Below are 56,622 nucleotides of genomic sequence, written 5' to 3'. Positions count from 1 at the left end.
AGCGCCTGGCGCAGCGGATGGTGCGGCAGCAGCCGCGCAAACTGGAACGGATCGCGCCGCACGGCCGGGTCGACGAACAAGCGCCCGCCGAGCGGTCGCTCGCCGAGCCCGCGCAAAAAGGGCCAGTCGCGTCGCGCATGGCGTTCGCGCACGACAGTGTGGGCGTAGATGGCGGGCTGTTCGTCGCAGATCAGCAGCACTTCGCGCGTGAGCGCCGGTTCCCGGCCGCATTGCCCGAGCACCTGCCATTCATCGAGGAATGGTCGCGCCGAGGCCTGGAACAGGCGGCGCACGCGAAAGCGTTCGGAAGCGGCGACCAATCGCGCGGTCAGCGAGCCTTCGCCCGTGACCCAATGCCGCAGGTTCGGCGGAATCGCCGGATCAAAGGGCAGGTGGCAGGTCCAGCCGCAGCGGCGCGCGTACTGCGCGCTCATGCCGCGCGGCCCGGCACCACGCCGCCAGGCCCGTAGCCGCAGAAAGCCAGTACGTCGTCGACGTAGTCCGCGAACTCGCTGATGCCGTGGTCGCTGCCAGAAATCACGCGGATGTGCGCACCCGTGCAGGCGGCCACCATCTCGCGGTAATCGAGCACTTCATCGCCGGTCGCGGCGAGCAGGTAATAGCGTTCGGGATGCGTGAGCGTATCGACGCGCAGGTCGAGCAGTTCCTGCATATGGCGCGGCTCGACGGTGACCGTGCCGCCGCCGTGCCACAGCGGCTGCTCGCCGATGTATTGCATCAAATCGGTCCACGGCTGGATGGCGGGGTTCAGCAGCACCGTGCGGCAGCCGTGACGCTCGCCAAGCCAGCGCGCGTAGAACCCGCCCAGCGAGGAACCGACGATCGCGATTTCCTGGTCGCCGCCCGCGCGCGCCGCGTGGATGGTGGCTTCGGCCTGTGCGATGGCCTGGGCCGGCGACACATTGAGCAAGGGGCAGGCGTAGTAGCGGCCTACGCCCCACTCGCGCATGCGCTCCTGCACCAGCCGCGCCTTGAACGACTGCGGCGAGGAGCGGAATCCGTGCAGGTACAGCAGCATGTCGGTGTCCTCAGCCTGCCGTACCCAACGCATCCAGCAGCTTCTGGTGCACGCCGCCGAAGCCGCCGTTGCTCATGACCAGCACCTGGTCGCCCGGCTGCGCGGCAGCGCGCACGGCCTCGACCAGTGCGCCGAGATCGTGGAACGCCGCCGCCTTCTTGCCCAGCGGCGCGAGCGCGCCGGCAAGGTCCCAGCCGAGTGCGTCCTTGCCGCTCGGCGCGCCATAGCCGAACACCAGGTCGGCCTGCTCGAGGCTGGCCGGCAACTGCGCCTTCATCACGCCAAGCTTCATGGTGTTCGAGCGCGGCTCCAGCACGGCCAGGATGCGCGCACCGCCGACACGGCGGCGCAGGCCGTCCAGTGTGGTCTGGATCGCGGTCGGATGGTGGGCGAAGTCGTCATAGACCGTCACACCTGCCGCCACGCCGCGCACTTCCATGCGGCGCTTCACATTGGCGAAGCGGCCCAGCGATTCGATCGCCTGCGCAACCGGCACGCCGACGTGGCGCGCGGCGGCAATCGCGGCCAACGCATTCATGCGGTTATGGGTGCCCTGCAGGTCCCAGCTCACGCGGCCCTGCACGGCGTCGCCGAACCACACGTCGAACGCATCCTTGCCATCGTCGGTGCCCGCGTCGCTTTCGCGCCAGTCACCGACGCCGAACTGCTCGACTTCGCTCCAGCAGCCGCGCTCGATCACGCGCGCCAGGCTCGCTTCGAGGCCATTGACGACAAGACGCCCCTGCCCTGGCACCGTGCGCACGAGATGGTGGAACTGCGTTTCGATCGCGTCGAGATCAGGGAAGATGTCGGCGTGATCGTATTCGAGGTTGTTCAGGATGGCCGTGCGCGGGCGGTAGTGAACGAACTTGCTGCGCTTGTCGAAGAAGGCGGTGTCGTATTCATCGGCCTCGATCACGAAGAAATCCGACTCCGTCACGCGCGCCGAGATGCCGAAGTTCTGCGGCACGCCGCCCACGAGAAAGCCGGGGTTGTAGCCGGCGTCTTCAAGGATCCACGCGAGCATCGACGTGGTGGTGGTCTTGCCGTGCGTGCCGGCCACGGCCAGCACCCACTTGCCGGCCAGCACATGTTCGCCAAGCCATTGCGGGCCCGACACATAGGGCAGGTTGCGGTTGAGGATGGCTTCCATCAGCGGATTGCCGCGCGACACCACGTTGCCGATCACGAACAGGTCCGGCTCGAGCGAGAGCTGGGCCGGATCGAAGCCTTCGATCAGCTCGATGCCCTGGGCTTCGAGCTGGGTGCTCATCGGCGGATAGACATTGGCATCACAGCCCGTGACACGGTGACCCGCCTGCTTGGCGAGCACCGCCAGGCCGCCCATGAAAGTGCCGCAGATGCCAAGGATATGTATATGCATGGGGTTCCCGGAAAGACTTGAGACCGGCCGGGCCGGTCGGCATGCCAGCGATGATCCGTCGGACCATGCCGCGCAGGAAGGCCCTGATTGTACCCGAGCACTTCCGCGCTTCGCTGCACTGCGGCAGCGCTTGCGACGACGCTTGCCACCCCAGTTGCCCCCTGCGGTCCCCGCCCCTGCTCCGGTATCATCGGGACATGTCCCGACGCATCCTTTCCGACCCCGTCCGCCTGCGCGAAGAGATTGCGCAGGCCGCGGCACGCATGATCGCCGAAGACGGCGCCGACTACGCCACCGCCAAGCGCAAGGCCGCGCGCCAGTTGCTCGGCGAACAGCGCGTGGCCGGCGAATGGCTGCCTGATAACGAGATGATCGAAGCCGAAGTGCGCGCTTATCAGGCACTTTTCCACGCCGATACGCAGCCGCGCATTCTGGCGCTGATGCGGCGCCTCGCCGTCCTGGCCATGGAAGATCTCGCGCCTTTCCGGCCTTACCTGGTGGGCGCCGTACTGAACGGCACCGCGACCGAGCACTCAGATATCTATCTGCAGTGCTTCTGCGACAGCCCCAAGGACGCCACGCTGCATCTGCTCAATGCCGGCGTCGACTTCGAGACCAGCGAGACCCGCCACTTCAACGGCCGCGGCGAAGTCGAGACGCTGAGCTTCCTCTGGAAGGGCCAGTGGCCCGATCGCCGCGAAGCGCGCCTGCTCGCCGGCGAAGTGCGCGCGGAGCTCGGCGCTCCGGTCGGTATTCATATTGCTCTGTATGATGCCGACGATGAACGCGGCGCGGTGCGCACGGACGCGAGCGGCCGCGTGAACCGCGCCGACCTGCAAGCCGTGCAGGCCTTGCTGGCGGCCAGCGACGCCGGCGATTCGAACTGAGTCAGCGCGGCCCTGTCACAAGATCACATCTGCCGGCATCTGCGCTGAACGCGGCGCCCGCACAGCTCGCTCTTCTTACGAGGCTCCATGAACGCTCCCACCCAGAACCCCGTCCGCCGGTCCCGCCTTTGGCTGTGGGTCGCCGTAGCCGTGGTGGCCTGCGCCGCCGGCGCGCTGGCCGGCCAATTCGTGTTCGCGCCGAAAGCCGCGTCAGACCACGCCGTGGAAACCTTCTTCCAGACCCGGCTCCCGGACCCCAGCGGCACCGATATCGATCTGGGCAAGCTGCGCGGCAAGACCGTGGTGGTCAACTTCTGGGCGCCTTGGTGCGGGCCGTGCGTGGAAGAAATGCCCGAGCTCACCGCGCTGCATGCCGAGTACGCGCCCCGTAAGGTCGAGTTCGTCGGGATCGGCATCGATTCGGCGGCCAACATCCAGCAGTTCGTCAAGAAGGTGCCCGTCGCCTATCCGCTCGCGGTAGCTGGCTTCGCGGGAACGGAACTGTCGCGTAATTTCGGCAACGCTGCGGGTGGCCTGCCCTACACGGTGGTGATCAACCCCGACGGATCCGTCAAGTACCGCAAGATGGGGCGCGTGACTTCCGACGAATTGCGCGCCGTTCTGCCACGTTCGTAGTGGAGCAAGGGGCATAACACGCTTCTTCAGTCAAGTTCGCCGAAACCGTGGTGAACTTGCACTGAAACAGAGCGCATATTGCCCGGGAGTCGCCAATGTGGCCTAATCACCCCGCCAGCGCCGGCGAAGTACGTGAAGGCTTGTATCGCGTGCTAGACAAATCCCTCTAAGCTACGGTAATCTCCGCGCAATTTCGTTGAACTGGTCGAGCCGCCGTGACTGCAACCCGCTCCATCCGTCGCTCTGCCCGCTACCGCAAGGTGCTGGTCCTGCATGGGCCGAACCTCAACCTGCTGGGCACGCGCGAGCCGGAGACGTACGGGCACACCACGCTGGCCGATATCGACGCCGCACTGGCGCAGCACGCCGCCGACGCCGGTATCGCGTTGTCGTCGTTCCAGTCCAACCATGAAGGGGCACTGGTCGACCGCGTGCATGCCGCACGCACGGAAGGGGTGGACTTCATCATCATCAACCCGGCCGCCTATACGCATACCAGCGTAGCGCTGCGCGATGCACTGGCCGGCGTGGCCATTCCGTTTGTCGAAGTGCACCTGTCGAACGTGCATCGCCGCGAAAGCTTCCGCCACCATTCCTATTTCTCCGATCTCGCGGTCGGCGTGATCTGCGGACTGGGCTGGCAGGGCTATCTGCTGGCGCTGGACTATGCTCTCGGGTTGGAGCAGCCGCCGCCGAAGGGCTGAGACGCGGCTGAGACGCCCAAGCAGAACGACGTACAAAGACAAAGCAAAGGCTTTACCCGAAAACATGATGCGCGCCGCCTCGCGGCCGCGCCTGCAGCGTGCGCAGCAAGCACGGCGGGCGCGGAGAGCTGGTGGCCGTACCGACGATTTCTTCCGCCGCTGCCCGCGAGGGCATGCCCGGACAACCTGATTCAGGAGGATAGAAGATGGACCTGCGCAAGCTGAAGACGCTGATCGACCTGGTGGCCGAATCCGGCATCTCGGAGCTGGAAGTCACTGAAGGCGACGGCAAGGTTCGCATCGTCAAGCAACCGCCGCAAGTCATCGCCGCGCCGATGGCCATGCCGCAAATGCAGGCGCTGCCGGTCATGCCCGCCGCTGCTCCGGCAGCCAGCGCCCCGGCAGCCGCTGAAGCGGCCGCCCCGCAGCTTCCCGCCGGTCACATCGTGACCTCGCCGATGGTCGGCACGTTCTACCGCGCACCGTCGCCGGGCGCCGCGCCGTTCGTCAACGTCGGCGATGCGGTCAAGGAAGGCCAGACCGTCTGCATCATCGAAGCCATGAAGCTGCTCAACGAGATCGAGTGCGACAAGGCCGGCGTCATCAAGGAAATCCTGGTCGAAAACGGCCAGGCGGTGGAATACGGCCAGCCGCTGTTCGTCATCGGCTAATGCTGCCCGGCATGCCGCGCCGCCCTGCCCCCGGGCGACAGCGGCCTGCCGGATCTCGTGGATGTTCGCACGTTGCGAACTGCATCCCTTGCCATGAAGCGGCCCCTGGCCCCGCCAGTTTCCCGGCCGCGCACCCCGCGTGCCGCGGCGGCACCTGGCGGGACCGCTCCCGTTCTCGCAGAGAGAGACCATGTTTGAAAAAATTCTGATCGCGAACCGCGGTGAAATTGCCCTTCGCATCCAGCGCGCCTGCCGCGAGCTGGGCATCAAGACCGTGGTGGTGTACTCGGAAGCCGACAAGGAAGCCAAGTACGTGAAGCTGGCCGACGAAGCCGTGTGTATCGGCCCGGCCCCGTCGCCGCTGTCCTACCTGAACATGCCTGCCATCATCTCGGCCGCCGAGGTGACCGACGCGCAGGCGATCCACCCGGGCTACGGCTTCCTGTCGGAGAACGCCGACTTTGCCGAGCGCGTGGAGAAGTCCGGTTTCGTCTTTATCGGCCCGACCGCCGATAGCATCCGCCTGATGGGCGACAAGGTCTCGGCCAAGCAGGCCATGATCAAGGCCGGCGTGCCGTGCGTGCCGGGCTCGGAAGGCGCACTGCCTGACGATCCCGCCGAAATCGTCGCGACGGCGCGCCGCGTGGGTTACCCGGTCATCATCAAGGCTGCCGGCGGTGGTGGTGGCCGCGGCATGCGCGTGGTGCACACCGAGGCCGCGCTGGTCAACGCCGTCAACATGACGCGCGAAGAAGCCGGCCGTGCTTTCGGCAACCCCGAGGTCTACATGGAGAAGTTCCTGGAGAATCCGCGCCACGTGGAGATCCAGATCCTTGCCGACCAGCACAAGCAGGCCATCTGGCTGGGCGAGCGCGACTGCTCCATGCAGCGCCGCCACCAGAAGGTGATCGAGGAAGCGCCCGCACCGCACATTCCGCGCCGCCTGATCGAGCGCATCGGCGACCGCTGCGCCGAGGCCTGCCGCAAGATGGGCTACCGTGGCGCCGGCACGTTCGAATTCCTGTACGAGAACAACGAGTTCTACTTCATCGAAATGAACACGCGCGTGCAGGTCGAGCACCCGGTCACCGAGATGATCACGGGCATCGACATCGTGCAGGAACAGATCCGCATCGCGTTCGGCGAGAAGCTGCGCTACCGCCAGAAGGATGTGCAGTTCCGTGGCCATGCGATCGAATGCCGCGTGAATGCCGAAGACCCGTTCAAGTTCATCCCGTCGCCGGGCCGCATCACCGCCTGGCACATGCCCGGCGGCCCCGGCGTACGCGTCGACTCGCACGCGTATGATGGTTACTTCGTCCCGCCGAATTATGATTCGATGATCGGCAAGATCATCACCTACGGCGCTACCCGCGAGCAGGCGATTGCCCGCATGCGGATCGCGCTGTCGGAGATGGTGGTGGACGGTATCCAGACCAACGTGCCGCTGCACCGCGAGCTGATGATGGACGCCAACTTCGTCGAAGGCGGCACCAGCATCCACTATCTCGAGCATCGCCTGGCGCAGCGCGAGAAAGCCTGACGCGGCAACTGCCGCACCTGCTGTACAAAAGGAAGCCCGTGGCCTTTCAGGAATGTGTGATCGAAGTGGCGCAGGACCAGGCCGAAGCCTGGTCCTGCGCCCTGTTCGACCTTGGCGCGCTGTCGGTGTCGGTGGAAGATGCCGATGCCGACACGCCGGACGAGCAGCCGCTGTTCGGCGAGCCCGGGCTCGAGCCGACCAAGCTCGCGTGGAACCGCTCGCGCGTGGTGGCGCTGTTCGGCGACGATACCGACCCGGTACTCGTCGTCGCGGCCGCGTCGAATGCGCTCGGCATCGATCCGGTGCCGGCATACGCACTGCGCGACGTCGAGGACCAGGACTGGGTGCGTCTCACGCAGTCCCAGTTCGAGCCGATCCGTATCGGCGAGCGCATCTGGGTCGTGCCGTCGTGGCATGACGCGCCGGAGCCCGATGCCGTGGTGCTGGAACTCGATCCGGGCCTGGCCTTCGGCACCGGCAGCCATCCGACCACGCGCCTGTGCATGCAGTGGCTCGAGCAGAACCTGAAGGCCGGCGAAACCGTGCTCGACTACGGCTGCGGTTCCGGCATTCTCGCCATCGTCGCGAAGAAGCTCGGTGCGGGCGATACGCTCGGCATCGACATTGATCCGAATGCCGTGGAAGCGTCGCGCTACAACGCCGAGCGCAACCAGGTCCAGGCCGACTTTGCCTTGCCGGAGTCGGTGTCGGAAGCGACGTATGATCTCGTCGTCGCCAATATCCTCTCCAACCCGCTCAAGCTGATGGCTGCCATGCTCAGCGCACGCGTGCGCTCCGGCGGACGCCTGATCCTGTCGGGCGTGCTCGAGCGGCAGGCAGAGGAAGTGGCCGCGGCCTACGCCCCCTGGCTGCCGCTGAGTGTGTGGCGCAGCGAGGAAGGCTGGGTCTGCCTGCACGGCACGCGTCCCTGAGGTGCGCCGATGGCCGCCGCCAAGCTTGTCACGCGCTGCCCGGCCTGCCGCACGGCCTTTCGGCTCGTGGCCGACCAGTTGCGGCTGCGCCAGGGGCTCGTGCGTTGCGGACACTGCGAAACTGTCTTCGATGCGCGCGAGCACCTGATCGAAGTGCCGGCGCCGGCGGCCTCCCCCGCCGCGCCGTCGCTGCACGGGCAGCCTGAACCTGCGGCACCCGCGGGCGCGACCGAAGTCGACAAGGAAGTCGACACCGAGTCCGAAGCCACGCCGGCGTCATCCGCCGCCGTGTTCGATCCCGGCTACGACCCCGGGTACGACGTGCCCGCGCTCGATTCGCCGACCATGATGATGGCTCCCGCCGAGGACGAAGAAGAAGCGCCCTTCGACGTGGAAGACGATGCCGTGCAAGAGCCGGCGTCATCGTGGGCAGCACCCGAACCCTCCCCCCACGGCATTGCACAGCCTGCGCTGCAGGAAGCGCTACCTGAAGCCCCGGCCGAGATCCATGGCGGGCATGCGGAAGAGACTGCGGGCGAAGACACCGAATTGCAGCCCACGCAAGCCGAAGCGACGGAAGCAACGGAAGCGACGGAAGCTGCCGAAGCGGAGCCTGAGGCCGAACCTCACACCGAACCTCACAACGAACCTGAACCTGAACGCGAGTCCGTTGAAGCGGAACAGCCGGAAGTCGGACCCGTCGCGGCCGCCAACGGCGTGCATCATGCCGAGCAGGATGAACCGCACGAAGCGCCGGAATCCGCCGCCATCGTGACCGCTCACGCCCCCTGGCCAACGCTCGATCACTCCGCGTTTGAAGATGAGGAGCCTGCTCCGGTTGCGCAGGGCGCGATGCAAGCTGCAGCACAGGAAGACGCGGCCGATGAACCGGCCAGCGGGCTGCTTGCGGAGTCGCCCGCCGAACCCGTGCTGCGCAGTGCCAGCGAGTTCTTGCGCGCGCAGTCCAGCGACAGCACCGAAGTGCCTGCCCTGGCGGACGCCGCGCCAACAACTTACGAAGCTGTCCCCGAGACGCACCGTGAATACGGACACGAAGGCCACGACGCTGACCACGAATCCGCGCACGCGTCCGGACACGAATCCGGACCGGATTACGGCCGCAATCTCGGCCCCACGTATGGGCCGAGCACCGGCGATGCCTTCAGTGCCACCGCCGGCGCCATCGCGCGCGAGAATGCCACGCGGCGCTGGGCCCGCGAGGAGCCGCAAATGGGCCCGGCGTTTGCGCCCGACTTCCTGCGCCAGGCCCGCGAGCGCGAACGCGAACGCGCGCGCGAGGCCGCGGCGACCCCGGCGCCGCCGCGCTTTCGCTACGGCTGGCATATCGCGGCGGGCGTGCTGGCCCTGGGCGTGGTCATGCAGGGGTTGTACCTGATGCGCGGGCAGCTTGCGGGCCACTTCCCGGCGCTGCGTCCTGTGCTCGAAGCCGCATGCGCGCCGCTCGGCTGCGTCGTGCCGCCCTGGCGCGACATCGACGCGCTGCGCATCGATACCTCGCAGTTGCAGAAGCAGGAAGAAGGCAGCGACGCCTATCTGCTTGCCGTCACGCTGCGCAACCAGGGCCGTGCCACGACGGCCTTGCCCGCGATCGAGCTGGTCATGACCGACTTGCAGGACCAGCTGCTGCTGCGCCGTGTGCTGGAACCCTCGGAATACCTGGAGCCCGCGCAAAAGACCTTTGCCACGCATGGCCTTCGTGCGGGCATGGAACTGCCGGTTCGGGTACGATTCCGGACTCAGCAGGCGGCGGCCAACTACCGCGTGCTGATTTTCTATCCATAAGGTCTGTTCACGCACACGACGCACACGCGTTTCACAGGTGAACGGCCCCCTGGATTCCGCAGGCTTGCCGCCGAAGGCCGAATCGAGTCCGGCAGCAAGCTGCGCCCCCCGAAGACCCTGAACAGGAAGGAGCAGAGATGAGCAACGTGACCCTCGGCGGCAACGCTATCGAAGTGGCTGGCAAGTTCCCGCAACCTGGCGAGAAGGCCGCCGATTTCAAGCTGGTCGGCAAGGACCTGAAGGACGTGACGCTGGCCGACTTCGCCGGCAAGCGCAAAGTGCTGAATATCGTACCGAGCCTGGACACCCCGGTGTGCCAGGCATCGGCCCGCAAGTTCAACGAGGCCGCCAGCGGCCTGGCCAACACCGTCGTTCTGACCGTCTCGGCCGACCTGCCGTTCGCCATGGGCCGCTTCTGCAGCGCTGAAGGCCTGGACAACGTGGTGCCGCTGTCGACCATGCGTGGCGCTGAGTTCAAGGGCAACTACGGCGTGGACATCAAGTCCGGCCCGCTGGCTGGCGTGACCGCGCGTGCCGTGGTGGTGCTCGACGAAAACAACGTCGTCAAGTACAGCCAGCTGGTGCCCGAGATCAAGACCGAGCCGGATTACGACGCCGCGCTGGCCGCACTGAAGTAAGCTGCCCCGGCAATCCGCACCGGCCGCCTGCATTCCCGGGGCGGCCGCTTCTGTTTTCTGAAACCCCCGGGCTGTACGCGTGCAAGCAGCCCGACCATCCCAAGTACCTGGAGAGAGCATGGCCAGCCTGATCTGCGGCTCCGTCGCCTACGACACCATCATGACGTTCGACGGACGCTTCCGCGAACACATCCTGCCGGACCAGATCCACATGCTGAACGTCTCGTTCCTGGTGCCCGGCATGCGGCGCGAGTACGGCGGCTGCGCCGGCAACATCGCGTTCACGCTCAAGATGCTCGGCGGCGAGCCCGTGGTCATGGCCACGGTGGGCGCCGACGCCGAACCGTACCTGCAATACCTGCGCGGGCAGAACATCGACACCACGCATATCCGCGTGCTGCCCGACACGTTCACGGCGCAGGCGATGATCACCACCGACCTGGACAACAACCAGATCACCGCGTTCCACCCGGGCGCGATGAGCCAGTCGCAGCTCTCCAACGTGAAGGACGCGCTCGGCGGCAGCCAGCCGCCGACGCTTGGCATCGTCGCGCCGGACAGCCGCGAGGGCATGCTGCACCACGCACGCCAGTTCGCCGAGACCGGTATTCCGTTCATCTTTGACCTCGGTCAGGCCATGCCGCTGTTCAACGGCGAAGACCTGCGGGAGTTCGTTGAACTCGCCAGCTACGTGACAGTCAATGACTACGAAGCGCAGGTCCTGCTGTCTCGCACGGCCTGGACCAGCGCCGAGGTTGCCGCGAAGGTTCGTGCCTTCATCGTCACGCACGGCGAACGCGGCGCCAGCATCTTTGCCGATGGTCAGCAGTACGCGATCCCGGCCGTTCCGGCCGAGCGCATCGTGGACCCGACCGGCTGTGGCGACGCCTTCCGCGGTGGCCTGCTGTTCGGCATCGAAAACGGGTTAGACTGGGAAACCACTGGCCGCCTGGCATCGCTGATGGGATCGATCAAGATCGCACAGCAGGGTCCGCAGAACCACTGGCTGCCCCTCGACGAGATCGGCAACCGTTTCCAGTCTGCATTCGGTTACCGCTACGCCTGACCTGCGGCCGGGGCGTGGCACATTGACGGGAATTCACATGAACAACAAGCTCCGAACCGGTGTCGTCACCATGCTTGCCGTGACTGCACTGGTCAGCGGCTGCGCCACGGAATCCAACTCCAACAGCGTCTACTCGACCGGGCAGGCGCAGCGCGAGCAGACGGTGCGCTACGGCGTCGTCGAAGGCGTGCGTGACGTGATGATCCAGGGCAGCCAGACCGGTGCCGGCACGCTCGCCGGCGGCGCGATCGGCGGCGTGGCCGCAGGCAGCCTGATCGGCAGCGGCAACGGCTCGGTGGCCGCCGGCATCCTCGGCGCGGTGCTCGGCGGCATTGCCGGCAGCGCGACCGAAAACAAGGTCAACCAGCGGCGCGGACTCGAGATCACCGTGCGGCTCGAAAATGGCGAGATGCGCGCGATCACGCAGGAAGCCGACGAGCTGTTCCGGCCCGGCGACCGCGTCCGGCTGCTGTCCTCGGGTGGCGTCACGCGGGTCACGCACTGATCCGTCCACGTTCCGGGCTTTGCTGAAGGCGCCGTATCCGCGAGGATGCGGCGTTTTTCTTTTGTGGTCGCCGCCAGCGCAAGCTCAGGCGGTGAATTCGCAAGGCGACTCTGCGGCAGGGAACCCCAAAAGAAAAAACCCGCCGGGCATCAGCCATCGGCGGGTGGTGCAAGACTGGTGTCTTGCAGACCGGATACGGCGTATCCGGCCACTATGGCACGCTATACGTGCCCGGGTGACCCCTTGCGGAAGTCGTAGTCCCCACTCTGTCGAGCGAAAACTTACGGACGGTTGCCCGTCGGGAACGGCCATGCGGCGGCCGGGTTCAGCGCGGTCTTGGCAGCGGAAGCAGGAGCAACGGCGGGCGCAGCGGCAGGGGCAGCCGCAGGGGCAGCCTTGGCCTTCTTCGCAGCCGGCTTCTTGGCGGCAGCCTTCTTCGCAGCAGGCTTGGCAGCGGACTTCTTCGCAGCAGCCTTCTTGGCCGGTGCAGCCTTCTTGGCAGCGGCCTTCTTGGCCGGTGCTGCCTTCTTGGCGGCGACCTTCTTGACTGCAGCCTTCTTGGCCGGTGCTGCCTTCTTGGCTGCAACCTTCTTCACTGCGGCCTTCTTGGCCGGTGCTGCCTTCTTGGCTGCAACCTTCTTCACTGCGGCCTTCTTGGCCGGCGCTGCCTTCTTGGCGGCGACCTTCTTCACAGCAGCCTTTTTGGCCGGTGCTGCCTTCTTGGCTGCAACCTTCTTCACAGCGGCCTTCTTGGCGGCCGGTGCTGCCTTCTTGGCGGCTACCTTCTTCACAGCGGCTTTCTTGGCCGGTGCAGCCTTCTTGGCTGCCGGCTTGGCGGCCTTCTTAGCCGCCGGCTTCTTCTTTGCAGTCGTTGCCATGGATAACTCCTTCACTAGAGAGTGAATATCGAATGACCTAAGTTGGCGACCCGACCGACCCGAGGCGCAGCGTACTGCCGTTACCCCAGTCGAGCGAGCGATTCATCGGCGCACGGCTTTACCTCCGCCGCACGCTAATGAATTCGGTAGCAGGGCCGTCGCCGATGGCGACGCACTGGCGGCAAGGCGGGCCCGCAAGCGGGCTCCGGGCACTTGCCGCGCCCCGGAATATTCGATCGGCCCACGCCGCCCGTCGAGTCGGCGTGCAGCCAGCAATGAGGAGATATCGGACGGCTTGCCTGCGGTGCGGGCATGGCCTCGCGCACGGCAGACGGCATTCATCTTGAGGTAGCTGGCCCATCCCGTCTCTGGGCCAAAGGAGACTGCACGCGTTTTAAGAAGCCGGTTCGGCTTGGTCTGCGTCAAAGTTCTCGTGCTCCTCAGCTACCTGCATCACGTGTCACTGTGTCACTGTGTCACTGCATCGAAGCGCGCATCGCGCTCATCGTTCGATCTTGCTTCCTGCTTCGATGCAATGAAGTGGGACTCTTGTCAAGGCGAATCATAATTCGTTTGCACGATGATGTTAAGAAAAAAGTGCAAAAAAACTTGCGTGCGTGCGCATGTCGATCTAGTTCATGTGCGCCGCCTCGCGAAGACATCGCCGACACCCTCGCGCGACGACGTCCGCATGCATCCACACACGACCTGTTCGACGATGCGAACACGCGCCGCGACACACGCGAATGCAAGCTCTCCAACACCGCCGGACAGTCGCCTCGCATCACGCGCGACGGCATCGCGAATACGGCGCGGCACGGCGCGCAATCACGCGCGACGAACCTCGCTCCGACTGGAAACCCGCATGAATAAAGGCTTTCCGGCAGATGAAGCAACACCGCGCCGAGCACGTTCCGTTGCTGGCTGCTCAGACATGCCACCACGCACGCGGCCATCGCGACAGTCGCACCACTATCCGTTCCGACACACAACGCACGCGATGATTCACTCGCCGCGATGACGTGCGCGATGGACTCGCGCATCGATGTCCGCGATGACGAGAGACAGTGATGCGCCAGCGCAACGATTTGCATCGACGCAACAACTTCGCAGCGTTCGAAGCGTTGCGATCCGGCAAAGCTTTTGCAATGAACGCAGGTTGCGATGCCCGAAGGCAACGATCGGCATGCATGTCCGCACGCGTCGACCGATGCCGATGTCCCCGCATTCGTCCGACAGCGGGACGCCGACAAGGCGCGCGATGCAGCGGCTTAGAGGAATGCTTCGGCACCTCGCACGACGCGCTTTGCTGCGATACAGAATTCCCGCAAACGGCGCGCGCATGCGGCTTTCGGACAAGTGCACGGCGGCATGCCCGCCGTTCGGCCGCCAGCGTGCCGATTGCCGAGCGTCAACCGTGCCAGTAGATTGGCGTGCACGCCTGACACCACCAGACTGTGCGACAGGCCACGCTGCATGGCTGCCGGCATCGCGCGCGCGACAGCCACAACTACCCGAGAGGAGACTTCATGCGCATTCATCCCCACGCCACCACCGCGCGCACGCTGCTGCGCGCCGGCATGTTCGCCGCCGCCATGCTCGCAAGCGCAGCAGCGCTTGCGCAGGCGACACCCAGCGGCAGCTGGAAGACCATTGACGACTCCACCGGCAAGCCGCGCGGGCTGGTCGAGATCACCGAGAAGAACGGCGTCTACAGCGGCCGCCTGGTGAAGACATTTGTCGAGGGCGACGGCAAGCCCAAGGTATGCGAGAAGTGTACGGACGCGCGCAAGGACCAGCCCATCATCGGCATGACCATCCTGTCCGGCCTGCGCAAGACCGGCGACAACGAATGGAGCGGCGGCGAGATCCTCGACCCCGAGAACGGCAAGGTCTACAAGAGCAAGATGTCGCTGTCCGATGACGGCAGCAAGCTCAACGTGCGCGGCTTCATCGGCATCAGCCTGCTGGGCCGCACGCAGACCTGGGAGCGCGAGCGCTGATCGTGCGTGAGGGTTACCACGCATCATCGGTGCAACAAGCGGCCACCGGCTGCGTCATGACGCCACCATGGCGCACCGCATGACGCACCGCATGACGCACCTTAAGCGCACTGACAGCGACTCCCGGTAACATCGTCCGGCATCCGCAGCGCAGGCGATCGCCGATCAGCGTCGCGCAGCGGATCGATCCAACAGGTCAAGTCGGAGACAACCATGCGACAGTTCCCCGCCAGCCGCGCGCTGGTCCTTGCCTTGCCATCCGTTGCCGCGGCCGCCGCGGTGACCGCGATGACTTTTGCAGCCCTGCCCTCGCAAGTCCACGCCGCCGACGCGTGGCCCAACCATGTCATCAAGTTCGTCGTGCCGTTCACGGCGGGCGGCGCCAATGACCTGGTGGCACGTGCCGCGGCCGATGCCGTCAGCAAGCGCCTGGGCCAGGCTGTCGTGATCGAGAACCGTCCCGGCGCGGGCGGTGTGGTCGGTGCCGACTATGTGGCCAAGAGCAAACCCGATGGCTACACGTTCCTCGTCGGTGCGGTCGGCACCGTGACCAACAGTTTGATCCGCACGAAGATGCCGTACGCGCCGGACGACCTCGTGCCGGTGTCGCTGATCGCGGTGAGCCCGTCGGTGATCGTGGCATCGCCGTCGCTGCCCGTGAACAACCTCAAGGAGCTGATCGACTACTCGAAGAAGCAAGGTGGCGGCGTGAACTTCGCCACGGCCGGCAGCGGCAGCACGCCACACTTCGTCGAAGAGATGCTCAAGGAGAAAGGCGCCGCGCTGACGCCGGTGCCGTACAAGAGCGGATCGGAAAGCATCACCGCGGTGATGGGCGGCCAGGTTGCCGCGACATCCGAAGCGAGTGTGGTGGTGCTGCCGCATATCAAGGCGGGCAAGCTCAAGGCGCTCGGCGCAACGTGGGACAAACGCATGAGCGCCGCGCCGAACATCCCCACCACGGCCGAGCAAGGGATGCCTGAAGTCCGCATCGGACACTGGGCCGGCATCTTCGCGCCCAAGGGAACCGATCCCGCCATCCTGAAGAAGCTGAACGCAGAAATGACCGCGGCCATGCAGACGCAGGAAACGCGCGAACGCCTGCTGCCCAATGGCATCGAACCGGCCGGCGGGTCGCAGGAGAGCTTTGTCGCGTTCATCAAATCCGAGCGGGAACGCCTGGGCCGGATCGCAAAGAACGCCAATATGAGCGCCGACTGAGAAATATTTTCAAACTGACTTGTCGGTCATTTTCTGAATGTATTGAAGCGGCCCTTCTTACGAAGGGCCGTTTTCTTTTGCAGCGCCGACCCGGCAAGTCCTTGCAGCGTTTTCGCCCCTCCGATTATGGCGCTTTGTGCACTATCGCGCATTTTTTTGTATTGGATTAAAGACATCATGAAGGCGGGAATCTTGTCTGTGTCACTTCAACAACGCGAATTGCAACGCAAATCATTCGCATTTATATTCGGCTCGCTAAAATCATCGCTCCCTTGACGGTTTCGCCGATTCCCGTGCCTTCGCGCGGGCGGCGGTGCCGGACGAGCCAGCAACGGGGGGCGACCAAGAGACATACGCCATGAATCGCCGCTCCCAACGCACCCCCATTGCAACCGCGCTGATCGCGCTGTTTGCCGCCCCCGTTGCCACCTTTGCCCAGCAGGCACCCGCGCCGGCCACCGCGCCTACGACGACCCTGAAGGAGGTGGTGGTCCAGGGTGCCGCCTCGCGCGAGGATTTCAACGCCGGCAAGAGCTCCCTCAGCAAGCTGCCGGAAGACCTGCGCGACGTACCGCAATCGGTCACGGTGGTGAACAAGGCCTTGATGGAGTCGCAGGGTGTCAGCTCGCTCGCCGACGCGCTGCGCAATGTGCCGGGCATCACCATCGGCGGCGCCGAAGGCGGCCAGATCGGCAACAACATCAACCTGAACGGCTTCTCTGCACGCACGGACATCTATCTGGACGGCTTCCGCGATCGCGGCCAGTACTACCGCGACACGTTTGCGCTGGACCAGGTGGAAGTGCTGATGGGTCCGTCGTCGATGCTGTTCGGCCGCGGCTCCACGGGCGGCGTGATCAACCAGGTCACCAAGAAGCCGCAGCTGAAGGCCGCCACCGAAGTGACGGGCTCGGTGACCACGAACGGGCTGGTGCGCGCGACGGCGGACTACAACACGCCGACTGGCGAAACCTCGGCGTTCCGCATCTCGGCCATGGGCCAGAACGGCCGTCCGACCACGCGCGACGAGATGACGGTGCAGGACTTCGGCATTGCGCCGTCGTGGCGCCTGGGTATCGGCACCCCTACCGAGATCACCCTGTCGGCGCTGCTGCAGCACAACCACGACATGCCGGACTATGGCTTCTCGAACATCAACGGCCACCCGACCAGCGTCGACCGCAATACGTTCTACGGCTTCACCGACGATCGCACCAACCAGGACATCGCCGCGCTGAACGCCAGCATCTCGCACAAGTTCTCGCCGAACCTGCGCCTGCGCAATCAGACGCAGTTCAACTACGTGGAAACCGACGCGCGCGAAACCGCGCCGAACTCCGTCGGCTCGGTCAGTGCGCGCGGCTTCACGCCATTGACCACCACCACGCTGCCGCTCGACCAGCTGTTTGTGCGCCTGCAGAGCCACGACCGCAAGATCCGCGACTATTCGATCTTCAACCAGACCGAACTGACCGCCAACTTCGATACCGGCCCGGTGAAGCACACCATGCTGTTCGGTGCCGAAATCGGCCACGACGGCTACAACAACCAGAACTACTACCGCAACGGCAGTTGCAACGGCGTCGCGCTGAACCCCGCGGCCACGTCGACCGCGGCGGCCGGCACCTCTGGCTTCGTCGCCTGCGAGCCGCTGGTCAACCCGACCTACACGGCATCTCCGGGCAACGTGCCGACCAGCACCGGCAACCTGCAAGGCGGCTCGGCCAACACCATCGCGGCCTACCTGAACGACTCGATCGAATTCAGCAAGCAGTGGAAGGCCGTGGCAGGGCTGCGCTACGACCGCTATATCGCCAGCATCAGCAATTCGATCAACTCGACCAATACGCTGGGCAACACCGCGCTGGCCAACGCCGACCAGACCGTCAACTTCACCAGCGTGCGGCTCGGTGGCATCTGGCAGCCGACCGAGGCCCAGTCCTACTATGTGTCGTATGGGACGTCGTTCAACCCGTCGCTGGAGCAACTGGTCGGCACCGTCGGCCAGCAAAACCTGGAGCCGGAGAAGAACAAGTCGTATGAAGTGGGCGGCAAATGGGACCTGATGGGCGGCGACCTGTCGCTGACCTCGGCACTGTTCCAGATCACCAAGGACAATGCCCGCAGCCAGATCGACGCCACGACCTACGCGCTGTCCGGCAAGATCCGCGTGAAGGGCTTCCGCGCCGGCGCCACCGGCCATATCACCAGCAAGTGGCAGGTGTTTGCCGGCTACACGTACCTGGACGGCGAGATCATCAACGGCATCGCCGCGAACACGACCGGCAAGGTACCGACCAATACGCCCAAGCACACCGCCACGGCCTGGACCAGCTACCGCTTCCTGCCCAACTGGGAAGTCGGCGGCGGCGCCTTCTATATGTCGGAGCGCTTTGCCAACAACACCAACACGGTCCAGGTGGGCAGCTTCGTGCGCTGGGACGGCATGATCGCCTACCACCAGCCTAAATATGATGTGCGCCTGAACCTGTTCAACATCTTCGACAAGATGTATTACGATGCGCTGATCCAGTCCGATGGCGGACGCTCGGTGCCCGGCACGGGCCGCACCGCCATGCTGTCGTTCACGTATCGCATGTAAGCAGGGAAGGAAAGCCTGATGCTGGTCGTCATCCCCCAGGTCCTCAACGCCGAACAGGTCGGCGCCGTACGCGAACGGCTCGAGCATGCGTGCGAGGCCTGGGTCGACGGCCGCGTCACGGCCGGCTACTCGGGTGCGCCGGTCAAGTTCAACCAGCAGATCGACGAACGCTCAGACGTGGCGCTCGAGTGCCAGCGGCTGATCCTTGGCATGCTCGAGCGCAACCCGCGCTTCATCAGCGCCGCGCTGCCGAATATCGTCTACCCGCCGATGTTCAATCGCTACAGCGAGGGCATGACGTTCGGCGCCCATGTGGACGGCAGCGTACGCATTCATCCGCATGACGGGCGCAAGCTGCGCACCGACATCTCGGCCACGCTGTTCCTGTCGCCGCGCGACAGCTACGACGGCGGCGAGCTGCAGGTGCAGGACACCTACGGCACGCACTCGGTCAAGCTCGACGCCGGCGACATGGTGGTCTACCCAGCGACCAGCCTGCACCAGGTCACGCCGATTACGCGCGGCACGCGCGTGGCCAGCTTCTTCTGGATCCAGAGCCTGATTCGCGATGACACGCAGCGCTCGCTGCTGTTCGACATGGACAACGCCATCCAGCGGCTGAACCAGACCGGCGCCGACGAAGAAGCGCGCCGCACGCTGGTGGGCTGCTACCACAACCTGCTGCGGCAGTGGAGCGAGACGTAAGCCGAAAGTCTTGTCACAGACACGAAAAAAGGGCCGGGCGGTAAATCACCGCCCGGCCCTTTTTTCTGACCGCCGACTCGCTTACATCCGATAGCGAATCGTCGCCATGACGCTGCGCGGCGCGCCCGGCATGTTCAGGTTCGGGCTGCTGCCATGCGCCGAGACGATGTAGCTCTTGTCGAACAGGTTGTACAGGTTCAGCTGGGCTTCAAACGCGCCATGGCGGTACCAGGCCATCATGTCGGCCGTCACGTAGCCGGGCAACGTGACCGTGTTGAGCGGATCGGCATAGCGCGCGCCCACCAGGTTCAGGCCTGCGCCGACGCCAAAGCCATACCCGAGGCTCTTGGTCAGCCAGACATTGCCCGAATGCTTCGGCGTGATCGTTGCGCGCTTGCCCTGCAAGGCCGCGGTCGACTTGGTCACTTCGGCGTCCAGGTAGGCGTAGCCCGCCAGGAAGCGCCAGCCGCTGCCCAGTTCGGCCGCACCCGAGATTTCCACGCCGTCGGTGCGCTGCTCGCCAATCGGGATCAGCGCCGTATTGGTGGCATTGGCCACCTTGATATTGGTGCGCTCCAGCCGGAAGACCGAGACCGTGGCGCTGGCCTTGCCGTCCAGGAAGTCATACTTGGCACCCACCTCGGTGTTGTTGGTGGTTTCCGGGGCGAGCTGCGTGTTGTTGGCCGCCAGCGCAAAGGCCTCGCCGGAGGGCTGGAACGACTTGCTCCACGATACGTAGTACGACTGCGCCTTCGACGGCTGCCACACCAGGCCCGCGCGCGGGCTCCAGGCATTGTCCGTGCGCGACAGGTTCTGCAGGCCAGCGATGTTCTGCAGCGTTTGCTGTTCGAAGTGGTCGTAGCGCAGGCCCACCAGCGCCTTCCACTGTTCGCTGAACGTGACCATGTCCTGCGTATAGAACGCCAGGGTATTGAACACGCCCAGGTTGTCGGTGCCCGGCGTGCCCGGGGCCAGGCGCGCCAGCGTCGGCAGCACCGGGTTGAAGAGATTGAAGGTGCCCGGCACAGGCTTGGTGTTGTTGACCTGGTTCTTGTTCTGCTGGCCGATCTCCATGCCATACAGCAGCTCGTGCTGCATGCCGAAGACGCTGGCCTTCTGCGTCAGGTCGGTCTGGTTGAACCAGCCATGCTCTTCGCGGCCGACGTTGCCGTGGTTCATCGTGAAGGTCTGTGCCGCCTCGTTGACGGTATTGGTCAGCGTGTTGTTGCGGTCCAGCGAATAGTGGTAGTAGCGCGTGGCATTGCGGATCGACCAGCTGTCGTTGAAGCGGTGGTTGATCGTGGCCGTGCCGGAGTACACCCGCGACTGCGAGTAATCCGCGTCGCGCGCATTGGCCGCGCCGTAGTAGCGAGATGCCGGCACGTCGACCGGGCGGCCCTTGTAAGCCGGGATACCGAAGTCGGTCACGCGACGATCCTCGAGATAGTCGGCCTGCAACAGCACCGTGGTCTCGGGCGCGATGCGAAGTTCGAGCGACGGCGCAATCGCCTTGCGATCTAGGAACTGCTGCGAGCGATAGCTGTTGGCCTTTTCCACGGCGCCCGTCACACGGAACGCGGCAGCGCCGTCGGCGAACACGCGGCCGACGTCGGCCTCGGCGCGGCGGTCGGCCCACATGCCGTAGCTCAGCGCGAAGTCGGTCACGTCGATGCCCGGCTTCTTGGTCACGCGATTGATCAGGCCGCCCGACGAGCCGCGGCCATAGAGCACAGCCGCCGGCCCCTTGATGACTTCGACCCGGTCCACATTGGACAGGTCGCGGAAGTACAGCGCGTCGTCACGGATGCCGTCCACAAACTGGTCGGCAATCGCCGTGAAGCCGCGGATCGACACCTGGTCGCGCTGGCCATCGCCGGTGGAGAACGACACCCCCGGCACGTTCTTCAGGGCGTCCTGCATCGAGGTCGCATGCTGGTCGCGCATGACATCGGCCGTGACCACGTTGACCGTCTGCGGCACGTCACGCAGCGGTGCCTCGGTCTTGGTCGCGCTGACGGTTTTGGACGGGTTGTAGCCGGTGCCAAGGTCCTGGCTGGCATCGGCCCTCACCGTGACCTCGGGAAGGCTTTGCCGCGCCGCTGCGGGGGCACCTGTCTCCTGCGCATGGGCGACGCCGGTGAGCATGGGCTGGCAGGCGAATACCGTCAGAACGGCGCGGTGGACCGGATGCAGTTTGAGACTCATTTCCTGTAATTTTTTGTAATGCTTTCGACAAAATGCGACGCATTATCATTTACAGGGCGCAGAAACGTCAAATTTTGCGGAGAAATATCCGCATTTGTCTTAATGGCGAGGCGCGCATTTCGTCACATCTGAATTCCGGCTCACGGGGGGCACGTCATCCAAACTGTTCGGCCAGCGCGTCGCGCGCTGCGGCGATGAAATCCGGTTCGCCACGCCTTGCCGGCAACAGGAAGAACTCAGCTTCCGGCAATGCCGGCAGGCCAAGCCTGCGCTGGCTGGCGGCATCGAGAGGTGCCACGCCGGGGCCGATCGCCGACGCATTCAGGCACGAAAGACCGAGCCCGGCGGCCAGCGCCAGTTGCAGCCCCGCCACGCCCGAGGCCGAGTGCGCGATCTCGAACGGCCTGCGCTTGCGCACGAGTAGCTTCACCACGAACTGGTGCAGCGAGCAGGAGTCGGGCAGCAACACCAGCGGCAGCGTGGGCGGCAAGCTGCCAGCCTCGTCCTGCGCCGTCACCCATGACAGCGACTCGCGCCGCAGCAGGGTTCCGCGCCGTGCCGCCGCCTGGCCGCGCGTGCCGACGATGCGCATGCTCAGGCCGATATCAAACGCGTCCATGTCGGCGCTCGCGTCGATCACGGCGCTCTTCATTACCGTTACGTGCAGGCGCAGCAGCGGATGGCGTTCGCGCAGACGGCGCAGCATGCCGGCGATCTCCGCAGGGCGGAAATAGTCGGTCACCGCGAGCCGCAACTCCCCTTCCAGCACGCGGCCGCGCAGTTCCTGCAGCGCCATGTCGCTGAGCGCCAGGATACGCCGCGCATGCTCCAGCAGGCGCGTCCCGGCAGGTGTCGGCACCGCGCCTTTGCGGCCGCGCGTGAGCAGCGGCACGCCGGCGCGGTCCTCGAGCTTGCGCAATTGCTCGCTGACCGAGGACTGCGACAGGAACAGCCGGGGGGCCGCGGCGGACAGGCTGCCGCTGTCGGCCACCGTGACGAAGGTGCGCAAGTGGTCGGTATCGAATCCGCGCATGGCGATCCCCTGTTGATTTCGATGATTCGGAGAAACCGATGGTTCATATCGGAACTTCCCGCTTTTCCGATATTACACCGCCGCCTACCATGACATCACCAACCTACCGAAACAGGAGCCAGCCATGCCCCACATCAACCTGCAGATCTCCGGCCAGCCCGACGCCGCCCTCACCCGCCGCAGCGCCGCCGCGGTGTCCGAGATCACCCAGCGTGTGCTCGGCAAGAAGCCCGATGTCATTGCCATCGCGGTCCAGTACGTGCCGCGCGAGCAATGGATCATTGGCGGCGAGGCGCTGTCCGATACCGGGCGCAACGCGTTCCATCTCGATATCAGCGTGACCGACGAGACGAACACCAAGGCGGAGAAAGCGGCCTACCTGAAGGCCATATTCGAGGCGCTGTCGGAACTGATCGGCAATGTGCATCCGGTCTCGTATATCCACGTGATCGATGCGCGCGCGGCGGCGTATGGGTATGGCGGGCTGACGCAGGAGTATCGGCATCAGCATGGGTGAGTCAGGCCATCTGCCGTCGGCTTCTCGGGGTCGGCCTCCCCTCTCCCGCTTGCGGGAGAGGGGTTGGGGAAAGGGCAAGAGCCTCCATGAAATGTGGCCTGTCGCATCGAGACACGCCGGCCCTCTCCCCCGGCCCCTCTCCCACTGCGCGGGAGAGGGGAGCAAACAGTCGCCACCCAGCAATGTACTGGCTGACCGAACCATTCCCGTCTTAATCCCAACCCCGCGTTCTTGTAGATTGGTAGCTTGTTAACTAGTCAGTGCGCGCGCATGCCAGCGCCACTCGCTACGAGGATAGCCACCATGAAACATGTCACCCTGCCCGATGGCGAGCGCGTGCCCGCGCTTGGCATGGGAACGTGGAATATGGGCGAGAACCGCGCCGCGCGTGCCGAGGAAATCGCCACGCTGCGGCTGGGCCTGGACCTGGGCCTGCGCCTGATCGACACCGCCGAAATGTACGGCGAAGGCCAGTCCGAGGAGATGATCGGCGAAGCCATCGCCGGGCGCCGTGACGAGGTCTTCCTGGTCAGCAAGGTCTACCCGCACAACGCCAGCCGGCGCGGCACCGTCGCCGCGTGCGAGCGCAGCCTGCGCCGGCTCGGCACCGATCGCATCGATCTGTACCTGCTGCACTGGCGCGGCGGCATCGCATTCGAAGAAGCGGTGGAAGCGCTACAGAAGCTGCAGCGTGACGGCAAGATCCGCCACTATGGCGTGAGCAACCTGGACCTGTCCGATATGGAGGAATTGTGGGACGTGCCCGGTGGCGACGAGGTGGCGGTCAACCAGTTGCTCTACAACCTCACGCGGCGCGGCATCGAATGGGACTTGCTGCCTTGGCTACGCGAGCGCCGCGTGCCCGTGATGGCGTACTCCCCGATCGAGCAGGCGCGGCTGGTGCGGCATCCGAAGCTCGTGCGCTTCGCGCAGGCCAACGGCATGACGCCGGCGCAGGTGGCGCTGGCCTGGCTGCTCGCGCATGACGACATCATTGCGATTCCGAAGACCGGCCATCGCGAGCGGCTGCGCGAAAACCTGGGCGCACTACAGCATCCGCTTACGCCGGAACAGTTGCAGGAACTCGACCGCCTGTTCCCGCCGCCGAGCCGACCAGGGCCGCTGGAGATGCTCTGACGCCGGCGCGGTTTAGCGGTTGTGCGCGACGTAGCGCTCGCGCTCGACGTAGCCCGTCAGGTAGGTGCGCGCCTTCTCGCGGGTGTCGGTGGTCACGCGGTCGGCCGCCTGCCGCGCGCCGGACTTGCCGTGCGAGGACACCATCTGGCCTTCCAGGTACGAACCGAACGCATCGTGCATGGCCTTCAGCTCGCCATTGCACGCAGCCAGTGCCGAAGAGACCACTTCCTTGGTCTGGGCTTTGCCGGCGATGCCGTCGTCGGCCCGCTGCTGCACGCAATCCATGTAGCGTGCGCGCAACGCTTGCCAGCCGTTGTCGGCATTCGCATTGGTGTTGGCAGCGGCGCCCGCGTCAGGCGCCGAGGGCTGCGACCCGCAGGCGCCTAGCAGCGCAGCGACCAGCAGGATGGATAGCTTGGGGGCTTGGAGCAGTGTCTTCATGCATCCGGACTGTACCGGAGCAGATCCGCGCTTGCCGCGCGAAAGTCGGCCAAGCGGCACAAAATTAACAAATGGAAACGACTTCAACGTGTTGCATACGGTCCACCATTGGTCCGCAGGCGGTCGCCGACTATGCTTAAAAGTACACAAACAAGCAGAAGGAGATCCCATGAAGCGCCGCTCATTCCTCCAAACCAGTGCCGGCCTCGTGCTCGGCGGCTTGTCGCTGGCTGCCTGCACCACCACGGGGCCCGACGCGCCAAGCGACAAGGCCGCGCGGCGGCGCGAACTGGACTCCGGCGTGGATGCCACGCTCAGCAAACTGTACGGCAGCGTCAATGGCTCGCGTGACCTGGCCAACAAGGCGCGCGGCATCCTGGTCTTCCCGAAAACGCTGACGGCCGGCTTCGTCGTCGGTGGCGAGTATGGCGACGGCGCGCTGCGCTCGGGCGGTGCCACGCGCGGCTATTACCGCCTGATTGCGGGTTCGGTCGGCTGGCAGATCGGCGCACAGTCCAAGTCCATCGTCCTGATGTTCCTGACGCAGGACGCCTACGACAAGTTCGTGCGCAGCAACGGTTGGACCGCCGGCGTGGATGCCACCGTGGCACTGGCTACCGTGGGCGCGAACGGCGTGCTGGACACCAACACTGGCCAGCAGCCGATCGTCGGCTTCGTCATGACCAACGCCGGCCTGATGGCCGGGCTGAGCCTGGAAGGCAGCAAGATCACCAAGCTTGATTTGTAGCGGGTAACCTCGCCATCCGGCCGCCACGCCGCCCGACTTTTTCCGGCGGCGCGGCGCGACCGGATAGAATTCGTCCCTTTGGCCGAATTCCTCCCATGTGGTTCAAGAACCTGCAGCTCCACCGTTTTTCCGCTCCATGGTCGCCCAGCGCCGACGAAGTCGAAGCCAGCCTGGCCAAACATGCCTTCTTCCCCGGCACCAGCCTTGAAATGCAGACGCAGGGCTGGGCTTCGCCGCGCGACAACGGCCAGCTCGTGCACGCCGTGGGCCGCCAGATGTTGCTGACGCTGCGCACCGAAAAGAAACTGCTGCCCACCACCGTGGTCAACCAGGTCACCAAGGCGCGCGCCGCCGAGGTCGAGGAACAGCAAGGCTACAAGCCCGGCCGCAAGCAACTGCGCGAACTGAAGGAGCAGGTCACCGAAGAACTGCTGCCGCGCGCGTTCAGCATCCGCCGCGACACGCGCGTGTGGATCGACCCGGACAATGGCTGGCTCGCCATTGACGCCGCCAGCACGGCCAAGGCCGACGAAGTGCGCGGCATGCTGTTCAAGGCACTGGACGCGCTGCCGCTCGCGAACCTGCACGTGAACCAGTCGCCGGTCGCTGCGATGACCGACTGGCTCGCCACGGACGTCGCTCCCGCCGGCTTCACCGTCGACCAGGAAATCGAGCTGCAGTCGGGCAGCGAGAGCAAGGCCACCGTCCGCTACGTGCGCCATCCGCTCGACGCCGAAGACCTGCGCCGCCATATCACTGGCGGCAAGCGCTGCACGCGCCTGGCCATGACCTGGAATGACCGCGTCTCGTTCGTGCTGACCGATTCGCTGGCGATCAAGCGCGTCGCGCCGCTCGATGTGATCAAGGAACAAGCCGACGGCACGGTCAGCGACGAAGACGAGCGTTTCGACGCCGATTTCACGCTGATGGCCGGAGAACTGGCCGGCATGCTCGGCGACCTGACCGAAGCGCTCGGCGGAGAGCGCAAGGCCTGAGGCCTGCTCCACGCGATCTGAAATCTTTCGACGGCCGCTCCACGCGGCCGTTTTCTGTTTAGCCTTGGAGTTGCCCAGACGCCCCCTTCCGGAGCTACGCGTGGACAACACCAAGGCCCCTCTTTCCGCGGCCGGCACGCCAGCCACCGGTCCGTTCTCTTATCCCGCCTTCAGCGTGCTGTGGATCGCCACCGTGCTCTCCAACATCGGCACGTGGATGCACGACGTCGGCGCCGGCTGGCTCATGACCTCGCTCGCGCCGTCGCCGGCCTGGGTGGCGCTGGTGCAGACCGCGACTTCGCTGCCGGTGTTCCTGCTGGCACTGCCTGCCGGCGCGCTGGCCGATATCCTCGACAGGCGCAAGATGTTGCTGGCCGTGCAGATCGTGATGGCTGTGGTGGCCGCGAGCCTCGGCGTGGTGGTGTGGCTCGGTGCGGCCACACCCGTGCTGCTGTTGCTGTTCACGTTCGCAATGGGCGTGGGCGCCGCCATCACGGCGCCGGCCTGGCAGGCCATCGTGCCGAGTCTTGTTCCGCGCCAGGCGCTGCAGCAGGCGGTGGCCACCAACAGCGTGGGCATCAATATCAGCCGTGCGATCGGCCCTGCGCTGGCGGGCTTCATCATCTCCGGCATCGGCGTGGCCGCGCCCTTCCTGATCAATGCCGCGAGTTTCCTGGCTGTGGTGGCCGCGCTCGCGTGGTGGCACCCGTCCGCACCGGCAGAGCGCCGGCTGCCCACCGAAGACCTGCTAGGCGCCATGCGCGCCGGCGTGCGCTTCGCATGGCACAGCCAGGCGCTCAAGGCCACGCTCGCGCGAGCGGCAGCCTTCTTCCTGTTCGCGAGCGCCTACTGGGCCATGCTGCCGCTGATCGTGCGACAGGTGCTGGCCGGCGGCGCCCAGCTCTACGGCGTGCTGCTTGGCTGCGTGGGCGTTGGCGCGGTGCTGGGCGCACTGGGATTGGGCCGGCTGCGCCAGCGGCTCGGCCCCGACCGCGTGGTGGCGCTCGGGACGCTCGGCACCGTTGTGGCGCTGCTGCTCTTTGCCACGATCCACAACCCTGTGGCCGCGAGTGTGGCCAGCCTGGTGGCTGGCGCTTCGTGGATTGCCGTGCTGACCACGCTGAATGTGTCGGCACAGACCTCGCTGCCGGAATGGGTGCGCGCCCGCGGCCTGTCGATCTTCGTCACAGTATTCTTCGGCTCGATGAGCGCGGGCAGCATCATCTGGGGCCAGGCGGCAACCCACCTGGGCATCTCCGCCGCGCTGCTGATCGCGAGCGCCGGTGCGGTGCTGGCCATCGCGCTGACGTGGCGCTACAAGCTGCAGCAGGGCGATTCGTCGCACCTGGCGCCGTCCATGCACTGGCCCGCACCGGCGGTCAGCCATGACGTCGCACACGACCGCGGCCCCGTGCTGATCACGATCGAATACCAGGTACGGCCCGAAAACGCGGCACGCTTCGTCGCCACGCTGGACGAACTGAGCCAGGCCCGCCTGCGTGACGGCGCGTTCTCATGGGGCGTGTTCGAAGACGCCGCGCGGCCGGGGCGCTACGTCGAATGCTTCCAGGTCGTGTCGTGGCTGGAGCACCTGCGCCAGCATGAGCGCGTCACGCTCCATGACCGCGATGTGCAGGAGCGCGCGCTGGCGTTCCACAGCGGCGAGCAGCCGCCCGTGGTATCGCACTTCATCGCGCCGCAGACACCGCCGGCAGCGTGACGCTGAGTCGATCCGTCAGTCGATCCAGTTGACCTTGGGGAAACGGTCCGCAAAGCCGGCCGGCATCGCCTTCACCTTCTTCTGCTGGTAATCGAAGAACACGAAGCCGGACTTGGCCATGGCGATCAGAGCACCGTCCTGCGGGCGCGTGATGCGGAAGATGATGTCGCCGCCGTACTTGTTGAAATCCATCACACCGACTTCGAACAGCAACTGGTCGCGCGCATGCGCTTCGTTGCGGTACATCGTGGCCAGGTCCGTGACGATGATGCCGAGGCCTTCGACCTGGTCGCCCGCGCTGCCGAACTCATAGAGAAAACGGGCGCGCGCCTCGGAGATCATCGAAATCATCGCATCGTTGGCCAGGTGATTGGCCGAGTTGATTTCGGTGACACGCACGGTCAGGTGGGTCGAATAGCAGAACTGGTCGGCAGGAAGGTCGAGCTGAAGACGGGCCATGGCGGCATCGGGCGAAGTGGAAGAAAAGCCGCCGCCGGTCACCGAATCATGGGAGGTGCGGCGGCGAGGCGCCCATCATAGTCGATCCCGCCTGTTCGCCCAGGCCGGCTTAGGGATTGAGCGGCGGCAGTGCTGCCGGCGTGGCACGGTGCATGGAGATGTGCCGGTGCGCAGCGGAAAATTTCGGCAGGCACTGCGCGAGCGCGCTGCCGGACCACTGTGCGTGCCCGGCATCGGCGCCGAACAGGTGCCGCTCCAGCGCGCCGACGGCCTCGATCACAGCCTGATCACCCGTGCCCGCGGCCCAGTCCGACGGCGCCTTGCCCGACGCAGTGTTCGACCACGCGCCCAACGCGCGGTATGCCGCTGCGGCGTCACTGGCGCGACACGCTTGCAGCAGCGCCGCCAAGCGCGCCTCGCTGCTGGCCGCACGGGCGCTGCGCCGCGCGGCCATTGCCCGCCGCCACCGCGCCACGCGCGGACGTGCCCAGCGCAGCAGCAGCCATGCGAGCCCCAGTACCACCGCGCCGCCGGCGGCCCACAGCCACAAGCGCCACGTGGTACCGCCTTCGCCAGGCAGCGCCGCCGCATGCGGACCAGTCGGCAAGAGGCCTGACAGCCTCGGCGCCGATGCCACGTCCACCTTTACCTCGGGCGCTTCCGATTCGCCCGGCTTGCGCGTGACGGGATCGAACCATTCGACCTTGATCGCAGGCAGCGTATAGGTGCCGGCATGCTCGAACACATAGGTGATGCGGTCCGTGCGGCTGCCGCCCGTATTGCCGGCGCTGTCGTGCGCGGCGTCGCTGAGCTGCGGATCGCCCGCGAACACGCGCACGCCGGACGGCGCCTCGACCTTCGGCGGCCGGATCATCATGGCCTGCGTCTGCGGCGCGAATGTGGTGATGGTGCGTACCAGCGCATCGCCGGCGTGGAACGTCGCCTGCGGGCCGCTGACCGGCCGGTCGAAACTCTGCGTGACGTTCAGGCGCGCCACCGGCAGTGTCGTGCTGGCCGGGGTACCGGCAGCGCCTGAAGCGTGAATCGTAGTGGCTGGCAGCGTGACGTTGCCTTGGCGTGGCTTGCCGTCGTCGCCTGCATACGTAAAGGCAATCGTGACTTGCGGCAACTGGAAATCGCCGCCCTGCTCCGCCGCGAACAGGTAGGTCTTCTGGATGCCGGCATAGCTCACGCCGTCGATTTTCTCCACCGTGTTCAATCCGCGGTCGTCCGGCATGGTCACGATCGCGCCGGGCACCTGCAGCGTCGGAAAGACCGGCGCCGACATGAAGAAATTGGGCGCCAGGATCGTCACCTCGACGGGGATCTGCTGGCCCGGCAGCACCGGCTGCTTGGCATCGACCTTGACGCGCACGACCGGCTCCGCAGCGAGCGCGAGCGCAAAGGAAAGCCACAGCACAAAGCCGGCCAGCCAGCGCCCGATATCGCGCCTTGCCCGCATCATGGCTTGTCTCCGGCGGATGGCTGGGCCTGGCTCTGCTGCAGCGCGAACTTGCGCTGCAGCAGCTCGGTCGGCGAGGTCTGGATCGCACGCATCCAGGTCTCGGCGCTCTGTACCGCGCCCATTTCCGTCTTCTTGCCCTCGCCCTCCGGCGGCTTGGACTCGCGGTCGTACTTCACTTCATCAGGCTTGACGTCCGGCGGCTCCTCGCCTTCCTTTGGCTTGTCGGCCTTCGCCGCCAGCTTTTCCATGAGCGCGAGATTGGCCGTCGCCGCCGGCCATTGCGGACGGCGCTTCAGCGCCTGCCGATAGCGCGCCGCCGCGTCCTTGTACTTGCCAAGGTGCGCCAGCGCATCGCCCTGGTTGAAGTCGCTCTCGGGCGAATCGACGAGTGCGAAGCTCTGCACGGCCTTCGCGTACTGCCCCGCGCGGTACTGCGCCACGCCGCGCCACATGGGGTCGTCGAACAATGCGGCGGCGCCGGCGAAATCGCCACGCTCGAATGCCAGCCTGCCCTGCTGGTCATGCGTGAGCCAAAGGTCGACGAAGCGCCACGCAGGGGGTGCTGCGTCCGGTGCGGACGCTTGCGCGCGCAAATCGTGCCGCGGTGCGGCCAGCGCCATCGCCAGCAACAGGCCGGTGATCCAGCGCACGGTCCAGCCCTTGCGGAACCACAGCACGCCGAGCAGCGCGATCGGGATCGTGAGCCACCAGCCTTCATCCTTCCAGCGCGAGTTCTCCGCCGTTTGCTTTTGCGCGAGATGCGATTGCACATGGCGCTGGACCCAGGCCACGTCATCGTCGCTGTCCGGTGTGAACGTGGCCACCGGCACGCCGGTGTCGTCACCAAAGCGCTTGAGTGCAGCCGTGTCCATGCGCGAGAACACGCGCACGCCGTCCTTTTCGACAAAGCCCTCGGACCCGCTGCGCAGCGGGCCGCCGCGCTCGGTGCCGATGGCCAGCACCACCGGCTGGCTGCGCCCGCTGCTGGCCTGGGCCTTGAACGCGCGCACGGCGGCGGTCTCCATGCTGTCGGTCAGGAACAGGATGGTGCCCGGCACTTCCTCGTGCGCAAGCGCGGCGTCGATGGTGCGCAGCGCTAGCGCCGTGTCCTTGCCTGGCGCGGGCATGATGCGCGTCTGCAGCGCATCGACGAAGGTCTGCAGCAGCGTGGCGTCGTCGGTCAGCGGCAGCACCAGGTGCGTCGAGCCTGCGTAGGCCCAGATCGCCGTGCGTCCGCCGTCACGGCGCGCGAGCAGCGCCTTGACCTTGAGCTTGGCGCGTTCGAGCCGCGTGGGCGTCACGTCGATCGCGTCCATCGTCGGCGACAGGTCGATGGCGATCGCCAGCGGCGCCTTGTCGTCGAGGAACGGCGGACGCTCGCGTTCCCATGTGGGGCCAGCCAGCGCGATGGCGCCAACGGCGAGCAGCAAAGCGGTCAGGTGCACGGGGCGGATGGCCAGCCGTCGGCGCTCGCCGACCATCAGGGCATCGAGCAGATGGGGGGCGATGGCGTCGCGCCAGCGGCGCCGGACATCGCCGCGGCGTTGAACAGCCCACACCAGCAGCACTGCCGGAATCAGCACGAGCAGCCACCACGGGCGCAGGAAATGGAATGCCGCGAGCGCCTGCATCACGGTTCCTCCGTGGCCGGCTGAGTCGCGGCCTGCCGACGCGGCCGCGACAGCCAAGCCGACCAGATCGCCATGATCAGCTGGTACGCGAGCACCACGCCGACCGCAGCGCCGAGCGGCCACATGAACAGCTCGCGCCGCGGGCGCCACGACAGCGTCTTGTGGTTGTGCGGCGTGATGCGGTCGAGCGTTGCGTAGATGCTTTCCAGGCTGTTCTGGTCCGCGCCGAAGAAGTAGCGCCCGCCCGTCTGCGCCGCCATGCGCTGGAGCACGCCGAGATCGACGCGCTGCTCGCCTTCGGCGGACGGATCGCCGATGCCGATCGTATGCACGGTCACATGCCGCTGCTTCGCAATATCCGCCGCGCGCTCGGGCGGCATCTTGCTGGCGGTGTCATTGCCATCAGTCAGCACGATCAGCACCTTTTCGGGCGCCTGGCTCTGGTCGAACATCTTGATGCCGAGGCCGACGGCATCGCCCAGTGCGGTACTGGGACCAGCCATGCCGGGCAACAGGTCCCGGATCATGGTCTGCACGAGCGCGTGGTCCAGCGTGAACGGTGCGAGCGGATACGGTGCATCGCCGAACACGATCAGGCCGATGCGATCGCCGGGCCGACGCGCGACGAAACTGCTGACCACCTCGCGCACAGCCTGCACGCGCGGGATCAGCGCGCCGGACGGGTCGCGGAAATCGCGCGTATCCATCGACTGCGACAGGTCCAGCGCAAGCAGCAGGTCGCGCACGGGCTGCGTCTTTTCGATGGGTGCTTCGAGAAACTGCGGCCGTGCCAGCGCGGTCACCAGCAACGCCCATGCGAGCGGCGCCAGGATGCGCTGCAGCCAGTTGCTGCGCGGCACGACGGCACCCGCCGCCGGCTTCAGGCCCAATGCGCTCGCCACCTCGCCGAAGAAAGGCAGCCGCACCGAAGGACTTTCCTCGCGATACGGCGGCAACAGCCACCACAGCAGCAAGGGCAGCGGCAGCAGCACGAAGAGCCACGGATATTCAAACTGGTACATGGTGGCCGGCAATCCATTGCTGGCAGGCGGTGGCCGTAGCCGTTACCTGGGTTTCCGGCCACTGCGCCAGCGCGGCGGCATCGCGGTACTGCGCGTCGTTGACGAGCGCCGCGAGCACCGGCACGGCCGCGCCGGCCTTGCCCGCGTTGGCCTGCAGGAACTGCGCCCAGTCCGCGCCCGCCATGCTGGCCACCTGTGCGCGCGGCCATGCCGCCAGCGCGGTGCGCTTGAGCAACTCGGCCATGTCGGCCAGCGCCTGCGCGCGCGCTGCGGGGGAAGCCGTCATGCCTGCGCGCAGCCGCGCGAGTTCGGCCAGCGCCTCGCGGCGATAGCGGTTTGCGCGATAGCGGCGCCACCAGCGCCAGCCCGCAAACACCAGCAACGCGAGCACGATCGCACCGGCCACGGGCCAGCCGATGGTCTGCGGCCGCCACGATGGCGGCGGCGGTACGGCCACATCGGCCAGGGTCTGGAGTTCGCCGGAGATCGTAGCGCTGTCGGGCTCGGCCGTGCTGTGCACGAGGTCGGTCATCGCTGCACTCCCTGTGCGGCGCGCACGGGCGTTTGACCTTGCGGGGCGGCCTGGCCGAGCAGGCGACGCAACTGCTGCGGCGTCTCCTCTGCGGCCGACAGCGGCAGCAGCGGCACACCGATGGCGCGGTGCCAGTCCATGAGGCTGCGGCTCTGCGTGTCGACGAAATCGGCGATACCCTTGCGCGTGGATGCCTGGCCGAAGCCGAGTTCGACCTGCAATTCGCCATCGCTGACCACAAGATGGCCGGAGTCCGGGAGTTCCAGCAGGAACGGGTCGTACACCAGCATCGTCAGCACGTCGTTGCGCGCGCACATCGACAGCATCAGGTCGCGCGTGGTCGCGTCGTGCCCATCGAAATCGCTGATGACGATGACGAGGTGATCGTGCCGCGCGAGCCTTGCCGCGCGCTCGAGTGCGGCGTTGAGCTGACTTGCGCCGCGCCGTGCAGGAGCATCCGCGCGTAGGGATTGGTTATGTCGCGCGATCTCGCCGAGCAGGTGCTCGACGGCCTGCCGGCTGCGTCGCGGCGCAAGCTCGGTGCATTCGCTGTCGCCGAACACGAGGCCGCCGACGCGGTCGCCCTCGGACAGCACGCGCCATGCCGCCAGCGCCGCGGCCTCGGCGGCCACCACGGATTTCATCGCACGGCGGCTGCCGAAGAACATGTTGATGCGCTGGTCCACGAGCAGCAGCACGGGCCGGTCCTTCTCCTCGCTGTACACGCGCACGTGCGGCTTGCCGGTGCGCGCGGTGACGCGCCAGTCCATGCTGCGGATATCGTCGCCCGGCAAATAGCCGCGCAACTCTTCGAAGGTCAGGCCACGGCCGCGCACGCGCGACGCATGCCTGCCGGCGAGCACGCTGTGCACCGGCTGGCGTGGCAGGAAATGGAAATCGCGCGCGGCGACTTCGAGTGCAGCCAGCGCCGCGGCATCGACGCTGACGCCGGGCTGCGCGCGCGCCTCTGCGGGGGCAGCGGCCACCGGCGAGCGGCCGAGCGATGCGAGATGGGAGCGCATGGCGCCGCCCGCCGCGTCAGGCCACGGCCACCTGCTGCACGAGGCGATCGATCACGGCATCGGCACTGACGCCGGCCGCGTGCGCCTCATACGACAGGATCAGGCGATGGCGGAATACTTCGTGCACGACGGCCTGGACGTCTTCCGGCGAGACGAAGTCATGGCCACGCAACCAGGCATAGGCGCGTGCAACCTTGTCCAGCCCGATCGAGCCGCGCGGGCTCACGCCGACCTGGATCCAGCGGTCCAGCTCGTCGTCCACGGCCTTCGGCTCGCGCGTGGCGTGTACCAGCGCGACCATGTAGCGCGCCACCGCGTCGCTGACATGGATGCCGTGGATCTCGGCACGCGCGGCGAAGACGACTTCAGGGGCCAGCCGCTGCGCTGCCGCGCCCTGCGCGTTCGACGCCGCGCCAGACTCTTCAGCCCGTGCCAGCGCCACGATCTGCGCCTCGGCATCGGCTTCGGGATAGGTTACGTTCACGTGCATCAGGAAGCGGTCCATCTGCGCTTCCGGCAGCGGGTACGTGCCCTCCTGCTCGATCGGGTTCTGCGTGGCCATGACGAGAAACAGCGGCTCGAGCTTGTGCGTCGCGCCGCCCACGGTGACCTGGCGCTCTTCCATCGCTTCAAGCAGTGCCGCCTGCACCTTCGCCGGCGAACGGTTCACTTCATCCGCCAGTACCAGGTTGGCGAAGATCGGGCCGGCCTGGAAGCGGAACTCGCCCTTGCCGCCCTCGCTGTAGTACACCTCGGACCCGGTGATGTCGGCTGGCAGCAGATCCGGCGTGAACTGGATACGCGACAGCTTCGCCTCCAGGTTGCGCGCGAGCACCTTGATCGCGCGCGTCTTGGCCAGCCCGGGCAGCCCTTCCACCAGCAGGTGGCCATCGGCCAGCAGGCCCAGCAACAGGCGCTCGACCATATGCTGCTGCCCGACGATGGACTCGCCCATCCGCTGCTGCAGCGCCAGCACGTCGTCACGGGTGCTCATCAGGGATTCCTCGATGGGGCCGGGGCGGCGGCGCGACGGCCACCGCCGAACCAGGCGTAGTACGGGTTATCGGGATCGGTGCGCATTACCTTGTTCATATGGAGCGCCCAGGCCTCGCGGTCACCGTAGTAGGCATCGAGGCCGGCGGTGTAGAACGTGTGCAGCGTTTCGCGCTCGAGTCCGATGTCGGAGATCAGCGCCGCGTCGGCTTCGACCAGCGGCGGCTCGGTCTGCAGCGTCAGCAGCCGTTGCAGGACCTGCGGGAACTCCGTGCGCCGCACCCAGCCCGCGTACTCGATGCGCGGATGGTCGTCGGTCACGGCGGGCGCGTCGCCGGCATAGCGCTCCAGGCCTTCCCGGCCCGTGACCCAGGTCGCGAGCAACGCGGCCGGCGACGTCACGCCCACCGCGCGCAGTGCCGCCGACACCTCGGGCTGCGCAAAGCGCTCGCGAATGCGCTCCGGATCCAGCTTGATCGGCGACAGCGAGCCAACCAGCATCATCTCGTGCAATTCGGTGGTCCATAACGTGGCATGCGGAAACACGTCGAGGAAGCTGCGCACCAGCGCGCGCGTATCCTCGTCGTTCTGCGTGGGCAGCGGCAGCCATTGCGCGACCAGCCCGCCCGGCTGCAGGCGCGCCGCCGCGAGCTTGTAGAAGTCGGTCGAGTACAGGTTGACCACGCCCGCGGCCGAAGGCGGCGGCGGCTCCAGCGTGATCAGGTCGTAGCGTTGTTCGCTCTGCAGCAGTTCGCGTCGGCCATCGCGCAGGCGGATATCGACACGCTTGTCAGCGGCCACGTTGTAGTTGCCCTGGAACTGCGGCACCGCACGCAACACGGGCGGTAGCAGTTCTGCGACCACGCGGTGTTCGAGGCCCGGATAGGGCAGCGTGGCGCCGGCCGTGATGCCCGTGCCCAGCCCGATCACCAGTACCGAGCGCGGCGTGCCGCCATGCACGATCAGCGGCAGCAGCGCCTGCAGCCGCATATAGCGCAGCGACGTCATGGTATCGCCGGAGTTGGACACGCCCTGGATGTAGAGCCGATTGAACGTGTGGGTTGCCGAGGCCTGCTTCACCACCGCTACGGTCGCACCGCGGCCTTCCTCGTAGAACACCATCTCGCCGCCGCGTGCGCGCGCGAGCAGCGTGGCGAGCCGGTCCGCAGGCGCCAGCGCCGCGGCAATCACCGCGAGCAATGCCACCATCGGCACCGCCCAGCGTGCGAACTTGTGCACACCAGAACCCAGTGCCACCGCGATCACGCCAACCACGCCGGCACCGACTGCCAGCAGCGACAGCGTGTGCACGAGCCCGATGCGCGGCACCAGCACAAACCCCGCCACAGCTGTCCCGGCGATCCCCCCTAGCGTATTAAGCGCGACCACCGCTCCCACGCCCGATCCGAGCCGGTGGTTGTCCACGCCAACGCGCAGCACGAACGGGAATGCAGCGCCCAGCAGCAGCGTCGGCACGAACACCACGCACAGCGCCGCCACCGCAAAGCTCGCGCAGGCGGCAGCCAGACCGCTCGACGTGGCCGACTGCACCCACGCCGACACCGCGGCTTGCGCCAGCAGCAGCCATTCGCCGAGCACGACGACTTCCAGCAATGCGACTAGCCCGGCCGCAGCGATCAGCATCGCAAATGCGCCCCATGGGTCGCGCACGCGATCGGCGCGGCGCGCGGCCAGCGCGCTGCCGATTGCCAGACCCGCCAGATACGTAGCCAGCACCACCGTGAACGCAAACGTGCGCGTGCTGATGAACTGGACTATCGCCTGCGACCAGACCACTTCATAGCCGAGTGCAATGCCGCCCGCTGCGGCATAGAGCACCAGCGCGAGCCGGCCACCACCGGCATCTCGCGCGGGCTGTGCAGAGGCGGGCGCCGGGTCCGCCTCCGACGCTTCTGTGGCTACGGCCCGCGATGCCATGGCAAACGCGGCAATCGCTGCGACGCCGTTGAGCGTGGCCGCCGCCAGCGCACTGCCCGTGATGCCAAGCCACGGAATCAGCACGAAGCCGGCCAGCAGCGTGCCGGCAATGGCCCCCGCGGTGTTGGCGGCATACAAGCGCCCGCCGTGTGTGCCGACCTGCCCGGCGCGCGACGCCAGCATGCGCATCAAGACCGGCAGCGTGCCGCCCATGGCTGCAGCCGGCAAAATCACCAGCACGAACGGTAGGGCCCAGGCCAGCAGGCCGACGCGGCTTTCGAGCCACGCGAACGGCGCGGCGGACCGCGCGAGCGCCAGCGTGGCGCCGATCGCCAGCACGAGCACGCCGATTTCGAGCCACGCATATAGCCGCAGCGGCTTCGCATGGCGGTCCGCTACGCGCCCCAACAGCCAGCCGCCGAGTGCCAGCCCTGCGAAAAATGCGCTCACGGCCGTGGTTACGGCGTGCACATCCACGCCGACCACAAGCGCAAGCTGCTTGATCCAGAGAACCTGGTAGATCAGTCCGGCCGCGCCGGACGCGAAAAGCAACAGGGCAGGTGCCAGCAAGGCGCCGCGTTGCGCCTGTTGACCCTGCCCTGCCTGCACGGCGGCGCCTTGCGTGCGCCGCGGTTTGCCAGATCTGTGCCGCGCTTGCTGCTTGCCGGCGTTGGTGCCGGCATGCGCTTCTGTCATGGTGCGATCCTGGTGAAGCGGTTGGCCGGGACGACCCGGCCAACCATTGCTGCCGATTACTTCCCGCCGGCTCCCTTGTCGATGGACCTCATCACCGCCTCGGTCATCTGGTCGATGGTGAAGCTCGCCGGACGCTGGCTGGGCGGGTAGTCCTTGAACGTCTGGAGGAACGGTGCGACCCGCGACGACGCATAGCTGACCATATAGGCATTCTTCGCCGTCCAGTCATAGTACTGATCGGAGACGACATCTGCGCGTTCATACGGATCCATGCGCAGGTTGAACACCTTCGGCACGCGCAGGCAGGTGAAGGGATTGGCCCATACCTCGAAGCCGCCCGGATGGCGCTGCTCGCAGAACACGAACTTCCAGTCGTTGTGGCGCATCGCGACCAGCACGCCGTCATCGTTGAAGTAGAAGAAGTCCTGGCGCGGTCCGGTATTGGTCTGCCCGGTCAGGTATGGCAGGAAGTTATAGCCATCCAGGTGGACCTTGAAGGACTTTCCGCCAATGCTGGCGCCCTTGAGGAGCCGGTCCTTGATGTCGCCGTCGCCGGCCGCGGCAAGCAACGTCGGGAACCAGTCGAGACCGGACATCATGGTCGTGGACACCGTGCCGGGCTTGATCCTGCCCGGCCAGCGCACCAGTGCCGGCACGCGGAACGCGCCTTCCCAGTTGGTGTCCTTCTCGCTGCGGAACGGCGTGGTTGCGGCGTCCGGCCACGACCACTGGTTGGGCCCGTTGTCGGTGGTGTAGACCACGATGGTGTTGTCGGTCACCTTCAGGTCGTCGAGCGACTTGAGCAGTTTGCCGATATCGCCGTCGTGCTCGAGCATGCCGTCCGCGTACTCATTGCCCGGCATGCCGCTCTGCCCGCGCATCGATTCGCGCACGTGTGTGAACGCGTGCATGCGCGTGGTGTTCATCCACACGAAGAACGGCTTGTCGGCCTTGACCTGCTTCTCCATGAAGCCGATCGCCGCCGCCGTGGTTTCGTCGTCGATGGTCTCCATGCGCTTGCGGTTCAGCGGACCTGTGTCCTCCACCTTGCCGTCGGCGAAGGAATGGACAACCCCGCGTGGCCCATTCGCCTTGACCCAGGCCGCGTCATTCTTCGGATAGTACGGGCGCTCGGGCTCCTCTTCCGCGTTGAGGTGGTAGAGGTTGCCGAAGAACTCGTCGAAGCCATGCGCGGTCGGCAGGAATTCGTTGCGGTCGCCGAGGTGGTTCTTGCCGAACTGCCCCGTCGCATAGCCAAGCGGCTTGAGTGCCTGCGCAATGGTCACGTTCTGCGCCTGCAGGCCGACCGGGGCGCCAGGAATGCCGACCTTCAGCAGGCCCGTGCGCAACCCGACCTCACCGGTGATGAATGTGGAGCGGCCTGCCGTGCAGCTGTTCTCGCCGTAATAGTCGGTGAGCATCATGCCTTCATTGGCGATGCGGTCGATGTTGGGCGTGCGATAGCCCACCACGCCGTGGCTGTAGGCGCTGATGTTGGTCTGCCCGACGTCATCGCCAAAGATGACGAGGATGTTCGGCTTCTTGCCGGATGACGACGTAGCCGCCAGCGCTGGCGCCGATGCCGCGTCAACCGGCGCACTGGCCGCCACGGGTGGGTTCTCCCTGGCCGGTACCGGTGCCTCTGCGGCCGGCGCTGGCGCAGGCGCCTGTGCCGCGGGCTGCTGCTCCTTGGGCGGCGCTTCCTTCTTGCCGCAGCCCGCCAACGTGAATACGGCGGCGGCCATGGCCAGCATTACCAGCCTGGAGCCCCGCCCTCTCGCTATGCCTTGTTCAATTCGGTGCATGTCCCGCCTCCGTTCGTTGACCCGTTACGGTCGTTCACTGCTTCTTGCTTGGTGCTCATGGCTTGCTGGCCGGATAGACCTGCAGCCAGTCCTGCTTCATGCTGACCACCGTCCAGCCCTTGGCCCGGGCCGCGTCGAGCGCCTTGTCGAGCTTGCCGACCTTGGACTGCCGGTCATAGGCAAACTCGCGCTCGGCGTCGTCGTGGTGGACCAGCACGGCCAGCCGCGGGCCTTCGCCGCCCGCGGTGTACTCCAGCATCTGCAAGTCGCCGTCCGAATTGCCCACGGCGAGAATGGGGCGCCGCCCGATATGGCGGTAGATGCCGACCGGCTTGCCCGGCCCGTCATCGATGAATTCCAGCTTCGGCTCGCGCACCAGCACCGGCTTGCCGTCACGCAGCGTGTACTTGACCGCCTGCGAGGAACCGATCACCTGTTCGGGCGGAATGCCGTAGATCTTCTCCGTCCACGGCCGCATGAAATCGATGGTGCCGCCCGAGACGATGTAGGTCTTGAAGCCGTTGGCGCGCAGGTAGGACAGCAGCTCCAGTTGCGGCTGGTAGACCAGTTCGGTGTAAGGACGCTGCAGCTTCGGATGCTTCGCCTGCGCGAGCCAGGTACGGATCGTGCGGTCGTATTCATCGACCGTCATGCCGCTGTTGGCCGCGGCAATCAGCGCGAGCAGCTGTTTCTCGTTGCGCATCAGGGCCTGCATGTCGTTGGCCATCAGCGCCTTGAAGGCTGGATTGCTCTTCCACTCGGGATGCTGCGGTGCGGCGGCCTTGACCTGATCCAGCAGGAAAAAGAACTGGAAGTAGAGCGGCTGCTCGCTCCACAGCGTGCCGTCGTTGTCGAACACGGCAACACGGTCGGCCGGTGCGACAAAGGTGGGCGAACCGGGTCGCGTGGTGTCCGCCACGAACTTCAGCAATGCCTGCCGCGCCGGTCCGTCGCGCCATGACGGCAACGCTTGCGCGGCGGCCTGCGGCGATTGCGCGGATTGAGCACCTGACTGCGCCGCGGCGCCTTCGGTCGGTGCCGCGCATCCGCCGAGGGTGCCGCCGCCGGCAAACGCCAGTGCGGCGAGGCACAGGGCGGCCAGCGCCGGGCTCAGCCGGTTGCGGGCGGGCTGCCTGGTTTTGGAGGTGTGCATCGCGCGCGCTCCTGTTGTTGGAATACGGTTCGAAAGCAGAATGAGCAGAGCAAGCCGAAGAAGCCGAACAACCGGCTATCGCGCCATGGCCACTGGCTGCTGCCTGCGCATTTCGGCCCAGCGGCTGTCGTCCATCACCAGGCGGAAGCCGAGATGCGACATGCTGTTGTACGGATCGGTGCCGCGCCGCGCGCTGGGGCGGTAGCTCAGGCAGTAGTCCTCGTTGCAGAGGAAGGACCCGCCGCGTGTGACGCGCTTGGGCGCGCCGACGGGCACGCCCGGCTCGCTCGGATCCCAGGACGCCAACGGGCCTGGAGGATCGTCGACCAGCCTGTCCAGCGCAGCCTCGCGCCGGAACTGGTCGGCGCGGTACCAGTCCGCGACCCACTGCCACGCATTGCCGGTCATGTCATAGAGGCCGTAGCCGTTGGCCGGAAACGTGCCGACCGGACTGGTGCCCAGCGCGCCGCCCGCCTTCGGACTGATCACCGGGAACGGCTGCCCTTGCTGGCCCTGCCAGACGTTGGCCATCTGCTTGCCGTCGGGCGCGAATTTCTCGCCCCATGCATACGTGGCCTGCTCGAGGCCGCCGCGCGCGGCAAACTCCCACTCCGCTTCGGTGGGCAGACGCTTGCCGGCCCACTTGGCATAAGCCTGCGCGTCTTCGTAGGAGACCTGCACGACCGGGTGATTGTCCTTGCCCTCGATGGACGTACCCGGCCCGGTCGGATGACGCCAGTCCGCACCCGGCACATAGCGCCACCAGCGCGAGTAGTCCTGCAGCGGCACGGGCCGCGACGTGCCCACGAACACCATGGCGCCCGCGACCATTGCACTGGCGGGCGGGCGCGGCGTACCGGGCGGCAGCTGGACCTTCAGGGTTTCCCAGTCAGGCGCTTTCTCGGCGGTGGTGACATAGCCGGTCGCTTCGACGAACTTGCGGAACTCGGCATTGGTGACATGGTGCTGGTCCATCCAGAAGCCGTGGATGCGCACCTTGTGCGCGGGCTTCTCGTTGGCCTGGGCCATCTTGCTGTCGCTGCCCATGAGGAATTCGCCGCCGGGCACATGCACCATGCCGGCCGGGCCACGCGTGCCATCGCCAACGACCACGCCCTGCCCCTGGCCACCCTGGCGGCCGTGCTGGAACCACCAGGTCGCGCCGAAGCCCGCCGCCACACCGGTGCATACCAGCATTGCGACGATGGCACCGCGCCAGCGGCTCGGCCGGTCTGCGACCGTGGCCGCAACGCCTTCCGCCTGCGCCATGCCTGTGGCGGAATTCCGGCACTTCTTGCTGCCCATGACTCTTCCTCCGCAAAGCCGAAATGGTGCGTAGAACGCACCCCGAAGCTATCGTTACAGAAGGAAAAGCGAAACGGAATTGAGTTTTCTTGGGTGGTGATTTTAGATATTTCGCATCGACTACCGCAAAGCTCCGGTATATGCGTCCACGCCGGGCTATCGCATCACCCTAAGCAGCAATTCGGGGCAATGGGTCAGTGACTCTTGCAGAGGTCCGCAGGAAGACCTGCCACAAATGCGGCAAACCTCACATTGCCGTTGTGTATCGCGACGGCAACGTGCGCGGAGCACGCCGCCGTCCGCCGTGCATCCCATCCGTGCGGTCAGGAACATTCCGTTCGCAGAACCGAGGTGCCTACCAGCACTGCGCACTCGCCCGCGTATTTCCCTCGTTCCCTTGCGCGCCAAGATGATCGATCGTGTAGCTACCACAAGCATCACCCTGCTGGGCATTGATCGGCGTGGCGGTGGCGACATACGTCGTAGGCGTGTCTTGCCGCACCGCCAGCTGGTAGAACGCCTGCCCGCTGGACTGCACTTCGACCGGCAAGCGGGCATAGCCGAGCGTGTCCGGACTGGCGCTGTAGCGGTTCTGCATGGTGAAGAAGCGCTCCTGGCGCGTGGCGAAGTCCAGCAACGCGGTCTTTGCATCGGTGCGGCGCGAGGTGCGCACGTTTTCCGTGTAGGAGGGATAAGCGATCGATGCCAGGATGCCGACGATGGCCACCACCACCATCAGTTCGATCAGGGTGAACCCGCGCGCGGCGGGCGCGCACGGGCGCGGTCGATGTGTTGTCATGATTTAGCGAAGCTGGATCCAGTTGAGCCGCCGCACGCTCGGCGGTGGCGGGTTGATCTTGATGGTGGCGCCCTTGCCGTCCACCGTTTGTGCGACGAGGAAATTGCCGCCCTTTTCGGTATTGACGATCGTGGAAGCGCCCGTGGCGTTCAGGCCCACGCCACTGATCGCACTGTCTCCTGCGTTCGGCACGGCCAGGCCCTGCGCGCCGAAGAAAGACTTGGCCAGCGCACCGCCAGACCCCAACGAGAGCGCCATGGTGAAGCCGCGCGGCAGCCGGTCGTCGCAGCTCAGCAGTTGCTGCGCCGCCGGGATGATAGTGTTGACGATGACCATGCCGTGGCTGAGGATCGGGTTATAGACGACCTGCTCGCCGGCCTCGGGCAGCGCCAGCACCCAGCCCATGCGACCACTGGCGCCGGTGCAGCTCGGCGAATCCTTCCAGCAGACGTCGTTGCGGCTGACCGAGCGGTACGCCGGCGAAGTCGCCGTGGCCTGCAAGGTGCCCGTGATGGCTTGCGCCTGCAGGCTGGCGCGCGTGACCGTGTCTTGCGCGGTCAGCATGGTGAACTGCGTGGCCGGCCCCGCCTTGGCGTTCCAGCCCGCCATGTCCCAGTCCCAGATGCCGTAGAGATGATGGGTGCCCGATGCAAAGGTCACCGCGTTGGTCTGGGTCTGCTCGAGCCGCTGCCCGGTGCCAAAGCTCAGCAGCATGCGCGGCTTGCCGGTCACGCCCTTGCCCGGCACCGATGCGGCGATCAGCGCGGTGGTAACCGGGGCGCCCTCTGTGGAGAACAGTGGTTTGGCCGAGGCATGCCACTCGTCCGGATTCGACGAGGTCAGGTCGAAGCGCCAGATATTGCCGAGCACATCGCCGGCATAGACATAGTCGGTGATGTGGTCGCGGTCCAGGTCGGCCGGCGTGACGTGGGCAATGCCGTTCTTTGCGCCGCCGGCTGCACCGCTGCCCGTGTCGAGATAGCGGAAGCTGATGGCGCCGCTGCCCGGGTCCACGAGCATGATAAACAGGCCCGCGGTGCCCGCCGCGCTGTTCAGGCCGTTGCCGAACAACACAGCCCACATGCCGTTGTGCAATCGCCGGATCTGCGGCGTGCCGTAGGTGCTGCCGAGGTGCTTGCCGCAATCGGCGATGTTGGCGCAAGCGATATTGCCCGACGACCATTCGCCCACGACGAGGCCCGATGCATTGGCTTCGCTGAACCGCGACGGGTCGGAGACATCAAGCGCGTACAGCGTGCCGCTGGCCGTTGCGGACTTGTCCGCCGCCGGGCCCGTTGCGTTACCGCCGCCACCAAGACCGCCGACGAGCCACGTATGCCAGGCGCCGGCGTAGAACAAATCGCCGGTGCCGGGCGTGGCATCGACGTACAGGTTGTGGGCGTACTCGGGCGCGCTGAAGTCATAGTACCGGTTGGTGCTGTGGATCGTGCCCAGCACGGCGCCCGGCATATAGGCCAGCACTTCGCGGCCATCGTTGGGCGTGGTGGCATCGCTGGTGAAGCGTCCATCCTTGTCGTAGCGGCCTGCGCGGAAGCCATGCAGCAGGCCATCGTTGCTGCCCCCATAGACGACGTTCTGGCGCTGGGCGTGAGCGGCCTTGTACTGCGCATAGGTCTGCGCCTTGCTGTCGCGCTCCGGCATGGTGGTTTTCGGATAGAGCGCGTCGGCCCAGGTGCCGGCGTACGGCGCGGACGGGTTGCCGGCCCAGTTGGGGCTCGCGTTGATGATGTCGCCCAGCACGCTGCCGCGCGCCCGGAATGTGCCGGCGCCGGCGTTGTTGATCTCCTTGCTGCGGTCGCCGCGCAGGTAGCGCAGGCGTGCATCGCTCTGGCCGGCATCGCCGGCGGTCAGCGCAGTCTGCTGTGCGGGCGCGAGGCTGGCCCAACGGAACGGCACACCGCGCGCGCCATCCCAGGTCAGGATCGTGCGCGCGTCGGGCGACTGCGCAGTCGCGCTTGCACCCGTTTCCGCGCACGCGCCCCCGGTCAGCGAACAGGCTGCGTTCCAGTTGGCGCGCGGATTGATCGACACCACGCCGTTGGTGTCGGACACGAGGTCGTGCGCGGTGAGCGCGCCCGACCAGTTGGTCGACTGATAGAACGCCTTGTAGATCTGCGTGCCGGTCTCCACGCGCGACGATTCCTGCAGGTTCGCACCGGCCGAGCCCGCCGACTGCGCGGCAGGCGCCGCGCGGAAGCACAGGAGCTCATGCACGTTGCTGCCGTCGCCGGTGCCGGCCGCAAACCCGAAGCGGAACGTCTGCGGCAGCGGCCCGTTCGATTCCAGGATCGACTTGTCGTTCAACACCGTGCGCGTGGTACCGCCGTTGACGCTATACGACAGGCTCAGCCGGCCGTTCTGCGTGAGACGCAATGCGTAGGTGATCGGGATGGCCTTGCCGCGCAGCGGCAGGTAGACGCCCTGCTGGTTGGCCAGCGCGATGCCCGGGTCGCTATGGGCCATGTAGTTGTAGTTCAGCGCGACCTTCTCCGAGGTCTGGCGGATGCTGTTCGGGTAGTAGGCCCCGTTGACGACCAGCACCTGGCTGAAATCCCACAACGCCCCGGTCGAACAGGTTTTCCGCACAGCGAGCGCGCGCAGTGGCGCGATGAGGCTGTCCGGGTAGTACTGCGGATAGCGCGCGGACAGCGAGGCCCAGTTCACATCGCCGGCGCCGCGCAGGCTGATTCGGCCCGGCGTGGGGCCCGCACCGCCGTCCGGGCCCGACCCGGTAGTGGTGTTGTCGCTCTTGTTGGAAAAGTTTCCGAACTCGTCGATGCCAAGGCCGATATACGCGCCCGCCACACCGTCATAGACCGAGTTGCCGTTTGCGCAGCTGTAGCCCAGGCTGCCACCGAGCGCGCCAACGGTAGGCGGCCGGCTGCCGTCGGCCAGGAAGAAGCTGATGCCGTCGGCGCCGCGGCCTTCGTGGTTGTCGCCGCCATAGGTGATGGCCGTGAAGGTGATGTCCAGGCCCTGTCCTGCAGGGAAGGCAAAGTCCGACACGATCGCGCCGTTCTGCCGGTCGCCATTGCTGCCGCTGGGCTGGTAGTCCCCGTTGGTCAAGCGCAGCGCGCCGCTGCCGGCAATGTCCGGCAGGCGTCCTTTCGAACCGCCGACCAGTTCCCGGCCCCGGTAGTACGGCAGTCCCGAGCAGGCAGGAATGGTGCCGGTGTTGTTGCCGGCGGTCAGGCAGGCACCGGCCATCGGCCTCCACTGCAGCACGGACGATGCGCCGGTGAACGTGTCCGCCACGACCATCTGCGCGCGCGCGTTGCCCGCGAGCACGATGACGGCCAGCACGGTCGCCACGCGTACATCGGTTGTCTTCATTCAGAGGCTCCCATGATCGGTAATGCCGTCGCCGACCTCGACCGTGCTCTGCAGCACGGCCGCAGTGTTTTCATTGCCGCCGGATCCGGCAGCCGATACGCGGTAGAGCTGGTAGCGCCGGTCCGGCGACGCGCCGAGGTACTGGACATACAGTCCGGGCTGGCGCTGGTAGTTGATGTCAGTGCCCGCCATGCCGCCGCCGGCTTCAACGGTCATGGTGGCGGGCTTGTATTCGGCGCGCGTCGCCCACGGCACCGCCATGGGATTCGCCAGCGGCTGACGGCAGACCTGGATGCCGCTCGGCACGGTGGCAGTCGTCACCTTTGGCTCGCAATCGGTGCCGGTGCCGCCGTTGCCCAGGCCCAGCCACCATTCGCCGTATTTCATGGCGTTGTAGGCGGCCTCGAACGCGCGCTGCTTGTCGCGCGTGTTGCCGGCAATGCTTTCCTGCACGCCGACGCTGCGGAACATGGCCACCGCAAACAGCGACATGATGATCAGGAACAGCATGCCGACCACCAGCACGAAGCCGCGGTCACCGCTGCCTCGCAGGGACAAGGTTCGGGAACGGGTATGTCTCATGACCGGTTCAGCAGCCCGATGGTCTGCTCCCAGTTCGTGCTGGCGGGCTGCCCCGGCTGCCTGGCGTTCGGATTGGCAAACGTCAGCGCGATGCGTGCCGTACGCACCAGCGGCCACAGGCTGGCGCGCGTCACCTCGTCGGCGCTGAGGTAGCGGTCGACATTGCCCGCATCACCGCTGTCGGTGCCGTACAGCACGCTGAAACGCGTGATACCGCCGACCAGCACAACAGGTGCTGCGCCGTTGAGCGAGCACGTGAGCTCGCCGTCCGCACTGACGGCAAACGTGTTGATGTGGATTTGCGCGGCGCCCGACGTGTTGGTTTGCCCGAGGCAGTTGGTAATGCCGTCTCCACTGTCGGTCACGTAGCGCGTCGTCAGCGATTCGCCAACCCCGCTGGCGGCGCTTCGCCCTCCGATGCCCTGCCCTGCAGCAAGCTGGCCGAAGTCGCCTTCGGCAAACGGCAGCGCCGAGACCGCGGAGCCGTTCAGAGGATCGGGGAAATAGCCCGCTGCCCGCACGGAATCGGTCAGCACCGTCAGAGCCATGCGTTCGTTATCCTGCAGCGCGGCCAGGCGGTCCTGGTCCGCATGGGCCTGGCGCATGCCGAGGAACGCGGCCAGCAGCCCGCCCAGCATGAACAGGGCAATCACCATCGCCACCAGGATCTCGATCAGTGTCGTGCCGGACGGCCTGCGGCCTGCCCGCCTGCGCGGGCGCATCGTTTTCGCATTCATGGCTGGATATGCAAGGTGAAGCGCTGCACGCTGGTCTGGGCCTGCGCGCCGAGCGCCGTGTTGCGGTGCATGGCGATGGTCTTCTCGCTCCAGCTCACGGTGACCGAGCAATTGACGGGCGGAGCGGCCATGTTCACGCAGTTGAGTTCGGCGTCGTAGCCGGGAAAGCGCGCCTGCATTGCGGTGGCCCAACCTTGCAGGTCGGCGGCGGCAAGCTGCGCCGGCGAGCAAGCCGCGTCGCGGCAGTTCGCCGCGGCGCTCAGTGGATTGCCGGCCCCGGATGCCGTGACCGCGTTCCCCTGCATGGCGACGCGGGCCGGCACGGTGCCGGCGGCCCAGTAGGCGCGGTTGGCCTGCATCATGGCGGCCAGGCTTTCGGTCTGCAGCGCGATCAGCGATCGCACGCGCGCCACATGCGTGTTGCCGAGGGCGGCGGCCTGCATCTTGGCCAGCCCCAGCAGGCCGATGGCCGTGATCACTACGGTGACGAGCACCTCGATCATCGAGAAGCCGGCGGCGCGGCCGGTGCGGTCGGCTAAGCGCATTGCCCGACCCCGCTGGAAACGACGATCTGGCGGCCCACCTGGCTCACCGCTACGCAGCGTGTCAGCGTCGCGTTTTCGGGCACCGTCTGCAAGGCGAGTGTCAGGCCGCCGGCATTCAGGTTGCGGGCAAAGCCGTCGCGGCCGTAGGTGATGGCGGTGGCATCCGGCGCCGCCGTGAACGAGTCGCCACCAGGCAGCGCGCGCCGCACGCGCACCACCGCCTCACCGTCGTCCCGGACCCCCGACGCGTTGTCATCGGCAAACACGATCCAGCCGTCCTGCCACGTATTGCGCTGCGAACAGGCGTTGCCGTCCGAGGATGCGCATACGCTCACCGGCAAGCCGCGCTGGATCGCCTCGCTGCGGGCAAGCTGCAGATCGCCCACCATGGCATTCACGCCGTTCGAGATGCGCGCGCCCTGCAGCGTAGTGACGAACGATGGCACGGCCACCATGGCGAGAATCGCCAGGATGGCAACCGTGATCATCAGTTCGATCAGCGAGATGCCGCGTGCGCGCAGGCGCCCCCGCCGGCCGCGCCACGGCGCCGGCCGATTGCAATATGGATTCGCCATGCCGTCACAACCGACAGGCGAACGCCGCCCCGCCCTGCTCGCAAACAGAGTTGACCATTGACTGACCCCTACGACATTTTTTTGTAGTGGCAGCCCGTCTGTGCGAGCTGCGCCCTGACCCCAACGACGCACAGCCCGTCCTTCCTGCGATATCCGGCGCGTTGCATGCCGTATCCGCAGGAGGTGCTCTTTATCCTGGCAAGACTGGTGCGAAGGACGCTGCGATCCGGCCCTTCCTCTCTCTCAGCACAACCACGAGGCCTGGCCGGAACGCAGCGAGAGCGAAGGATAAGACCGCACCGGTGGTCCCATCAACGGGACATTGGCGGAACAAAGTGGAAGGGGCGCTACAGACAATTGCGCCGAGGCATTTCAGTGGAACAGGAAGATCGAGGTCTTCCCGCGCACGCCTTGCATCGGCCTGTTTTGTATACAAAACTAGAATACAATAACAAACCTGAACTGTGTCCGGGCCGCGCCCGGCGACCCTTGGAGGAGGAAACCATGACATCCCGCGAAGCCAGCCAGACGCCGCAATACGTTGCCGCCCTGGAACCTGTCGAGAATTACCTGAAAGGCCACGCGACCGGCAAGGCCGAGTACATCCGCAAGGCGTTCCACCCTGACGCGCGCATCATCTCGTTCCGCGACGGCGTGCACTACAGCCTGACCGTCGAGGAGTTCATTGCCGCGCGCTTTCACGGCGAGCCAGCCGCCGACGAAGCCCAGCGCCAGCGCTTCATCACGCAGTTCGATGTCACGGGCAATGCCGGCTCGGCGAAGGTGGTGCTGCAGTATCCGGGGGTGACGTTTACCGACTACTTCACGCTGCTGGAGATCAACGGCGTGTGGGGCATCGCCAACAAGACCTTCAGCGCTGCGACGCCGCCGGAAGCCAGGTAACGGTCGCCATCCGCGCGTTGCCGCTGCGTGAATCCGCGCCGGACAGGCGGGCCTTGAGGTCATCGCGCTCGCTGAAGCGCGGCGCGGCGAGCCACGCGCCGAGTTCGTCGCGCCAGTTTTCCCACGCGTTCTCGTCGAAATCGAATTCCTCGTCGAGCCGACCGCGGTCGCGCAGGTAGAAGCCCGACACGCGCGTGCCGTCCCAGTAGGCGACAGCCACATCGGCGAAATCGGCCGTGGTGCCGGCGGGCATGTCGCGCAACAGCATCGCCAGGGTTGCCTTGAACGCCTTGAAATCGTCGGTGGGCATGGCGCGCTCCGCTGGAGGGTGGGACGATGCTGACAGCGTGCTCCTGTTCGCCGGCCGCGTCAAATCACCCGTGCGCTACCACACGGTTCCTGCCCTGCTCCTTGGCCGCGTAGAGCCGCTGGTCCGCCGCGGCGGCCAGCGCATCGAGGCTGTCGCATGCGTCCGCCACCAGTTCCGCGACGCCGATCGACACCGTGTAGCGGATCTCCCGGCCCGGCGCGCCAATGCGCAGCAGTGTCGGGTCCGGCATGCATACGGAACCGGCAATCGCCAGACGCACACGCTCGGCGATCTCTGCCGCATCCTCGGGAACGGTATCGGGCAGCAGCACGCAGAACTCCTCGCCACCGACGCGCGCCACCAGGTCCCGCGGGCGCACCGCGGCCTTGGCCACCGTCGCCAGGTGCTTGAGCACCTCGTCGCCGGCGGCGTGGCCCCAGCCGTCATTGATCAACTTGAAGCGGTCGATATCGAGCATCAGCAACGCAACGCGGCGGTCGATCTGCCGCCGTTGCGTGAACCCGTCAAAGCCCACCGCGAGCCCACGGCGGTTTGACAGGCCGGTCAGCGCATCGACGCGTACCAGTTCGCGCAACGCGTCGCTGAGCCGGATCTGCCGGGCCAGCAGCTGGTCGACGACCAGCAGCGTCGACCACAGGAGAATGCCGAGCAGCAGCCAGACCCCGATGAAGTTCACGCTGAACTGGCTGACCACCGACAGGAACAGGACTTCGGCCGGCACGTAGTCAACCAAAACCAGATCGGCGGTATCGAGCTTCCGGAACAGCAGAAAGTCCTGGCCCGAACGCTCGCGTCCGGTGCCGGCCTGCAACAGCATCGGCGAGGACACATGGCCCCAGCGTCCGGGAAGCGTCTTCAGCCAATCGCCCTCGCTGACCGCGAACGTCGATTCGCTTGACGCGATCAGCGCCCCGCGTCCATCCAGCAATGCCTCCTTCCCCTCGTATCTGGCTCGCGACTGCAGGAACTGCTGGAACACGCGTTGCGGAACACCGAGTACGATCGCCCCCCGGACCACCCCGCCATGCACGACTGGTGTCACCAGCAGCAGGCGGGCGCTGCCCACGTTCCTTACGTGGCTCGGGTCGAAAAGCACGGCATGGTCATTAGCCTGCTCGCGCGCGAGCCTGAGCATCCGCGCGTCGCCAAAAGCGCCGAGGAGTCCGGCCATCTGCGCATCCTGGATGGGCGGATTTGCGACCACGATGCCCGTTGTGGAGATGAACAATGCGACCTCGAGCTCGGCCATCAGATTGTGCTCGACTGGCAGCAACTGGCTCATCAGCCGGGCCACACCCAGGTCCTGGACAAAGGCGTCCTCCGATGGATTCAGCTGCGGAATCGCCGCGAGCTCGCGCCTGCCGATACCGCGAACGGGCGCATCGGAATCGGGCACGGGCATGCCCCAGAACGTATTGGCCCGCGCCGCCAGCACATTCCGGACAGCCGCATCGGGCGCCCCGCCGGTCGAGCGCAACTCGGCGAACTGGTTTTCCGCACTGCCCCGCAGGAAGCGCATCTGGCGCTTGCCGGCATGAATCGCGGCATCCAGCGCCATAACCTGCAGCTCGAGCCGATGCGCGCGGAGGTCGAGCTCTCGCGCCCGCACCAGGAAGTACTGGCGGCCGGCCAGTACCAGCGTGATCGCGAACACCGCAGCGAAACAGAGCACGACTGTTCGACGCGGGCGCGCGCTGGCGCGCTGCCAGAGGCGCGTGACGGGCGACGCTGACGAGCTGCTGTTGGGGCGCATGCCGGGTCTCCCAGAATTGCCTGCGACGTTGGGCTGCGGGGCCAGTGTACCGCCGTAACCAGCACATAAAACGCCGCACGCGATTGTCTTCCGCTTGCCGCTGACACATTCGTCGCCAAGAATGGAGGAAGCACCTCTTACCCATCAGCATGCCATCCGGAGCCGACAACCATGCCAGAGGCCAGCATTACCGCACATCTCCCCACCGTGGACATCGAGTTCAAGCGACATAACGTGCCTGAGCAGAATGCCGAACTGATATCCGTGCTGATCCGGGCAACGCCTTCCTTCGCGGCCATGGAGCACTGGCTTGCGCAATATCCGCCGCTGCCTTTCGAAGAGGTCGTTCAGTGGTGGGCGGACATGGTGCGCGCGACATGGCAACCATGGCTGTCCCTCAACCCCGCCTTCTCACTGCTACTGCCATACCAGGACCGGGAAGCATAGTCATAGTCGCCGGCCTGCCTCAAAGAAAGCAGACCATCGGGCACATCCGCACAATCCGCAGAGATTGCGGCAGTGACTGCTGCTGCGCTTGTTCCGCCACTCCGGCTGACCTAGACTGAATGCGGCGTTCTTCGCCGTGCACTTTCCGCGGCCGCCCGCGCAGCCAGCGACCGGCCGCGCCCTGCAAGGAGACAGGCGATGCTGCAAACATCCATTTCCGAGCGGGCGCTGTCCCGCGGGCTGCTCGATGTCCTGATCCGCGCGGGGCTCATCGCCACGCTTGTCACCTTCTGCTTCGAGATCTTCCACCCGTTCTTCAACCTGGTGGTCTGGGCGTTGATTCTCGCGGTCACCATCTACCCGCTGCAGGTCCGCCTGCGCGGCCGGCTGGGACTCAGCGAAGGCCATATCGCAACGCTGATTGTCCTGCTGTCCATCGGCATCATCCTGGTGCCCGCCTACCTGCTGGGGGTCGCCGTGTTCGAGTCAGTGGAACGCGCCATCGACGTCATCAAGGAGGGCAGTCTCAGCATCCCGCAGCCGGCGGAGTCCGTCGCCAGCTGGCCGCTGGTGGGCCAGCAGCTCTATGAGTTCTGGCAACAGGCCGCTACCGACCTGAGCGGCCTGCTGATGAAAGTCGCACCCCAGCTGAAGGGCTTCAGCGTCGGCTTGCTGGCCAAGCTGGCGGGCCTTGGCACGGGCCTGCTGGTGTTCGTGTTCGCGCTGATCATCGCAGGCATCATCATGGCCTACGGCGAAATGGGCACGCGCAGCGCCGAGCGGATCGCCTGCCGCATCGTCGGGCCTGACCGCGGCGTACGCATCGTGGAACTGTGCACCGCCACCATTCGCGCCGTGGCGCAGGGCGTGGTCGGCATCGCCTTCATCCAGATGATGCTGATCGGCGTTGCCTTCATCATCAAGGACATTCCCGGCGCCGGACTGCTGGCGCTGGCCATCCTGCTGCTTGGCATCATGCAACTGCCGGCCACGCTGATCACAATACCGGTGATTGTTTATGTTTTCGCCACCGAGGGCACCACCTTGGCGACGATCGTATTCTCGGTCTATGTGTTCGTGGCTGGCCTCGCCGATAACGTGCTCAAGCCGCTGCTGCTCGGGCGCGGCGTGGATGTGCCGATGCCGGTCGTGCTGATTGGCGCGCTCGGCGGGATGGTCAGCGGCGGCATCATCGGCCTGTTCATCGGCCCGGTGATGCTGGCGGTCGGCTACCGGCTGTTCTGGCTGTGGGTGGACGAACCCGCCGCCACGGTCGAAGCCGTGGCGGCGCAGCCGACCGAGGCGCTGTCGCCGGCAGCGCCTCCGCGCGTCAGCTGAAACCCTTCGCGGTCTCAGCGTTCGCCGCCCTGGCGGGCCAGCAGGTCCGCCATGTCGTCGGCGTGCTCTTCCTCGACCGCCAGGATCTCTTCCATCATGCGCCGCGACGTCGGGTCGCGGTCGCCAAGGAACGTGACGATCTCGCGATAGCTGTCGATCGCGATGCGCTCGGCAACAAGGTCTTCGCGAATCATGTCGGTCAGCGTCTTGCCTTCGACATACTCGGCGTGTGAACGGCTGGTCAGCCCGTCCGGCGCGAAGTCGGGCTCGCCACCGAGCTGCACGATGCGCTCGGCAATCTTGTCGGCGTGCCCCTGCTCTTCATTCGAGTGCGCAAGGAATTCCTCGGCCACGCTCTTCGAGTTCGGGCCCTGCGCCATGAAGTAGTGACGGCGATAGCGCAGCGTGCAGACAATCTCGGTGGCGAGCGCGTCATTCAGCAGCTTGAGCACGGTATCGCGCTCCGCGGAATAGCCGGCCGTCACCGCGCCATCGTCGATATGCTTGCGCGCACGCTCGCGCAGCGTCTTGACGTCTGTGAGGAATGGGGTCGTCGTTGTCGTCGTTGTCGTCGTCATCACGGGCTCCTGAGCGGACGGCGCGCGAGGGACCGCGCAATCCGGGGGTGGGATGGCTGTGTGACGCGAGAAGCGTGCCAGACGGCAGTGAGAGCATGCACGCCAGCGCAGACGCGCAGTTGAGGCAATGTCAAATGTCCCCGCGTGAAAAAAATGCACGGTGCGGGGCACGGGACGTGTGGAAAAAACTTCAACCGATCTGCACGGCATCGCGCTATGCAAAGTCAACGCTGATTGACCGTCGCCGTCATATTGTTGCCAAACTGGGTCACCGACACGGCCCCACCCAGTCCGGCCTGGTTGATATAAGCCTGATTGAACTGCCCATACTGACCGACAAAGGCCTGGTTGTACGCGCCGCTCTGCGTAACATCGGCGCGATTGCCATCGCCTTGCTGCACAGTGCCGGACTGGTTGTTGTTGCCGGATTGTCGGACGGCCAGCCAGTTGCCGAGTCCGACCTGCTGTGCCTGGATGACGTTGGATACGCCACTCTGCGCGAAAGTGGCCTGGTTGCCCGTACCGCTCTGCTGCAGCCCCATCCACTGCCGCGCGCCGGCCTGGTCCAGCGATGCCTGGTTCAACGAACCTTGCTGCACGACGGTGACGGCGCTGCCGCCATTGGCGAGTGCTTCATAGCGGGCCTCGGGAACGAGATCCTGGGCCTGCGCAGACGCCGTCGCAAACAACAATCCCGAGAGCCACGCAAGACGGCGACGACGAAGACGTATCATTTTGCGACTCCCCCATTGTTCGCGTTCTCACCCGGCGCCGGCACGGGCACCACGGCCACCTGCTCGTCATAGGCACGCAGATAGCTCTGGATGATCGGGTTCTTGAAATCGTCCTGGTTCTTCAGGCGCCAGCTGCCTTCCTGGATGCCTTGCACGATCAGGTGCACCAGCGCGGTCTCGATGGCCTCGCGCACGCATTGCTGAACCGGTTCATTGCGCGAGAAGCCCGCTTCGATTTCCAGCAGGTTCTTGGTCGATACGAAGCGGAACAAGCCGAAGTCCATCTGGATCGAGAAGATCGTCTTGCTGGTCGTGACGCTCTGCATGACCTGGCCCGTGCGGATGTCGACGGCCCGCAGGTTGACCGTCACCTGATCCTGCCGGTACTGCTCGGACGGACCGATACCGAGGTAACGCACGCCCGCACCGCCGGTCTTGACGTTGCTCTCATAAGCGACGATTGCGCCTTCGATCAGCATGTTCGCGGGCATCAGCGGCGGCAGCTGGATCTGCGCCTTGTCCTGCGGCAACTCCAGTGCACGAATGATCTTTCGTTCAGTCAGCAGGTTCTGCAGATTCTCGCGCTCGACCGGCATGAACCAGCGCGAATCGCGCAGCGACTTGATCAGCAGCGATGCAGCGCCCTGCGTGACGGATGTCGAGAAGGAGCTGTCAGGCGCGGGCTTGTACTGGCCGGTCTGGTCGCGCATGCCGTAGACCGCCACGGGAATGCGGCCGGCAGGTTCGGGGAGCCGCGTGAGGTCTCGTGCCACCTGCGTGGGCGGTGTCAGCTCGGCTGGCGAGTACGTCGAGGACGGGCGCGAGCTTGCGCAGCCGGCCAGCGCCAGTGCAACCAGCAGCAGTATCGAAAGCAAGCGGCAAGGCATTGTTGTCTCCGGCGGGGACGCCCACGAAGGAACGTTCATGTAGGCATGTCCTGATCAAGACCCGCCGGCCGGGGGCCGGCGGGCAATGCCGTTAGTGCTGGACGATGTTGGTAACGTTGCCGCTACCGCTAAGCTGGCTCACATTGGAGACCATGCCATTGCCGGTCTGCGAGATATTCACCTTGTTCATCGCCAGTCCCGCGCCGCCGATACCGGACTGCAGGACGTTGGCCGAGTTGCCGAAGCCATCCTGGGTCAGAACAATGTCGTTATACGAACCGGTTTGCGTAGTGCTGGCGACGTTCCACGACCCTGTCTGCGTGACATTGGCGGTCAGATGGTCTCCGCCTCCCTGGCTGAGATAGGCGAGGTTCGATACGCCATCCTGTTGCATCAGGTTGGCCGACAGATAGCTGCCGTTTGACTGCGCGATCGAGCCACGGTTGTAGTCGCCGTTCTGTTGGACATACGCCAGGCTGCTCACGGTGTTGAACTGGTTGATGGAGTCCCACCCGCCGAAAGCTGCCTGATTGCCAGTCCCGTGCTGGTAAACGCCTGCGTTCGCGCCGATATTGAAGCTCTGCGCGATCGATGCATAGTTGAAGTTTCCGGATTGGCCGATATCACCCGTAGCACTGCCGTTCCGGTATTGGGCGATCGAAGCCTGATTGCCGTGCCCCATGCCCGACGCATTCAGATCGGCCTGCTGGATGGACGCGGTCTGGTATCCAAGGTAACCAGCAGTGTCTTGCGAAATGCTTGCGAAGTTGCTGTTCCCATGGTCCGAACCAGCGTTCTGCTTGATTGTGGCGTGATCGTAGCCGCCCCCCACCCCACCATTCTGCTGACTGATGATCGCAGTATTGTAGTAGCCGCCCCCCTGATCGACGGATGCCATGCCCCCTTGTTCATTGCGTGCTTATCCGGTTAGCTCCCAGACCTACTAGATGTAGTGGGTAGCGATTTTTTGGCGTAGAGCTCGGCATAGGTCGGCGCGGTGACGTCACCAGCGATGCCGAGCAGGG

General features: G+C 66.1%; 52 protein-coding genes (1 of these 52 only partly in view). 22 read left to right on the top strand and 30 right to left on the bottom strand.

The window, feature by feature from the left end; genetic code table 11:
* The 3 genes in view from KHO41_RS31085 to mpl are tightly spaced (at most 10 nt apart) and all read right to left on the bottom strand, a layout consistent with a single transcriptional unit that may run on beyond the window.
* A protein-coding gene (locus KHO41_RS31085) for a chorismate--pyruvate lyase family protein (protein WP_211957084.1) crosses the window boundary here: on the bottom strand, positions 1-434 show its 5' portion. Its footprint begins 172 nt before the window's first position; 434 of the gene's 606 nt are visible here — the first part of the coding sequence; it begins with the start codon at positions 432-434; the stop codon falls past the left edge of the window.
* A complete protein-coding gene (locus KHO41_RS31080) occupies positions 431-1,039 on the bottom strand; it encodes a YqiA/YcfP family alpha/beta fold hydrolase (protein ID WP_211957083.1) in 609 nt (202 codons plus the stop codon). The genes KHO41_RS31085 and KHO41_RS31080 overlap by 4 nt, the downstream gene beginning before the upstream one ends.
* A gap of 10 nt (positions 1,040-1,049) precedes the next feature.
* Positions 1,050-2,423, bottom strand: coding sequence for a UDP-N-acetylmuramate:L-alanyl-gamma-D-glutamyl-meso-diaminopimelate ligase (gene mpl, locus KHO41_RS31075; protein WP_211957082.1), 1,374 nt, complete (start codon positions 2,421-2,423; stop codon positions 1,050-1,052).
* Positions 2,424-2,620: 197 nt separating this feature from the next.
* Here mpl and KHO41_RS31070 point away from each other — a divergent pair, with 197 nt between their 5' ends.
* The 10 genes from KHO41_RS31070 (at position 2,621) to KHO41_RS31025 (ending at position 11,808) form a co-directional block, all read left to right on the top strand.
* A complete protein-coding gene (locus KHO41_RS31070) occupies positions 2,621-3,310 on the top strand; it encodes a UDP-N-acetylmuramate--alanine ligase (RefSeq protein WP_211957081.1) in 690 nt (229 codons plus the stop codon).
* An 87-nt stretch (positions 3,311-3,397) separates the two neighbouring features.
* Entirely contained in the window at positions 3,398-3,946 is a 549-nt protein-coding gene (locus KHO41_RS31065; protein WP_211957080.1) for a TlpA family protein disulfide reductase, read from the top strand.
* A gap of 215 nt (positions 3,947-4,161) precedes the next feature.
* Positions 4,162-4,650 carry a type II 3-dehydroquinate dehydratase gene (gene aroQ / locus KHO41_RS31060; protein ID WP_211957079.1) on the top strand — a complete coding sequence of 163 codons (489 nt, stop codon included), beginning with the start codon at positions 4,162-4,164 and terminating at the stop codon, positions 4,648-4,650.
* Between the two features lie 206 nt (positions 4,651-4,856).
* The gene (accB, locus tag KHO41_RS31055; protein WP_211957078.1) at positions 4,857-5,321 is read left to right on the top strand and encodes an acetyl-CoA carboxylase biotin carboxyl carrier protein; all 465 of its coding nucleotides are present in this window, start codon (positions 4,857-4,859) and stop codon (positions 5,319-5,321) included.
* Between the two features lie 190 nt (positions 5,322-5,511).
* On the top strand, positions 5,512-6,864 hold the full coding sequence (accC, locus tag KHO41_RS31050) for an acetyl-CoA carboxylase biotin carboxylase subunit (protein ID WP_211957077.1): 1,353 nt from the start codon (positions 5,512-5,514) through the stop codon (positions 6,862-6,864).
* A 38-nt stretch (positions 6,865-6,902) separates the two neighbouring features.
* Entirely contained in the window at positions 6,903-7,796 is an 894-nt protein-coding gene (gene prmA / locus KHO41_RS31045; protein ID WP_211957076.1) for a 50S ribosomal protein L11 methyltransferase, read from the top strand.
* Between the two features lie 9 nt (positions 7,797-7,805).
* Positions 7,806-9,599, top strand: a complete 1,794-nt coding sequence (locus KHO41_RS31040) for a zinc-ribbon and DUF3426 domain-containing protein (protein WP_211957075.1) — start codon at positions 7,806-7,808, stop codon at positions 9,597-9,599.
* 137 nt (positions 9,600-9,736) lie between these two features.
* Positions 9,737-10,237 (top strand): thiol peroxidase, encoded by a 501-nt coding sequence (gene tpx / locus KHO41_RS31035; RefSeq protein ID WP_211957074.1) that lies wholly within the window; start codon positions 9,737-9,739, stop codon positions 10,235-10,237.
* A 118-nt stretch (positions 10,238-10,355) separates the two neighbouring features.
* Positions 10,356-11,303, top strand: coding sequence for a carbohydrate kinase family protein (locus tag KHO41_RS31030; protein WP_211957073.1), 948 nt, complete (start codon positions 10,356-10,358; stop codon positions 11,301-11,303).
* A gap of 37 nt (positions 11,304-11,340) precedes the next feature.
* The gene (locus KHO41_RS31025) at positions 11,341-11,808 is read left to right on the top strand and encodes an outer membrane lipoprotein (RefSeq protein ID WP_211957072.1); all 468 of its coding nucleotides are present in this window, start codon (positions 11,341-11,343) and stop codon (positions 11,806-11,808) included.
* A 281-nt stretch (positions 11,809-12,089) separates the two neighbouring features.
* Here KHO41_RS31025 and KHO41_RS31020 read toward each other — a convergent pair whose 3' ends face one another.
* Positions 12,090-12,686 (bottom strand): histone H1-like DNA-binding protein, encoded by a 597-nt coding sequence (locus tag KHO41_RS31020; RefSeq protein ID WP_211957071.1) that lies wholly within the window; start codon positions 12,684-12,686, stop codon positions 12,090-12,092.
* Positions 12,687-14,215: 1,529 nt separating this feature from the next.
* Between KHO41_RS31020 and KHO41_RS31015 the strand changes: the two genes are divergently transcribed.
* The 4 genes from KHO41_RS31015 to KHO41_RS31000 all read left to right on the top strand — a co-directional run bounded on the left by KHO41_RS31015 (position 14,216) and on the right by KHO41_RS31000 (position 19,217).
* A complete protein-coding gene (locus KHO41_RS31015) occupies positions 14,216-14,689 on the top strand; it encodes a DUF2147 domain-containing protein (RefSeq protein ID WP_211957070.1) in 474 nt (157 codons plus the stop codon).
* A 213-nt stretch (positions 14,690-14,902) separates the two neighbouring features.
* Positions 14,903-15,910: a Bug family tripartite tricarboxylate transporter substrate binding protein gene (locus KHO41_RS31010; RefSeq protein WP_211957069.1), complete on the top strand. Its 1,008-nt coding sequence runs from the start codon at positions 14,903-14,905 to the stop codon at positions 15,908-15,910.
* 358 nt (positions 15,911-16,268) lie between these two features.
* Positions 16,269-18,512 carry a TonB-dependent receptor gene (locus KHO41_RS31005; protein WP_211957068.1) on the top strand — a complete coding sequence of 748 codons (2,244 nt, stop codon included), beginning with the start codon at positions 16,269-16,271 and terminating at the stop codon, positions 18,510-18,512.
* An 18-nt stretch (positions 18,513-18,530) separates the two neighbouring features.
* Positions 18,531-19,217, top strand: coding sequence for a Fe2+-dependent dioxygenase (locus KHO41_RS31000; protein WP_211957067.1), 687 nt, complete (start codon positions 18,531-18,533; stop codon positions 19,215-19,217).
* A gap of 81 nt (positions 19,218-19,298) precedes the next feature.
* On the opposite strand, the gene KHO41_RS30995 is transcribed toward KHO41_RS31000, so the two are convergent.
* Both KHO41_RS30995 and KHO41_RS30990 read right to left on the bottom strand, forming a co-directional pair.
* Positions 19,299-21,422: a TonB-dependent receptor gene (locus KHO41_RS30995; protein WP_211957066.1), complete on the bottom strand. Its 2,124-nt coding sequence runs from the start codon at positions 21,420-21,422 to the stop codon at positions 19,299-19,301.
* A gap of 154 nt (positions 21,423-21,576) precedes the next feature.
* Positions 21,577-22,455, bottom strand: coding sequence for a LysR family transcriptional regulator (locus KHO41_RS30990; protein WP_211957065.1), 879 nt, complete (start codon positions 22,453-22,455; stop codon positions 21,577-21,579).
* 124 nt (positions 22,456-22,579) lie between these two features.
* On the opposite strand from KHO41_RS30990, the gene KHO41_RS30985 reads away from it, so the two are divergent.
* A complete protein-coding gene (locus tag KHO41_RS30985; RefSeq protein ID WP_211957064.1) occupies positions 22,580-22,972 on the top strand; it encodes a tautomerase family protein in 393 nt (130 codons plus the stop codon).
* A 303-nt stretch (positions 22,973-23,275) separates the two neighbouring features.
* On the top strand, positions 23,276-24,109 hold the full coding sequence (locus KHO41_RS30980; protein ID WP_211957063.1) for an aldo/keto reductase: 834 nt from the start codon (positions 23,276-23,278) through the stop codon (positions 24,107-24,109).
* A 12-nt stretch (positions 24,110-24,121) separates the two neighbouring features.
* Here the strand turns inward: KHO41_RS30980 and KHO41_RS30975 are convergent, their stop codons facing one another.
* Positions 24,122-24,550: a hypothetical protein gene (locus tag KHO41_RS30975; protein ID WP_211957062.1), complete on the bottom strand. Its 429-nt coding sequence runs from the start codon at positions 24,548-24,550 to the stop codon at positions 24,122-24,124.
* A gap of 169 nt (positions 24,551-24,719) precedes the next feature.
* Here KHO41_RS30975 and KHO41_RS30970 point away from each other — a divergent pair, with 169 nt between their 5' ends.
* The 3 genes from KHO41_RS30970 to KHO41_RS30960 all read left to right on the top strand — a co-directional run bounded on the left by KHO41_RS30970 (position 24,720) and on the right by KHO41_RS30960 (position 28,013).
* The gene (locus tag KHO41_RS30970; protein WP_211957061.1) at positions 24,720-25,298 is read left to right on the top strand and encodes a BPSL1445 family SYLF domain-containing lipoprotein; all 579 of its coding nucleotides are present in this window, start codon (positions 24,720-24,722) and stop codon (positions 25,296-25,298) included.
* A gap of 95 nt (positions 25,299-25,393) precedes the next feature.
* Positions 25,394-26,293 carry a recombination-associated protein RdgC gene (locus tag KHO41_RS30965; RefSeq protein ID WP_211957060.1) on the top strand — a complete coding sequence of 300 codons (900 nt, stop codon included), beginning with the start codon at positions 25,394-25,396 and terminating at the stop codon, positions 26,291-26,293.
* 100 nt (positions 26,294-26,393) lie between these two features.
* The gene (locus tag KHO41_RS30960; RefSeq protein ID WP_211957059.1) at positions 26,394-28,013 is read left to right on the top strand and encodes an MFS transporter; all 1,620 of its coding nucleotides are present in this window, start codon (positions 26,394-26,396) and stop codon (positions 28,011-28,013) included.
* A 15-nt stretch (positions 28,014-28,028) separates the two neighbouring features.
* Here KHO41_RS30960 and KHO41_RS30955 read toward each other — a convergent pair whose 3' ends face one another.
* The 17 genes from KHO41_RS30955 to KHO41_RS30875 all read right to left on the bottom strand — a co-directional run bounded on the left by KHO41_RS30955 (position 28,029) and on the right by KHO41_RS30875 (position 48,626).
* Positions 28,029-28,472: a thioesterase family protein gene (locus tag KHO41_RS30955; RefSeq protein ID WP_211957058.1), complete on the bottom strand. Its 444-nt coding sequence runs from the start codon at positions 28,470-28,472 to the stop codon at positions 28,029-28,031.
* Between the two features lie 109 nt (positions 28,473-28,581).
* Entirely contained in the window at positions 28,582-29,937 is a 1,356-nt protein-coding gene (locus KHO41_RS30950; protein WP_211957057.1) for a BatD family protein, read from the bottom strand.
* Positions 29,934-31,568 (bottom strand): vWA domain-containing protein, encoded by a 1,635-nt coding sequence (locus tag KHO41_RS30945; protein ID WP_211957093.1) that lies wholly within the window; start codon positions 31,566-31,568, stop codon positions 29,934-29,936. The genes KHO41_RS30950 and KHO41_RS30945 overlap by 4 nt, the downstream gene beginning before the upstream one ends.
* Positions 31,568-32,590, bottom strand: a complete 1,023-nt coding sequence (locus KHO41_RS30940) for a vWA domain-containing protein (RefSeq protein WP_211957056.1) — start codon at positions 32,588-32,590, stop codon at positions 31,568-31,570. Before KHO41_RS30940 ends, KHO41_RS30945 begins: the two co-directional genes overlap by 1 nt.
* Positions 32,577-33,122 carry a DUF4381 domain-containing protein gene (locus KHO41_RS30935; RefSeq protein WP_211957055.1) on the bottom strand — a complete coding sequence of 182 codons (546 nt, stop codon included), beginning with the start codon at positions 33,120-33,122 and terminating at the stop codon, positions 32,577-32,579. The genes KHO41_RS30940 and KHO41_RS30935 overlap by 14 nt, the downstream gene beginning before the upstream one ends.
* A complete protein-coding gene (locus tag KHO41_RS30930; protein WP_211957054.1) occupies positions 33,119-34,144 on the bottom strand; it encodes a DUF58 domain-containing protein in 1,026 nt (341 codons plus the stop codon). Before KHO41_RS30930 ends, KHO41_RS30935 begins: the two co-directional genes overlap by 4 nt.
* Before the next feature lie 16 nt (positions 34,145-34,160).
* Positions 34,161-35,138 carry an AAA family ATPase gene (locus KHO41_RS30925; RefSeq protein ID WP_211957053.1) on the bottom strand — a complete coding sequence of 326 codons (978 nt, stop codon included), beginning with the start codon at positions 35,136-35,138 and terminating at the stop codon, positions 34,161-34,163.
* A complete protein-coding gene (locus KHO41_RS30920) occupies positions 35,138-37,771 on the bottom strand; it encodes a fused MFS/spermidine synthase (RefSeq protein WP_211957052.1) in 2,634 nt (877 codons plus the stop codon). The genes KHO41_RS30925 and KHO41_RS30920 overlap by 1 nt, the downstream gene beginning before the upstream one ends.
* 56 nt (positions 37,772-37,827) lie before the next feature.
* Entirely contained in the window at positions 37,828-39,576 is a 1,749-nt protein-coding gene (locus KHO41_RS30915) for an arylsulfatase (protein WP_244874113.1), read from the bottom strand.
* A 55-nt stretch (positions 39,577-39,631) separates the two neighbouring features.
* Positions 39,632-40,729: an HAD family hydrolase gene (locus tag KHO41_RS30910; protein WP_211957051.1), complete on the bottom strand. Its 1,098-nt coding sequence runs from the start codon at positions 40,727-40,729 to the stop codon at positions 39,632-39,634.
* A 75-nt stretch (positions 40,730-40,804) separates the two neighbouring features.
* Positions 40,805-42,034, bottom strand: a complete 1,230-nt coding sequence (locus KHO41_RS30905; RefSeq protein WP_211957050.1) for a formylglycine-generating enzyme family protein — start codon at positions 42,032-42,034, stop codon at positions 40,805-40,807.
* Between the two features lie 355 nt (positions 42,035-42,389).
* Positions 42,390-42,833 (bottom strand): type IV pilin protein, encoded by a 444-nt coding sequence (locus tag KHO41_RS30900; protein ID WP_211957049.1) that lies wholly within the window; start codon positions 42,831-42,833, stop codon positions 42,390-42,392.
* 3 nt (positions 42,834-42,836) lie between these two features.
* Complete coding sequence (locus KHO41_RS30895) at positions 42,837-46,187, bottom strand: pilus assembly protein (protein WP_211957048.1); 3,351 nt, start codon at positions 46,185-46,187, stop codon at positions 42,837-42,839.
* Complete coding sequence (locus KHO41_RS30890) at positions 46,188-46,769, bottom strand: pilus assembly PilX family protein (RefSeq protein ID WP_211957047.1); 582 nt, start codon at positions 46,767-46,769, stop codon at positions 46,188-46,190.
* Complete coding sequence (locus KHO41_RS30885) at positions 46,766-47,506, bottom strand: PilW family protein (protein WP_244874112.1); 741 nt, start codon at positions 47,504-47,506, stop codon at positions 46,766-46,768. The genes KHO41_RS30890 and KHO41_RS30885 overlap by 4 nt, the downstream gene beginning before the upstream one ends.
* Positions 47,503-48,051, bottom strand: a complete 549-nt coding sequence (pilV, locus tag KHO41_RS30880) for a type IV pilus modification protein PilV (RefSeq protein WP_211957046.1) — start codon at positions 48,049-48,051, stop codon at positions 47,503-47,505. Before pilV ends, KHO41_RS30885 begins: the two co-directional genes overlap by 4 nt.
* Positions 48,042-48,626, bottom strand: coding sequence for a GspH/FimT family pseudopilin (locus tag KHO41_RS30875; protein WP_211957045.1), 585 nt, complete (start codon positions 48,624-48,626; stop codon positions 48,042-48,044). The genes pilV and KHO41_RS30875 overlap by 10 nt, the downstream gene beginning before the upstream one ends.
* 504 nt (positions 48,627-49,130) lie before the next feature.
* Between KHO41_RS30875 and KHO41_RS30870 the strand changes: the two genes are divergently transcribed.
* Complete coding sequence (locus KHO41_RS30870) at positions 49,131-49,529, top strand: nuclear transport factor 2 family protein (RefSeq protein WP_211957044.1); 399 nt, start codon at positions 49,131-49,133, stop codon at positions 49,527-49,529.
* Here KHO41_RS30870 and KHO41_RS30865 read toward each other — a convergent pair.
* Together KHO41_RS30865 and KHO41_RS30860 are read right to left on the bottom strand one after the other, a co-directional pair.
* Positions 49,498-49,839: a hypothetical protein gene (locus KHO41_RS30865; RefSeq protein WP_244874111.1), complete on the bottom strand. Its 342-nt coding sequence runs from the start codon at positions 49,837-49,839 to the stop codon at positions 49,498-49,500. The two genes, KHO41_RS30870 and KHO41_RS30865, sit on opposite strands and share 32 nt — an antisense overlap.
* Before the next feature lie 64 nt (positions 49,840-49,903).
* A complete protein-coding gene (locus tag KHO41_RS30860; RefSeq protein WP_211957043.1) occupies positions 49,904-51,613 on the bottom strand; it encodes a diguanylate cyclase in 1,710 nt (569 codons plus the stop codon).
* Between the two features lie 171 nt (positions 51,614-51,784).
* On the opposite strand from KHO41_RS30860, the gene KHO41_RS30855 reads away from it, so the two are divergent.
* Complete coding sequence (locus tag KHO41_RS30855) at positions 51,785-52,060, top strand: hypothetical protein (protein WP_211957042.1); 276 nt, start codon at positions 51,785-51,787, stop codon at positions 52,058-52,060.
* A gap of 198 nt (positions 52,061-52,258) precedes the next feature.
* Positions 52,259-53,398, top strand: coding sequence for an AI-2E family transporter (locus KHO41_RS30850; protein ID WP_211957041.1), 1,140 nt, complete (start codon positions 52,259-52,261; stop codon positions 53,396-53,398).
* 14 nt (positions 53,399-53,412) lie between these two features.
* On the opposite strand, the gene KHO41_RS30845 is transcribed toward KHO41_RS30850, so the two are convergent.
* From KHO41_RS30845 to KHO41_RS30830, 4 genes are all read right to left on the bottom strand, one after another.
* On the bottom strand, positions 53,413-53,976 hold the full coding sequence (locus KHO41_RS30845; RefSeq protein ID WP_211957040.1) for a ferritin-like domain-containing protein: 564 nt from the start codon (positions 53,974-53,976) through the stop codon (positions 53,413-53,415).
* Between the two features lie 224 nt (positions 53,977-54,200).
* Positions 54,201-54,710, bottom strand: a complete 510-nt coding sequence (locus tag KHO41_RS30840) for a hypothetical protein (RefSeq protein ID WP_211957039.1) — start codon at positions 54,708-54,710, stop codon at positions 54,201-54,203.
* Positions 54,707-55,597: a CsgG/HfaB family protein gene (locus KHO41_RS30835; RefSeq protein ID WP_211957038.1), complete on the bottom strand. Its 891-nt coding sequence runs from the start codon at positions 55,595-55,597 to the stop codon at positions 54,707-54,709. The genes KHO41_RS30840 and KHO41_RS30835 overlap by 4 nt, the downstream gene beginning before the upstream one ends.
* 91 nt (positions 55,598-55,688) lie before the next feature.
* Positions 55,689-56,495, bottom strand: a complete 807-nt coding sequence (locus KHO41_RS30830; RefSeq protein WP_211957037.1) for a hypothetical protein — start codon at positions 56,493-56,495, stop codon at positions 55,689-55,691.
* Between the last annotated feature and the right edge of the window lie 127 nt (positions 56,496-56,622).

The organism is Cupriavidus numazuensis, from assembly GCF_905397435.1.
GTDB lineage: Bacteria > Pseudomonadota > Gammaproteobacteria > Burkholderiales > Burkholderiaceae > Cupriavidus > Cupriavidus numazuensis.
Note: the sequence above shows the minus strand (reverse complement) of the source record. Positions and strands in the feature narration are given on the sequence as shown.

Bases quoted from the DNA above. Each gene is read 5' to 3' on its own strand.
- KHO41_RS30835 (WP_211957038.1), bottom strand. From the start codon at position 55,597: ATGCCTTGCCGCTTGCTTTCGATACTGCTGCTGGTTGCACTGGCGCTG.
- KHO41_RS30830 (WP_211957037.1), bottom strand. From the start codon at position 56,495: ATGGCATCCGTCGATCAGGGGGGCGGCTACTACAATACTGCGATCATC.
- tpx (WP_211957074.1), top strand. From the start codon at position 9,737: ATGAGCAACGTGACCCTCGGCGGCAACGCTATCGAAGTGGCTGGCAAG.
- KHO41_RS30900 (WP_211957049.1), bottom strand. From the start codon at position 42,833: ATGACAACACATCGACCGCGCCCGTGCGCGCCCGCCGCGCGCGGGTTC.
- KHO41_RS30890 (WP_211957047.1), bottom strand. From the start codon at position 46,769: ATGAGACATACCCGTTCCCGAACCTTGTCCCTGCGAGGCAGCGGTGAC.
- KHO41_RS30945 (WP_211957093.1), bottom strand. From the start codon at position 31,568: ATGCAGGCGCTCGCGGCATTCCATTTCCTGCGCCCGTGGTGGCTGCTC.
- KHO41_RS31015 (WP_211957070.1), top strand. From the start codon at position 14,216: ATGCGCATTCATCCCCACGCCACCACCGCGCGCACGCTGCTGCGCGCC.
- KHO41_RS31010 (WP_211957069.1), top strand. From the start codon at position 14,903: ATGCGACAGTTCCCCGCCAGCCGCGCGCTGGTCCTTGCCTTGCCATCC.
- KHO41_RS31040 (WP_211957075.1), top strand. From the start codon at position 7,806: ATGGCCGCCGCCAAGCTTGTCACGCGCTGCCCGGCCTGCCGCACGGCC.
- KHO41_RS30925 (WP_211957053.1), bottom strand. From the start codon at position 35,138: ATGAGCACCCGTGACGACGTGCTGGCGCTGCAGCAGCGGATGGGCGAG.
- KHO41_RS31065 (WP_211957080.1), top strand. From the start codon at position 3,398: ATGAACGCTCCCACCCAGAACCCCGTCCGCCGGTCCCGCCTTTGGCTG.
- KHO41_RS30855 (WP_211957042.1), top strand. From the start codon at position 51,785: ATGCCAGAGGCCAGCATTACCGCACATCTCCCCACCGTGGACATCGAG.
- KHO41_RS31000 (WP_211957067.1), top strand. From the start codon at position 18,531: ATGCTGGTCGTCATCCCCCAGGTCCTCAACGCCGAACAGGTCGGCGCC.
- KHO41_RS30975 (WP_211957062.1), bottom strand. From the start codon at position 24,550: ATGAAGACACTGCTCCAAGCCCCCAAGCTATCCATCCTGCTGGTCGCT.
- KHO41_RS30930 (WP_211957054.1), bottom strand. From the start codon at position 34,144: ATGCGCTCCCATCTCGCATCGCTCGGCCGCTCGCCGGTGGCCGCTGCC.
- KHO41_RS30985 (WP_211957064.1), top strand. From the start codon at position 22,580: ATGCCCCACATCAACCTGCAGATCTCCGGCCAGCCCGACGCCGCCCTC.
- KHO41_RS31020 (WP_211957071.1), bottom strand. From the start codon at position 12,686: ATGGCAACGACTGCAAAGAAGAAGCCGGCGGCTAAGAAGGCCGCCAAG.
- KHO41_RS30915 (WP_244874113.1), bottom strand. From the start codon at position 39,576: ATGCACCGAATTGAACAAGGCATAGCGAGAGGGCGGGGCTCCAGGCTG.
- KHO41_RS30885 (WP_244874112.1), bottom strand. From the start codon at position 47,506: ATGAATGCGAAAACGATGCGCCCGCGCAGGCGGGCAGGCCGCAGGCCG.
- accB (WP_211957078.1), top strand. From the start codon at position 4,857: ATGGACCTGCGCAAGCTGAAGACGCTGATCGACCTGGTGGCCGAATCC.
- KHO41_RS30905 (WP_211957050.1), bottom strand. From the start codon at position 42,034: ATGGGCAGCAAGAAGTGCCGGAATTCCGCCACAGGCATGGCGCAGGCG.
- mpl (WP_211957082.1), bottom strand. From the start codon at position 2,423: ATGCATATACATATCCTTGGCATCTGCGGCACTTTCATGGGCGGCCTG.
- KHO41_RS31005 (WP_211957068.1), top strand. From the start codon at position 16,269: ATGAATCGCCGCTCCCAACGCACCCCCATTGCAACCGCGCTGATCGCG.
- KHO41_RS31025 (WP_211957072.1), top strand. From the start codon at position 11,341: ATGAACAACAAGCTCCGAACCGGTGTCGTCACCATGCTTGCCGTGACT.
- KHO41_RS30970 (WP_211957061.1), top strand. From the start codon at position 24,720: ATGAAGCGCCGCTCATTCCTCCAAACCAGTGCCGGCCTCGTGCTCGGC.
- KHO41_RS30955 (WP_211957058.1), bottom strand. From the start codon at position 28,472: ATGGCCCGTCTTCAGCTCGACCTTCCTGCCGACCAGTTCTGCTATTCG.
- KHO41_RS31030 (WP_211957073.1), top strand. From the start codon at position 10,356: ATGGCCAGCCTGATCTGCGGCTCCGTCGCCTACGACACCATCATGACG.
- accC (WP_211957077.1), top strand. From the start codon at position 5,512: ATGTTTGAAAAAATTCTGATCGCGAACCGCGGTGAAATTGCCCTTCGC.
- KHO41_RS30870 (WP_211957044.1), top strand. From the start codon at position 49,131: ATGACATCCCGCGAAGCCAGCCAGACGCCGCAATACGTTGCCGCCCTG.
- pilV (WP_211957046.1), bottom strand. From the start codon at position 48,051: ATGCGCTTAGCCGACCGCACCGGCCGCGCCGCCGGCTTCTCGATGATC.
- KHO41_RS30910 (WP_211957051.1), bottom strand. From the start codon at position 40,729: ATGCACACCTCCAAAACCAGGCAGCCCGCCCGCAACCGGCTGAGCCCG.
- KHO41_RS30860 (WP_211957043.1), bottom strand. From the start codon at position 51,613: ATGCGCCCCAACAGCAGCTCGTCAGCGTCGCCCGTCACGCGCCTCTGG.
- KHO41_RS30840 (WP_211957039.1), bottom strand. From the start codon at position 54,710: ATGATACGTCTTCGTCGTCGCCGTCTTGCGTGGCTCTCGGGATTGTTG.
- KHO41_RS30940 (WP_211957056.1), bottom strand. From the start codon at position 32,590: ATGTACCAGTTTGAATATCCGTGGCTCTTCGTGCTGCTGCCGCTGCCC.
- KHO41_RS30845 (WP_211957040.1), bottom strand. From the start codon at position 53,976: ATGACGACGACAACGACGACAACGACGACCCCATTCCTCACAGACGTC.
- KHO41_RS30865 (WP_244874111.1), bottom strand. From the start codon at position 49,839: ATGCCCACCGACGATTTCAAGGCGTTCAAGGCAACCCTGGCGATGCTG.
- KHO41_RS31080 (WP_211957083.1), bottom strand. From the start codon at position 1,039: ATGCTGCTGTACCTGCACGGATTCCGCTCCTCGCCGCAGTCGTTCAAG.
- KHO41_RS30980 (WP_211957063.1), top strand. From the start codon at position 23,276: ATGAAACATGTCACCCTGCCCGATGGCGAGCGCGTGCCCGCGCTTGGC.
- KHO41_RS30995 (WP_211957066.1), bottom strand. From the start codon at position 21,422: ATGAGTCTCAAACTGCATCCGGTCCACCGCGCCGTTCTGACGGTATTC.
- KHO41_RS30950 (WP_211957057.1), bottom strand. From the start codon at position 29,937: ATGATGCGGGCAAGGCGCGATATCGGGCGCTGGCTGGCCGGCTTTGTG.
- KHO41_RS30965 (WP_211957060.1), top strand. From the start codon at position 25,394: ATGTGGTTCAAGAACCTGCAGCTCCACCGTTTTTCCGCTCCATGGTCG.
- KHO41_RS31070 (WP_211957081.1), top strand. From the start codon at position 2,621: ATGTCCCGACGCATCCTTTCCGACCCCGTCCGCCTGCGCGAAGAGATT.
- KHO41_RS30920 (WP_211957052.1), bottom strand. From the start codon at position 37,771: ATGACAGAAGCGCATGCCGGCACCAACGCCGGCAAGCAGCAAGCGCGG.
- KHO41_RS30875 (WP_211957045.1), bottom strand. From the start codon at position 48,626: ATGGCGAATCCATATTGCAATCGGCCGGCGCCGTGGCGCGGCCGGCGG.
- KHO41_RS30895 (WP_211957048.1), bottom strand. From the start codon at position 46,187: ATGAAGACAACCGATGTACGCGTGGCGACCGTGCTGGCCGTCATCGTG.
- KHO41_RS30850 (WP_211957041.1), top strand. From the start codon at position 52,259: ATGCTGCAAACATCCATTTCCGAGCGGGCGCTGTCCCGCGGGCTGCTC.
- KHO41_RS30990 (WP_211957065.1), bottom strand. From the start codon at position 22,455: ATGCGCGGATTCGATACCGACCACTTGCGCACCTTCGTCACGGTGGCC.
- KHO41_RS30935 (WP_211957055.1), bottom strand. From the start codon at position 33,122: ATGACCGACCTCGTGCACAGCACGGCCGAGCCCGACAGCGCTACGATC.